General features: G+C 52.3%; 49 protein-coding genes (1 of these 49 running past the window's edge). 5 read left to right on the plus strand and 44 right to left on the minus strand.

All coding sequences use genetic code 11. The features are described 5' to 3' along the window. The 16 genes from JNE38_RS28035 to hprK all read right to left on the minus strand — a co-directional run. Window positions 1-1,847, minus strand: partial view of a TRAP transporter permease gene (locus JNE38_RS28035; RefSeq protein ID WP_203354308.1) — the 5' portion only. Its footprint begins 121 nt before the window's first position; only the first 1,847 of its 1,968 coding nucleotides appear in the window; the start codon lies at window positions 1,845-1,847; its stop codon lies off the left edge, out of view. Then, window positions 1,819-2,364 (minus strand): DUF1850 domain-containing protein, encoded by a 546-nt coding sequence (locus JNE38_RS28040; protein ID WP_203354309.1) that lies wholly within the window; start codon window positions 2,362-2,364, stop codon window positions 1,819-1,821. The genes JNE38_RS28035 and JNE38_RS28040 overlap by 29 nt, the downstream gene beginning before the upstream one ends. Before the next feature lie 47 nt (window positions 2,365-2,411). After that, window positions 2,412-3,428, minus strand: a complete 1,017-nt coding sequence (locus tag JNE38_RS28045) for a TAXI family TRAP transporter solute-binding subunit (protein ID WP_343071414.1) — start codon at window positions 3,426-3,428, stop codon at window positions 2,412-2,414. A gap of 169 nt (window positions 3,429-3,597) precedes the next feature. After that, on the minus strand, window positions 3,598-4,968 hold the full coding sequence (locus JNE38_RS28050; RefSeq protein WP_203354310.1) for a sigma-54-dependent transcriptional regulator: 1,371 nt from the start codon (window positions 4,966-4,968) through the stop codon (window positions 3,598-3,600). Next, window positions 4,943-6,877 carry a transporter substrate-binding domain-containing protein gene (locus JNE38_RS28055; RefSeq protein ID WP_238933489.1) on the minus strand — a complete coding sequence of 645 codons (1,935 nt, stop codon included), beginning with the start codon at window positions 6,875-6,877 and terminating at the stop codon, window positions 4,943-4,945. Before JNE38_RS28055 ends, JNE38_RS28050 begins: the two co-directional genes overlap by 26 nt. Before the next feature lie 58 nt (window positions 6,878-6,935). Beyond that, window positions 6,936-7,505, minus strand: a complete 570-nt coding sequence (locus JNE38_RS28060) for a GNAT family N-acetyltransferase (protein WP_275296657.1) — start codon at window positions 7,503-7,505, stop codon at window positions 6,936-6,938. Window positions 7,506-7,655: 150 nt separating this feature from the next. Continuing rightward, window positions 7,656-8,300, minus strand: a complete 645-nt coding sequence (gene hisIE, locus JNE38_RS28065) for a bifunctional phosphoribosyl-AMP cyclohydrolase/phosphoribosyl-ATP diphosphatase HisIE (protein ID WP_203354313.1) — start codon at window positions 8,298-8,300, stop codon at window positions 7,656-7,658. Beyond that, complete coding sequence (hisF, locus tag JNE38_RS28070) at window positions 8,297-9,055, minus strand: imidazole glycerol phosphate synthase subunit HisF (protein WP_203354314.1); 759 nt, start codon at window positions 9,053-9,055, stop codon at window positions 8,297-8,299. The genes hisIE and hisF overlap by 4 nt, the downstream gene beginning before the upstream one ends. 1 nt (window position 9,056) lies before the next feature. Beyond that, complete coding sequence (gene hisA / locus JNE38_RS28075) at window positions 9,057-9,794, minus strand: 1-(5-phosphoribosyl)-5-[(5-phosphoribosylamino)methylideneamino]imidazole-4-carboxamide isomerase (RefSeq protein ID WP_203354315.1); 738 nt, start codon at window positions 9,792-9,794, stop codon at window positions 9,057-9,059. Then, window positions 9,791-10,408, minus strand: a complete 618-nt coding sequence (gene hisH, locus JNE38_RS28080; protein WP_203354316.1) for an imidazole glycerol phosphate synthase subunit HisH — start codon at window positions 10,406-10,408, stop codon at window positions 9,791-9,793. The genes hisA and hisH overlap by 4 nt, the downstream gene beginning before the upstream one ends. A gap of 1 nt (window position 10,409) precedes the next feature. Next, window positions 10,410-11,009 (minus strand): imidazoleglycerol-phosphate dehydratase HisB, encoded by a 600-nt coding sequence (hisB, locus tag JNE38_RS28085; protein ID WP_203354317.1) that lies wholly within the window; start codon window positions 11,007-11,009, stop codon window positions 10,410-10,412. Beyond that, the gene (gene hisD, locus JNE38_RS28090; RefSeq protein ID WP_203354318.1) at window positions 11,006-12,304 is read right to left on the minus strand and encodes a histidinol dehydrogenase; all 1,299 of its coding nucleotides are present in this window, start codon (window positions 12,302-12,304) and stop codon (window positions 11,006-11,008) included. The genes hisB and hisD overlap by 4 nt, the downstream gene beginning before the upstream one ends. A gap of 30 nt (window positions 12,305-12,334) precedes the next feature. Then, complete coding sequence (hisG, locus tag JNE38_RS28095; RefSeq protein WP_203354319.1) at window positions 12,335-12,982, minus strand: ATP phosphoribosyltransferase; 648 nt, start codon at window positions 12,980-12,982, stop codon at window positions 12,335-12,337. A 3-nt stretch (window positions 12,983-12,985) separates the two neighbouring features. Next, window positions 12,986-14,161: an ATP phosphoribosyltransferase regulatory subunit gene (locus JNE38_RS28100; RefSeq protein ID WP_203354320.1), complete on the minus strand. Its 1,176-nt coding sequence runs from the start codon at window positions 14,159-14,161 to the stop codon at window positions 12,986-12,988. 239 nt (window positions 14,162-14,400) lie between these two features. Next, window positions 14,401-14,907, minus strand: a complete 507-nt coding sequence (locus JNE38_RS28105; protein ID WP_203354321.1) for an acyltransferase — start codon at window positions 14,905-14,907, stop codon at window positions 14,401-14,403. Between the two features lie 20 nt (window positions 14,908-14,927). Beyond that, window positions 14,928-15,863: an HPr(Ser) kinase/phosphatase gene (gene hprK / locus JNE38_RS28110; protein ID WP_203354322.1), complete on the minus strand. Its 936-nt coding sequence runs from the start codon at window positions 15,861-15,863 to the stop codon at window positions 14,928-14,930. Window positions 15,864-16,097: 234 nt separating this feature from the next. Here hprK and JNE38_RS28115 point away from each other — a divergent pair, with 234 nt between their 5' ends. Continuing rightward, window positions 16,098-17,441 (plus strand): sensor histidine kinase, encoded by a 1,344-nt coding sequence (locus tag JNE38_RS28115; RefSeq protein ID WP_203354323.1) that lies wholly within the window; start codon window positions 16,098-16,100, stop codon window positions 17,439-17,441. A gap of 57 nt (window positions 17,442-17,498) precedes the next feature. Then, a complete protein-coding gene (locus tag JNE38_RS28120) occupies window positions 17,499-18,074 on the plus strand; it encodes an accessory gene regulator ArgB-like protein (RefSeq protein WP_238933764.1) in 576 nt (191 codons plus the stop codon). Between the two features lie 230 nt (window positions 18,075-18,304). On the opposite strand, the gene JNE38_RS28125 is transcribed toward JNE38_RS28120, so the two are convergent. From JNE38_RS28125 to uvrB, 4 genes are all read right to left on the minus strand, one after another. Then, on the minus strand, window positions 18,305-18,667 hold the full coding sequence (locus JNE38_RS28125; protein WP_203354325.1) for a phage holin family protein: 363 nt from the start codon (window positions 18,665-18,667) through the stop codon (window positions 18,305-18,307). Window positions 18,668-18,702: 35 nt separating this feature from the next. Then, window positions 18,703-19,332, minus strand: coding sequence for an HD domain-containing protein (locus JNE38_RS28130; protein ID WP_203354326.1), 630 nt, complete (start codon window positions 19,330-19,332; stop codon window positions 18,703-18,705). Between the two features lie 91 nt (window positions 19,333-19,423). Continuing rightward, on the minus strand, window positions 19,424-22,291 hold the full coding sequence (uvrA, locus tag JNE38_RS28135; RefSeq protein WP_203354327.1) for an excinuclease ABC subunit UvrA: 2,868 nt from the start codon (window positions 22,289-22,291) through the stop codon (window positions 19,424-19,426). Between the two features lie 15 nt (window positions 22,292-22,306). Continuing rightward, window positions 22,307-24,283, minus strand: a complete 1,977-nt coding sequence (gene uvrB / locus JNE38_RS28140) for an excinuclease ABC subunit UvrB (protein WP_203354328.1) — start codon at window positions 24,281-24,283, stop codon at window positions 22,307-22,309. 178 nt (window positions 24,284-24,461) lie between these two features. On the opposite strand from uvrB, the gene JNE38_RS28145 reads away from it, so the two are divergent. Further along, the gene (locus JNE38_RS28145; RefSeq protein ID WP_238933491.1) at window positions 24,462-25,394 is read left to right on the plus strand and encodes a flagellar hook assembly protein FlgD; all 933 of its coding nucleotides are present in this window, start codon (window positions 24,462-24,464) and stop codon (window positions 25,392-25,394) included. 118 nt (window positions 25,395-25,512) lie between these two features. Here the strand turns inward: JNE38_RS28145 and JNE38_RS28150 are convergent, their stop codons facing one another. The 6 genes from JNE38_RS28150 to ftsE all read right to left on the minus strand — a co-directional run bounded on the left by JNE38_RS28150 (window position 25,513) and on the right by ftsE (window position 33,791). Then, the gene (locus tag JNE38_RS28150; protein ID WP_203354330.1) at window positions 25,513-27,213 is read right to left on the minus strand and encodes a hypothetical protein; all 1,701 of its coding nucleotides are present in this window, start codon (window positions 27,211-27,213) and stop codon (window positions 25,513-25,515) included. Window positions 27,214-27,960: 747 nt separating this feature from the next. Next, window positions 27,961-29,229: a PDZ domain-containing protein gene (locus JNE38_RS28155; RefSeq protein ID WP_203354331.1), complete on the minus strand. Its 1,269-nt coding sequence runs from the start codon at window positions 29,227-29,229 to the stop codon at window positions 27,961-27,963. Between the two features lie 198 nt (window positions 29,230-29,427). Continuing rightward, window positions 29,428-30,903: a S41 family peptidase gene (locus tag JNE38_RS28160; protein ID WP_203354332.1), complete on the minus strand. Its 1,476-nt coding sequence runs from the start codon at window positions 30,901-30,903 to the stop codon at window positions 29,428-29,430. Window positions 30,904-30,993: 90 nt separating this feature from the next. Next, window positions 30,994-32,193 (minus strand): murein hydrolase activator EnvC family protein, encoded by a 1,200-nt coding sequence (locus JNE38_RS28165; protein WP_203354333.1) that lies wholly within the window; start codon window positions 32,191-32,193, stop codon window positions 30,994-30,996. Window positions 32,194-32,218: 25 nt separating this feature from the next. Beyond that, window positions 32,219-33,115 carry a permease-like cell division protein FtsX gene (ftsX, locus tag JNE38_RS28170; RefSeq protein ID WP_203354334.1) on the minus strand — a complete coding sequence of 299 codons (897 nt, stop codon included), beginning with the start codon at window positions 33,113-33,115 and terminating at the stop codon, window positions 32,219-32,221. Continuing rightward, window positions 33,105-33,791 carry a cell division ATP-binding protein FtsE gene (ftsE, locus tag JNE38_RS28175; RefSeq protein WP_092275583.1) on the minus strand — a complete coding sequence of 229 codons (687 nt, stop codon included), beginning with the start codon at window positions 33,789-33,791 and terminating at the stop codon, window positions 33,105-33,107. The genes ftsX and ftsE overlap by 11 nt, the downstream gene beginning before the upstream one ends. Before the next feature lie 326 nt (window positions 33,792-34,117). Between ftsE and JNE38_RS28180 the strand changes: the two genes are divergently transcribed. Continuing rightward, complete coding sequence (locus tag JNE38_RS28180) at window positions 34,118-35,275, plus strand: iron-containing alcohol dehydrogenase (protein ID WP_203354335.1); 1,158 nt, start codon at window positions 34,118-34,120, stop codon at window positions 35,273-35,275. A gap of 64 nt (window positions 35,276-35,339) precedes the next feature. Here JNE38_RS28180 and JNE38_RS28185 read toward each other — a convergent pair whose 3' ends face one another. Further along, on the minus strand, window positions 35,340-36,755 hold the full coding sequence (locus JNE38_RS28185; RefSeq protein WP_203354336.1) for a YfcC family protein: 1,416 nt from the start codon (window positions 36,753-36,755) through the stop codon (window positions 35,340-35,342). A gap of 30 nt (window positions 36,756-36,785) precedes the next feature. Then, the gene (locus tag JNE38_RS28190) at window positions 36,786-37,919 is read right to left on the minus strand and encodes a M20 peptidase aminoacylase family protein (protein ID WP_428993745.1); all 1,134 of its coding nucleotides are present in this window, start codon (window positions 37,917-37,919) and stop codon (window positions 36,786-36,788) included. 203 nt (window positions 37,920-38,122) lie between these two features. On the opposite strand from JNE38_RS28190, the gene JNE38_RS28195 reads away from it, so the two are divergent. Then, a complete protein-coding gene (locus JNE38_RS28195; protein ID WP_203354338.1) occupies window positions 38,123-40,204 on the plus strand; it encodes a sigma-54 interaction domain-containing protein in 2,082 nt (693 codons plus the stop codon). A gap of 69 nt (window positions 40,205-40,273) precedes the next feature. Here the strand turns inward: JNE38_RS28195 and argH are convergent, their stop codons facing one another. The 16 genes from argH to JNE38_RS28275 all read right to left on the minus strand — a co-directional run bounded on the left by argH (window position 40,274) and on the right by JNE38_RS28275 (window position 57,657). After that, the gene (gene argH, locus JNE38_RS28200; RefSeq protein ID WP_203354339.1) at window positions 40,274-41,728 is read right to left on the minus strand and encodes an argininosuccinate lyase; all 1,455 of its coding nucleotides are present in this window, start codon (window positions 41,726-41,728) and stop codon (window positions 40,274-40,276) included. Continuing rightward, window positions 41,725-42,984, minus strand: a complete 1,260-nt coding sequence (locus JNE38_RS28205; protein ID WP_203354340.1) for an argininosuccinate synthase — start codon at window positions 42,982-42,984, stop codon at window positions 41,725-41,727. Before JNE38_RS28205 ends, argH begins: the two co-directional genes overlap by 4 nt. A 175-nt stretch (window positions 42,985-43,159) precedes the next feature. Continuing rightward, on the minus strand, window positions 43,160-43,594 hold the full coding sequence (locus JNE38_RS28210; protein ID WP_203354341.1) for a DUF4760 domain-containing protein: 435 nt from the start codon (window positions 43,592-43,594) through the stop codon (window positions 43,160-43,162). Window positions 43,595-43,706: 112 nt separating this feature from the next. Beyond that, window positions 43,707-45,041, minus strand: a complete 1,335-nt coding sequence (locus JNE38_RS28215) for an HD-GYP domain-containing protein (protein WP_203354342.1) — start codon at window positions 45,039-45,041, stop codon at window positions 43,707-43,709. Beyond that, window positions 45,025-45,576: a DUF5317 domain-containing protein gene (locus tag JNE38_RS28220; RefSeq protein WP_203354343.1), complete on the minus strand. Its 552-nt coding sequence runs from the start codon at window positions 45,574-45,576 to the stop codon at window positions 45,025-45,027. The genes JNE38_RS28215 and JNE38_RS28220 overlap by 17 nt, the downstream gene beginning before the upstream one ends. 430 nt (window positions 45,577-46,006) lie before the next feature. Beyond that, a complete protein-coding gene (gene argF / locus JNE38_RS28225; RefSeq protein ID WP_203354344.1) occupies window positions 46,007-46,978 on the minus strand; it encodes an ornithine carbamoyltransferase in 972 nt (323 codons plus the stop codon). Next, window positions 46,923-50,165 carry a carbamoyl-phosphate synthase (glutamine-hydrolyzing) large subunit gene (gene carB, locus JNE38_RS28230; protein WP_203354345.1) on the minus strand — a complete coding sequence of 1,081 codons (3,243 nt, stop codon included), beginning with the start codon at window positions 50,163-50,165 and terminating at the stop codon, window positions 46,923-46,925. The genes argF and carB overlap by 56 nt, the downstream gene beginning before the upstream one ends. Further along, window positions 50,158-51,264, minus strand: a complete 1,107-nt coding sequence (locus tag JNE38_RS28235; protein WP_203354346.1) for a carbamoyl phosphate synthase small subunit — start codon at window positions 51,262-51,264, stop codon at window positions 50,158-50,160. The genes carB and JNE38_RS28235 overlap by 8 nt, the downstream gene beginning before the upstream one ends. 148 nt (window positions 51,265-51,412) lie before the next feature. After that, complete coding sequence (locus JNE38_RS28240) at window positions 51,413-52,597, minus strand: aspartate aminotransferase family protein (protein WP_203354347.1); 1,185 nt, start codon at window positions 52,595-52,597, stop codon at window positions 51,413-51,415. A gap of 13 nt (window positions 52,598-52,610) precedes the next feature. Further along, window positions 52,611-53,411 carry an acetylglutamate kinase gene (gene argB / locus JNE38_RS28245; protein ID WP_203354348.1) on the minus strand — a complete coding sequence of 267 codons (801 nt, stop codon included), beginning with the start codon at window positions 53,409-53,411 and terminating at the stop codon, window positions 52,611-52,613. Window positions 53,412-53,426: 15 nt separating this feature from the next. After that, window positions 53,427-54,470, minus strand: a complete 1,044-nt coding sequence (gene argC / locus JNE38_RS28250) for an N-acetyl-gamma-glutamyl-phosphate reductase (RefSeq protein ID WP_203354349.1) — start codon at window positions 54,468-54,470, stop codon at window positions 53,427-53,429. A gap of 141 nt (window positions 54,471-54,611) precedes the next feature. Continuing rightward, window positions 54,612-55,001, minus strand: coding sequence for a c-type cytochrome (locus tag JNE38_RS28255; protein ID WP_203354350.1), 390 nt, complete (start codon window positions 54,999-55,001; stop codon window positions 54,612-54,614). A gap of 82 nt (window positions 55,002-55,083) precedes the next feature. Continuing rightward, on the minus strand, window positions 55,084-55,353 hold the full coding sequence (locus tag JNE38_RS28260; RefSeq protein ID WP_203354351.1) for a YciI family protein: 270 nt from the start codon (window positions 55,351-55,353) through the stop codon (window positions 55,084-55,086). Window positions 55,354-55,451: 98 nt separating this feature from the next. Beyond that, window positions 55,452-55,850 carry a VOC family protein gene (locus JNE38_RS28265; RefSeq protein ID WP_203354352.1) on the minus strand — a complete coding sequence of 133 codons (399 nt, stop codon included), beginning with the start codon at window positions 55,848-55,850 and terminating at the stop codon, window positions 55,452-55,454. A gap of 112 nt (window positions 55,851-55,962) precedes the next feature. Further along, window positions 55,963-57,076 (minus strand): peptide chain release factor 2 gene (gene prfB, locus JNE38_RS28270; protein WP_203354353.1). Its coding sequence is split into 2 segments (ribosomal slippage): window positions 55,963-56,994 and window positions 56,996-57,076, totalling 1,113 coding nucleotides; the frame shifts between segments, so codons are not numbered across the junction. Between the two features lie 116 nt (window positions 57,077-57,192). After that, entirely contained in the window at window positions 57,193-57,657 is a 465-nt protein-coding gene (locus JNE38_RS28275) for a hypothetical protein (protein ID WP_203354354.1), read from the minus strand. Between the last annotated feature and the right edge of the window lie 14 nt (window positions 57,658-57,671).

Below are 57,671 nucleotides of genomic sequence, written 5' to 3' on the forward strand. Positions count from 1 at the left end.
GCGATCAGCACGGCCCGCATCAGCCAATTGATCTTGGTGAATAAATAGCCTTCCGTCGCCGCCCCGAGAGCGATGACCGCCAATCCCGTAGCTACTGTCGCAAACACGATATCAGCAACCCCTGAATCTAAAATGAGCATTGCAGGTTTGTAAATAAATATGAACGGGACGATGAACCCGGCCAAAGCCAGCTTGCAGGAGATCCAGCCGGTACGCTGCGGATCCGATCCCGCGATCCCTGCTCCTGCAAACGCCGCCAGCGCAATGGGCGGAGTCAGATTGGCGATTGCGCCGAAATAAAACACAAAGAGATGAGAAGCAAGCGGATCAATTCCATAGGAGGAAAGCGCCGGAGCAGCCATCGTCGCTGTAATAATGTAGCAAGGGATGGAAGGAAGTCCCAAACCCAAAATAATGGATGCGATCATCGTAAAGAACAGCGTCATGAACAGGCTGCCAGAGCCCATCATCAAAATGATGTTCGCCAGCTTCAGACCTAAACCGGTCAGACTGAAAACGCCAACAGTAATGCCCACTGCCGCACAAGCTACAGCCACTCCCAGAGCATCCCGCACTCCATTTTCCAGCGCCTGCAGCACGTCCCGCGCATTCATGCGGCTGGAAGGGCGAATCGCCGCAATGACGACCGTCGCGATGATCGTAATAACAGCCACCAAAGTCGGGGTATACCCGAGCATCAAGAGCGCGACAAGCAGGATAAGCGGCAGTAAGAGATGTCCCCGCTCGCGCAACACATCCCGCACCTTGGGAAGCTCATGCTTTCCGAGGCCTTGCAAATTGTCCCGATCCGCTCGCAAATGCACCTGCACCAGCAGTCCAAAGTAGTACATGATCGCAGGGATGAGAGCAGCAATCGCAATCGTGATGTACGGGACTCCCAGCGTCTCCGCCATGATAAACGCGGCGGCACCCATGATCGGCGGCAGGATTTGTCCCCCTACGGCTGCCGTTGCTTCCACACCAGCAGCGAATTCCGGCTTGTAGCCCACCCGCTTCATCATCGGTATCGTGAAGGAGCCGGTGGTCACCACACTGGCAACGGCTGACCCATTGATCGAGCCGTGAACCGCACTGGCGATGACCCCGACCTTTGCTGGACCACCTTTGCTGCTCCCCGCCAACGACAGAGATAGATCATTGAACAGAGTCCCCATCCCAGATTTGGACAGAAAAGCGCCAAAGATGATGAACAAAATGATAAACGATGCAGACACGGCCGTCGCATCACCAAATATTCCTTCCGTCGTCACATACATGTAATTCGCAATGTCGCTAAACGTATATCCCCGATGCCCAAAATCCCCCGGCAGGTAAGGCCCGACGTAGGCATACGCGACGAAAATGGCTGCCATGGCTGTCAGCTCCCAGCCCGCAACGCGGCGAGATGCCTCCAGCACCAGCAAGCATGTGATCGTGGCAAAAACGACATCCAGCGTCGAGGGGATGCCTCCCCGATTCACGATATCCATGTAATAGACGAAAATGTACCCTGCCGTTCCAAGCGAGAGGACAGCCAGCAAGCCATCAAGTGCGGATAAAGTTTGGCGTGAGGCGCGCTTCCACCCTGGATACAGCACAAAAATCAGACAGAGGACAATCGCCACGTGCAAAGACCGGTGCTTCAGCGTCACAAAGGGAATCGCATAAGCCGCATACATATGATAAAGAGCAAAGAGAACCGCAATGACAGAAACGGCAATCGTCAGCCACTTTTTCGAGAAGACGCGATAACCTGCTTCTTTGTCGTACTCTTGCAGAATCGCTTGGGCCCTGCTTTCATTGTCCCGAATTTCCTCTTCATTCGGCAGTTGTGCCTGCGTACTCATCTATTTTTTCACTTCCTCTCTTCGCCAAGCCGTGAACATACCGATACCACCACGGATACCAGCTGACAGAAAGCTCCAGCGAGGTGCCTAACGGTAAAACCGAAGACAATTTCCATGTACGGTCTCCCACTGAGAGCATGTAATCTTCCCGGCTGATCAAATACAAGACCTGGTCTCTCTGCTCTCGCAGGCCTGAGACGGTAATCCACCCATCATGAACAGACACGTGCACATTCCGTTGATCCTGAAAATTGGCCGGAACTCCAGCGCCAAAGGAACGGAAAGATGTTTCAGCCAATTCCATTTTGTTCAACCCGGTCACCTTGTACGTCTCTCTCCACGGAGTCAATTCGACGGAATGCACCCACTCGATTTGAAAGGTGTCCTGCAGCCGAAGAGGCACGGCCCCGATCTGCTCCTGCCGGTGAAAATCACGGAGCACCAGATACGGATGGGAGGATGCCATGATGAGCAATAGGATCAGGAAGATGAATATTCGCTTGCCCCATTTTTTCATGCTGACATTCTCCTCCCCCTTACCTCAAGCCCTGCTAGCCCTTGCTGCTAATTCAGCGCCCCGACTTCCTTGTAGTACTTTTCAGCTCCAGGATGCAACGGTACGACCAGATTCTTGCCCGCTTCCTTCACATCGATTTCCTTGGCTGCACTGTGCGCGGACCTCAGTGCTTCCATTTCGTCAAAGAACGTTTTCGTCAGCTTGTACACTTGATCGTCTGACAAGTCATTGCGCACGAGCAAAATGTTGCGGATGGCTGCCGTCTGAATCGGCTGATCGTTTTTATACAAGCCCGCTGGAATTTCCGCAGAGACAAAGAACGGGAATTGCTGCGTCATCTTCTCCACGTCCTCCTTTTTGATGGGGACGATCTCGACATCCTTGGTCGTGCTCAGATCGATGACGGTCGAGTTGGGCAAACCGGAAGTAACGAAAGCCGCATCGATCGCATTGTTTTTCAGTTGCTCAATCGCCTCCGCATACGACAGGTAGTCCGCCTTGATGTCATCGTACGAAATGCCATGTCCGGCCAAGACCATGCGCGCATTTACTTCGACCCCAGAGTTGGGAGCCCCCACCCCGACGCGTTTCCCTTTCAAATCAGCCACAGACTTGATATTGCGATCCTTGAGCGTCACGATTTGCACGTAATTGAGGTACAGTCCTGCCATCGCACGCAAATCCTTGATGGCACCGCCCTCTTTAAAATTTTCTTGCCCCGCGTAGGCGAACGTCGTGACATCCGACATCACAAACGCCACATCCGCTTTTTTGGCCTTCAACAAATTGATATTTTCAACGGATGCCCCAGTCGATTGGACGGACGCGTTGTAGCCCAGCTTGTCTTTGTAGATCTTCGCCATCGCGCCACCCAGCGTGTAGTACGGGCCGGAGCTGCCCCCTGTCGCGATCGTCAAAAACTTCTGCTCTGCCCCGCCACCGGCAGAAGCGCCTCCTGATCCTCCTGCTTGCGGCGCATTCGTGGTTTGCCCGCCACAAGCTGACATGGTCAACACCAGAAGCACCGACGACAAGACCGCCAGCACCTTCCTGTTCTTCATCATGCATATCCCCCTCATTATTGAAATCGCTTTCATGATCCTTCATGATTGCAACCTCTATGCCAAGCTGGCGGAATGAGCAGACTAGCGGCATAGCCTGCCGCAGGAAAGCTTCATGAACAAAAATCCGGCAATAAAATCCCTCTCATCCGGAATTTTTTGCCGGTCCTCTTCATGAATCCATCTCAAAATACTGCTTGAGCTTTTGCCGCAATCCCCGCTCGCTGATTCCCAGCTGATCCGCCGTCTTTCTGCGGTGTCCGGCATGCTGCTCCAACGCATGCAAAATGATGCGCCGCTCCGCTTCCTCCAGGGTAATACCGCTTGGAATCGCCACTCCATTCCTGTCCGCCAGCCGTTCCCGTGCGTCCTGCTGGCGCTCAATCAAAGCTGGGGGCAAGTCCTCCAGTGTAATCCGCTCTCCTTGGGACAACGCCACCGCATACTCGACAAGGTTGGCCAGCTCCCGAACATTTCCCGGATACGAGTATGCGTACAGCCACTTTTTCGCCTCCGGGGTGAACGTCTTCTCTCGCTTGCCCATACTGAGTGAGAATCTTTGCAAAAAATGATCGAGCAAGGGGGCGATATCCTCCATCCGCTCCCGCAGCGCCGGGGTGCGAATGGGAATCACGTTGAGGCGGTAAAAAAGATCCTCCCGAAACGTCCCCTTGGCCACTTCTTCCTCCAGCTGCCGATTGGTCGCTGCGATGATTCGGATATCCACCTCTTTTTGCTCATAGCTACCGAGCGGAGTCACGACCCTGTCCTGTATGACCCGCAAAAGCTTTGCCTGCAGAGCGAGCGGCATTTCCCCGATTTCATCCAGAAACACGGTGCCTCCATGGGAACGCTCAAACAACCCTTTTTTGCTCTGGTAAGCCCCCGTAAACGTCCCTTTTTCATGACCAAACAGTTCGCTTTCCAGCAAAGACTCGGGAATCGCTGCACAGTTGATCACGGAAAAGGGCGCTTCGGAACGATTCCCTTCGAAATGGATGGCGCGCGCCACCAGCTCCTTCCCCGTTCCACTTTCCCCTGTAATCAAAATGCTGGAGGGAATATCCTTCACTTTGCTGATCAGGTCAAACACCCTGCTCATCGCCTGGCTTTTTCCGATGATCCCTGCGTACGACTGGTGCTGCCGGACAGCTTCACTCAAGACCTGCACCCGCTTGTGCAGGGACTGAAATTCCAGCGCCTTGCCGAGGAGCAGCTTGACCTCGTCGACATGCAAAGGCTTGGTCAAATAGTGGTACGCTCCAGCCTTGATGGCCTCTACCGACGATTCGATCGTTCCGTACGCTGTCATCATGATCACGGTGATCTGAGGGCGAATGGATTTTAGCTGCGAAAGCAACTTCAGACCGCTCGATTGCCCAAGGCTCAAGTCCAACAAGACGCAGTCGATCGATTCCGCTCGCACTGTCTCTATCGCGGTTTCAGCATCCGTGGCGGTCCAGATCGCGTATTCATCTTCTAAGGCAAAGGCAAGAGATACACAAATCGACGGCTCGTCATCGACTATCAGCAAGTTCTGCATGGCTAACCTCCTTGTTAAACCACAGGGTAAACGTCGTTCCTGTCTTCACTTCACTGGTTACTTCCATGCGCGCGCCGTGCTCCCGCATGATTTTTTGACTCACATAGAGACCAAGCCCGATCCCATGTGCCTTGCTGGTATAGAAAGGCTCAAACAAGCTGTCCAGCTGCTCTCTCCGCATTCCTTCCCCGGTGTCTGCAATGGATAACCATACCTGGCCGCTGTCTTCTCCCGCCTGAATGAACAATCGCTTTTCGCTGCTTGCCACCATCGCTTCCATCGCGTTTAATACCAAATTGATCAGCACCTGCTTGACCCTTCCCCTATCCACATCGATCATCAAATGAACAGGGATGCGGACATTTACCCCTATCCGCTCGCTCTCCATTCTTCTGGCAAACAAGCCGAGAACAGAGTGCACCAGCTCGTCCAGAGCGATCCTCTGTGTCTGCAAAGGCTTGGTTCTGGAATAGTCGAGCAAATCCTCCAGGATGCGGTTCATCCTTTCCATTTCCTCTGGCACATAACGAAGCATCTGCGTCCGAAAACGAGCATCATCCATCTTCTTCGGTAGCAGCTCTACGAACGTTTTGATCGCGGTCAACGGATTCCGCAATTCATGGGCGATCCCTGCGACCAGCTGGCCGAGTGCACGCATTTTCTCCTGGGCGATCAGGCGTGCCTGCATTCGTTTTTGCTCCGTTCGATCCTGCAGCGTCACAATCCAGCCCACCTGCTCTTGTGCAGAATTGGCAAACGGCGCCATGAAATAGTGGTAGACCTGCTGTGTGTCCGGATTCCAGACAAACTCGTCCTCATAGTGGCGGTGCCTGTTGGCCAGTGCCGCTTCCCAGGGCAGCTGCGGCAGGATCGATACGATATGGCGCCCCAGCCAATCGTCACTGACCGACAGCATGCGCTTGGCCACCTGATTGACCAGTGTGATATGTCCGTTCATGTCCAACGAGAGGATGGAGCTCTCCGTATGATCGAGAACCTCGCGCTGAAAGGCGAGCACATCCGCCAGCGCTGACGTTTGCCGCTTCACCTCCGCCTGCAGGCGCTTATTCCAGGCATAGAATGCTGCAATCGAAATCACCCCGACAGCCAAAGCAATCAACAGACCGGCAACCACCTTGCGCCACCAGTCCGTCAAATGGGGGGAGTACGGTTCGAAGTACTTGCTGTACAGCCTCGTGTAGGTTCCGTCCCGATACAGCTGATTCAAGCCTTCATTGAGAGAGTCCAAAAGTTCGGAATGCCCCTCGCGCACAGCAAAAGCATAATCGGTCGGATTTATCAGTCCCGAGCGCATCGTAAAATCATCCCAGCGATCTTCCTTTCGAAGCAGGTATTCTGCCGTCCAGCGATTGCCGATAAAGGCGTCCGCACGTCTGCGAAGCAGGTTTTCCAACGCTTCCTGCTGGCTGAAGGACACGATCATTTTGACTCTTCTGACACTTTCCAGCAAATCCATGCTCGTATGCCCCCGCTGAACAGCAACGACTTTTTCGCTCAGCTGATTCAATGTGAAGATATCCTGGTCATAGCTGGGTACAAGCAGCACTTCGGACATCGTAAAAAAGGATTCGCTGAAGTCAAAGATCTGATCGTACCGATTGGTGTATTTCATGCCCAGGAGCACATCCACTTCACCTGTGCGCAAGGCTGTCACCGCTTCCTCCCAATCGAGAGGGACGTATTCAAGCTCCCAGCCACTGTGCTCCGCTATGTAGCGAATCAGCTCGATGTTAAAGCCGGCTGCCTCACCTGTCGAATCCACGGAAGAGAAGGGAGGGAGCGCTTTGTCAAAAGCAATGCGCAGGACCTTGTCCTCGGCATGTGCATCTGCCGGAAAAAGCAGAGCGACAGCAAGCATCAATACACCCCACCACCGTCGAGCCGTCATTCGCCTCCCCCCCCTGCTTTCATAGTAAAGACCCCTGCTCATACAGGGGTCTAAGCTTCTACTTCGTTACGGAAAAGTCCTCACGCAAAAGCCCCATCATGACGGTATCGTAATACTGTCCGTCGACATATTCGTTCTGACGAAGCCTTCCTTCCACCACGAATCCGCATTTTTCATAGGCACGGATCGCGCGGGCATTCCCACTCCACGTATCCAGCTGCACCCGATTCAGGTTCAGCGTGAGAAAGAGAAAGCGGAGAAGCACTTGAAGTGTATCCGTTCCGTAACCTTTGCTCCAGTATTCCTTGTCGAGTATGCCGATTCCGATGGTCGCTGCACGTGTGATCGGGTTGACGTCACGGTAATCGCAATTGCCGATATGAACGCCTTCCAGCGTGTAGATCGAAAAGATAAAACGATTGAATTTATCGGATAATTTTGCGGTTCGAACATTCTCGTCGTACATGGCGTTCAGCGATTCCAGCGAAATGTTGCTGTAGGTCGCAAGCGATGAGCCTGCTGCCCATGTCGCCGCCTCATGATCATTGCGCCAGATGTACATCCGTTCCATATCTTCTCTGGTAACTGGTCGTAATTCGATTAACTTTCCTTTGTGCAATCCATTCACTGCCTTTCGAAGGTTTATCGGCCAATGCGTCGCGTCGGATGTTCATGTGTTTTTTCATCATGGTCACCACACTCCTCGAAAGTCAGATAGTGCAATTGTAACAAAAAAACCACTCTCTGGCAAAAAGAGTGGCCTGCTCCGCCAAGGGGATCAGCGGCGTCTTTGGAGTTCTTGCAGGACCTGATCCAGCGGCAGCTTTTGCTCCCGCAAGAGCACCAGCAGGTGAAAGATCAGATCGGATGCTTCGTAGCGCAGTTCTTCATGACTGCGATTTTTCGCGGCGATGATGACCTCGGCGGCTTCTTCGCCGACCTTCTTCAAGATCTTGTCCACGCCTTTCTCAAACAAATACGTGGTGTAGGAGCCCTCAGGCCGCTCTGCTTCTCGCGCCGCGATCAACTGCTCCAGCTCTGCGAGAATGGCGAAGCGATCGGCCTCGACCGCAGTCGCTGCCTCCTGTGCACCTTCTACCAGCTCACCCGCAAAACAGCTGTACGCCCCCGTGTGGCAGGCCGGCCCATTTGGCACCACCTGTACGACCAGAGCATCTCCATCGCAATCGTAGCGCATCGAGAGGATCTGCTGGGTGTTTCCGGAAGTCGCTCCCTTATGCCACAGCTCTGCACGCGAGCGGCTCCAGAACCAGGTTTCCTTCGTCTCCAGCGATTTTTGCAGCGATTCTTTATTCATGTAAGCGAGCGTCAGCACTTCCTTGCTCACGGCATCCTGCACGATGGCGGGAATGAGGCCATTTTCGTCAAATTTCAGTTGCTCCCAATCGATCTGCGCTGTCATGGCCGCACCACAACTCCTTTTGTCTGGAGATACTCTTTCACCGACTGGATCGAGGTCTCCTCATAGTGGAAAATCGATGCAGCCAAAGCCGCATCCGCCTTTCCGTCCGTCAAAACATCGTAGAAATGCTCGCGGGATCCCGCACCCCCTGAAGCGATCACCGGAATGCCCACCGCTTCCGAAACTCGCCGGGTCAGCTCAATCCCAAAGCCCTTCTTCTCTCCATCATCATCCATGCTGGTGAGCAGGATTTCGCCTGCCCCCAACGCTTCCGCTTCCTGCGCCCAAGCCACGACATCTCTGCCCGTACCGTTGCGTCCTCCATGGGTGTACACTTCCCAGCGCTCGCCCCCCACATTGCGGGCATCAATCGCGACGACCATGCATTGGGAACCGAACACCATCGCTCCTTCATGAATCAGCTCAGGACGGAGCACAGCTGCCGTATTCAAAGAGATCTTGTCCGCCCCCGCGCGCAAAATACGCTTCATATCCTCGACGCTATTGATCCCGCCGCCTACCGTAAACGGAATGGTGATGTTGGCAGCGGTGCGCTCAATCACATCGACCATCGTCTTGCGCCCTTCGTGAGAGGCTGAGATATCGAGAAAAACCAGCTCATCCGCGCGCTCCTCGCTGTATTTCTTGGCGAGCTCCACAGGGTCTCCCGCATCGCGAAGCCCGACAAATTGCACGCCTTTTACCACCCGCCCGTCCTTGACATCCAGGCAGGGTATGATTCGTTTCGCTAGCATTTTATACACGCTCCCCCATGCGATTCAGCGCCTCTTCCAAGGTAAACGCGTCCGTATACAGCGCTTTTCCGACGATGGCACCCGAGACGCCATCCTTTTCATGCGCGCTGAGCACCAGCAAATCATCGAGGTTGCTCACCCCTCCTGATGCGATGACGGATTGGCCTGTCGCGATCGCCAGCGCAGAAATTTCCTCTACGTTCGGGCCTGTCAGCGTTCCATCGCGTGCAATATCCGTATAGATAAAGGTCTGAGCTCCGTACGATACCAGCCGTTTCGCCAGCTCCGTCGCGGACACATCCGTCGTATTCAGCCAGCCTCGCGTTGCCACCATCCCATTGCGGCAATCGAGACCAATCGCGATTTTGTCTCCATAAGCCTGCAAGATCCGCTGGGTAAACGGCTCGTCTTCAATCGCAGCCGTCCCGACGATGACTCTCGCCACGCCCGCTTCCAAATAATCCGCAATCTGCTCCTCAGATCGGATGCCTCCGCCTACTTGCACAGGAACCGGAATGGTGCGAGCGATTTCCTTGATGATTTCGGCGTTGGCAGGCTTACCTTCCTTGGCCCCATCCAGGTCGACGAGATGCACCCAGGATGCTCCCTGCTCTACCCACCGCTTTGCCATTTCCAGTGGAGAATCAGCGTACACCGTTTCTTGTGCGTAATCCCCTTGAAACAGCCGGACGCATTTTCCCCCGCGAATATCGATTGCCGGATAGATAATGAAACTCATGCCAGTACCCCCTCACACTGCACGGCAAAATTGCGCAGCAAGCGCATTCCAGTTTCCCCGCTTTTTTCCGGGTGGAACTGCATGCCGTATACGTTTTCTCTGCCTACGATGGCGGTTACGTCCTGATGGTAGTCACTGGTCGCCAGCAATATATCATCACTGCCCACCTGCACATGATAGGAGTGGACAAAATAAACGTAGTCACCGGACTGCACCCCGTCGAACAGCCAGTGATCCTGTCTGAGCTGCAGTTGATTCCAGCCCATGTGCGGAATCTTGAAATCCCCCGCGAATCGGACAGCCCCACCGCTCAATAACCCCAGACCGATATGCTCACCGTGCTCTTCGCTCTTTCCAAAAAGCAGCTGCATGCCGAGGCAAATCCCGAGGATCGGGCGGCCCTTCGCTGCGTATTCCTGAATCGCCTGCTCCAGCCCCAGCTCCCGGATGTTCGCGATGGCATCGCCGAACGCGCCAACACCAGGCAGGATCAAGCCGCTGCATTCATTCAGACGCTCTGGCTGGGACACAAAATCATACGAATACCCCAGACGCTCCAGCGCTTTGCTCAAGCTGTACAGATTGCCCATGCCGTAGTCGATAATGCCGATCATGCTACAAAACCCCTTTGGTAGACGGGACCCCTTTGACTCTCGGGTCGATCGTCGTCGCTTCATCCAGCGCGCGGCCGAGTGCTTTGAAGATCGCTTCGATCATGTGGTGAGTATTGTGCCCGTAGTGCAGGATCACGTGCAGATTGATCCTTGCCTCCAGAGCAAACTTCCACAGGAACTCATGCACCAGCTCCGTAGGGAATTGCCCGACTACATTCGATGGATACGCTGCCCGATATTCCAGGTGCGGCCGATTGCTGATATCGATCACGACCTGAGCCAATGCGTCGTCCATGGGTACGAATGCGTTTCCGTAGCGTTTGATCCCCTTTTTATCGCCCAATGCCTCGCGCAAGGAATGCCCCAGACAAATCCCGATGTCTTCTACCGTGTGGTGGTAGTCGATCTCGATGTCGCCCTTCGCTTTGACAGTCAGATCAAAATGTCCGTGACGCGTAAACAAGTCCAGCATGTGATCGAGAAAAGGAACGCCGGAATCCTGCATGCTCTCTCCTGCCCCGTCAATTCCAAAGGAAAGGGCGATCTGGGTCTCATTCGTATTGCGCTCAATCTTGGCATAACGTTTTTGCAGCTCACTCATCCTCTGTCACGCTCCTGCTCTTCTCTATCAAAGTCACGTAGTCGTTCGGTAATCGCACGCCCGTGTGCAGCAAGTCCTTCCTGCTCGGCCAGCGCCACGATTTTATGCCCGTTCTCCCGCAAGTCGCGTTTGCTGTAAGAGACCACACTCGATTTCTTGATGAAGTCGTCCACGGAAAGCGGCGACGAAAAACGCGCGGTTCCATTGGTCGGGATGACGTGGTTCGTCCCCGCAAAGTAATCGCCAACCGGTTCCGAGCTGTACGGTCCGAGAAAAATTGCCCCTGCATTTTCCACTTTGCCCAGATGCTCAAAAGGGTCTGCAATCATGATTTCCAAGTGCTCGGGCGCGATGCGATTGATCGCTGCGAAGCCTTCCTCGAGATCCTGCACGACCAAAATAGCCCCAAAATCACGAATCGCAGCTTCCGCAATCGAGCGACGCGGCAGATCCGCCAGCTGCCGCTCGACCTCTTCGGAGACTGCCTCCGCCACCGTCTGTGAGGTGGTGACCAAAATGGCTGCCGACATCGGGTCATGCTCTGCTTGTGACAGCAGATCGGCTGCTATGTAGCGTGGGTTGGCAGTCTCATCTGCCAGTACTGCGATCTCGCTCGGTCCCGCTACCATATCAATGCTCACCAATCCAAACACTTCCCGCTTGGCGAGCGCCACGAAGATATTTCCTGGTCCGACGATCTTGTCGACCGCCTTGATCTGTTCGGTTCCGTAGGTCAAGGCTGCGATCGCCTGCGCGCCGCCTACCTTGTATATTTCCTTGACTCCAGCGATCTGTGCAGCAACGAGAATCGCTGGATTGATTTTCCCGTCTCGGCCAGGAGGCGTCGTGATCACTACCTGTGGAACACCTGCAATTTTAGCCGGAATCGCATTCATGAGCACGCTCGAAGGGTAAGCTGCTGTCCCGCCCGGAACATACAGTCCTGCCCGCTTTAGTGGCCGAATGATCTGACCGAGCAATGTTCCGCTCTCTTTTGTGGAAAACCACGACTGCCTGACCTGCCGGCTATGAAAATCGCGAATATTCTCCGCGGCTTCAGCCAAAGCTTCCTTTACCTCTGGCGCGACCAGGCCGCTCGCCTCTATGAACTCTTCCTCGGTCACGAGAAATTGCTCCAATCGAACGCGATCAAAACGCTCTGTATAGTCCCGCACTGCTTCGTCGCCTCGCTCCCGTACATCGGCGAGAATGGCTTTGACAGCTTCCTGCTGCTCCCTGGTGCCCGCGTCTACTGATCGTTTCCCATCAAACTGACTGGCAGAAATGATGCGCATCCCTCTATCACCTCTCCACATTTCTCTTTTCTATGATCGTTTCGGGATGACTTCCAAAAACTTGCTCGCAATGTCATCCACCGCTTCGCTTTTCATTCGGTAGCTTGCCCGATTGGCAATCAGGCGCGTCGTAATCTCACAAATATGCTCCAGCTCCACGAGGCCGTTTTCCTTTAAGGTCCGTCCCGTCGATACGATATCGACGATGCGGTCCGCCAGCCCGATCATCGGCGCCAGCTCCACCGAGCCGTTCAGCTTGATGACCTCTACCTGCTGGCCTTGCTCGCGGAAATAACGAGAGGCAATTTTCGGGTATTTGGTAGCAACCCGCGGAGCCTCCGTCGGCTTCCAGTCCGGCATCCCGGCTACCATCATGCGGCAGTACCCGATTTGCAGGTCCAAGAGCTCGTAGACATCGCGTTCCTCTTCCAAGAGAACATCCTTCCCCACGACTCCCACATCCGCGACTCCGTATTCGACGTAGGTGGGAACATCTGTCGGTTTCGCCAAAATGAACTCCAGCTTCGCGTTCTCCACCGGAATGACCAGCTTGCGGGAATCCTGAAGCTCTGCTGTCACCTGCAAGCCTGCCTGCTGCAAAAAATGAACGGCCTCTTCAAAGATTCGCCCCTTCGGCATGGCGATCGTCAATTTTTGAGATTGATCGGAAAAACCCATTCCCTATTCCTCCTGTTTCGTCAAGCAGATAACCTTGCTGTACGTCTCTCCCTGATACGCCGCAGCCTCCGCTTGATTCTTGACCAGTCGAGTGACGACCACGAGGCCATCCTGTCTGAGCGATTGCGCTTCGGCCAGAGCCTCCGTGCGCTTGTCTTCCGTGTAGCACAGGAGAATACGAGCGGCTGGCCCAATTTCGAGGGCCGGGGTGACAAGCAGCAAGCGATCCATCTTGATGGCAAAGCCCGTTGCCTGCGCTGGCCTCCCGAACTGAGCCAGCAGGTGGTCATAACGCCCTCCGCCCAGCAGGGGTGAACCCAAATCAGCGGCATAGCCCTCGAACACGATACCCGTGTAGTAATTCAGATTGATGATCAGGTTGAAGTCCAGCAGCAAATCGTCTGTTACACCGTATGCCTCCAACGCTTCCCATAACGAAGCGATAGTTTCAACCGCTCGTCTCGCTTTGCCGTTTTCCGTCAGGGATCGCGCCTCATCAATTTTTCCTTTTCCTCCGCGCAGGCGAAGCAGAGCCTCCAGCCTCTCCTTTGCCTCAGCCGCGAGGTTCAGCGTAGCTAGCAGCTGACGGAAGCCTACGAAATCACGTTCAACCAGGTACTGACGGAATTGGTTGCGGATCGCTTCGTCACAGATCCATTCCTCCAGCACCCCATCCACAAAATCCACATGTCCGATCGCGATGCGGAACGTCTCTACGCCTGCCGCTCGCAAACAAAATACCGCGAGTGCGATTGCCTCTGCGTCGGCATCCACGGACGCATCCCCGATCAGCTCGATGCCTGTCTGGAAGAATTCCGCATTCCGGCCAGCTTCCTTTTCCTGCGCGCGGAACACATTTGCTTGATAAAACAGACGAATCGGCAATGGTACATCTTTATATAAAGAAGAAACGACACGGGCGATGGGTGCCGTCATGTCCGGACGCAGCACCACGGTATGTCCCTGTTTATCCAGAAGTCGAAACATCCGATCTGTCAGCGTCGCGCTTGCAGATCCTACTGTATCGTAATACTCCAATGACGGCGTGGAGATTTCTTCGTACCCCCAACGTTCGATGCACTGGCGCAGGGAGCGCTCCAAATGCCGTTGTTTGGAGAGTGATTCCGGTAAAATGTCCCGCATCCCCAGCGGCTTTTCAAATCCCAACGGCTTTGCCATCGTTCTTCCCTCCATCGCATGCACTTTACTCTGCTAATATGGTAACAAGTTAAAGTATTATGAAGAAGAGTACCACGATAAGGCAGAGTGGTCAACATAGATAAGAATAGTCGGAAAATTCTACACCAGCTGCTTTCCAAAAGAAAACCTGTGCAGCTCTGTCGCTGTATGAAAAAAGAGCGCCTGCGCGACAAGCAGCAGACACTCTCTAGTATGGCCCGTTCTTTTATTTTCTCCTCTTACTCCTGCTCATCCCCGACAGCATTGCCACTGCGAATGAGCTGCATGGGATTTCCCCCGACAAACGCTCCCGCTGGCACGCTTTTATGTACGACGGTGCCAGCCGCCACGATCGCGCCTTTGCCTATCGTCACTCCCGGCAGGATCGTTGAATTCGCTCCGATCAGCACATCATCCTCAATACGAACTTCCCCCAGCCGGTATTCCTCGACCAAGTATTCATGAGCGAGTATCGTCGTATTGTAGCCGATGACGCAGTTGCGGCCAATTTTGATCAGCTCGGGAAACATAATGTCCATCATGACCATCAGGGCCACCGCGCTATGCGTTCCCACTTCCATTCGCAGGAACGTGCGGTACAGCCAGTTTTTCCAGGACAAAAACGGCATATAGCGCGCTAGTTGAATCACAATGAAGTTTTTCATGACTTTCCAAAAGCTCACCGTTTGGTAGAGCTGCCAAAGAGGGTTGGCTCCACGCACGGGATAACGTGTGGTATTTCTCATGAGTGATCTCCTTCTTCCAATTACAAATCGGAATCCGCATCTTCGAGGATGGCATCCGACTGCTTGCGGGAGAAGTGAACCGCGGCGTTGTACCCCATCCGCTTCAGGCGGAAATTCATCGCAGCCACCTCGATGATGACAGCCAGGTTTCGGCCGGGACGTACAGGGACGGTAATGATCGGGATATCCGTATCCATGATTTTCAATGTTTCTTCATCCAACCCGAGGCGCTCGTACATTTTTTGCGGTTCCCACAGCTCCAGCTGAACGACCATCTCAATGTTTTTCACATTGCGCACAGCCCCGGCACCGAACATCGTCATGACGTTGATGATACCCACGCCGCGAATCTCCAGCAAATGCTGAATCAGCTCAGGGGCACTGCCGCTCAGCTGTCCAGCCTGCGTCTGACGAATTTCCACAGCGTCATCCGCTACCAGACGATGGCCACGCTTGACCAGCTCCAGCGCAGCCTCGCTCTTTCCGATCCCACTAGAGCCCATGATCAGTACACCGACACCATAAATATCCGTCAGTACGCCATGGATCGTAGTGGTCGGCGCCAGACGATTCTCGAGGAAGTTGGTCATTTTGCCTACCAGTGTGGTGGTCGCTAGCGGCGATTGCAGCACTGGCACCCCGCGCTCATTCGATACCTCTATCATTTCTTCCGGAACAGGCTGATTTCGCGTCACGCAAAAACACGGCGTCTGCCCCTGCATGAGGAAGTTCATCCGCTCGAGACGTTCCTCTCGATTCAGCGTTTGAAAGAAATTGATCTCCGTCAATCCAAAGAGCTGAATCCTCTCTTCAGCATAATACGAATAGTATCCCGCCAGCTGCAAACCTGGTCTGCTGAGATCGGTTACGGTAATTTCGCGTCCCAAGCCTTCTTCGCCACTGAGGATGGCCATGTTGAAATGATCGGCGAGGTGACTAACGTTGGTCTTACGCATGAGATTCCCCCTAGCTTGGGATTTCCGTCCCTATTAGTACCCTTATTGTAACGAAAGCGACCTAGTGACGACAACCACTGTGAGCGGAAACCTCGCTCCGGGAATTGTCGTATCATTTACATTTTTCATTATCTTTTTTAAGATAGAAAATGTATTGGTCTCAGGCGCTACATAGGTTACAGTAAATTTGACATCATTCGCGCTCCGAAATTCGGACTGAGAGGAGGCAACACCTTGGATTTTCTACTTCGCTTTGTTCTAGTGGACATACCCGAAGCCTTCTTATTGCTTACCATAGGATTGGCAATGTTCAACATCTCCGTTTTCGATAAAAAGAAGCAAGCCATCTTCTTCAGTCTTCTGTTTTCGATCGCCGGTGAAGTGCTCTCATTCGTAGAAGTTCCCTATCAACCAAAAGTATTGCTTATGTTCGTATTGACCACTCTGTTTGTTTTCGTCCTCTATCGTTTCAATTTATTAAAATCCGTCTTTATAGGAATGACTGCCATTTGTTCCATGTTTGTTGCTGAATCGATCGTCATCATGATTTTTAACAGCCAGCAGATCTACTGGGCAGAAATTCTTTCTACCACCTTGCAAACCTTAACGATACGCGTTCTCTACTTCGGGATATTTCTCTTGCTTGCACTCATCTTGAGATTAATGAAATTCGATATTCAGCGATTTTTACCGCAGAATCACTACAACCGCTCTTTATTTTTACTGGTATTGGTGGGGAGTGTCGAGTTTCTGCTGATTCTGTTCTTGAATACGTCCTTTTTCTTACGGAATAACAACTCGGAATTAGCAGCCATTTATACACCTCAATTCCAATTTTTTATTCAGCTCTTAATCCTTGCGTTTTTCATCATTATTGTGATCTTATTTCGCATTTATCTTCACTTAACGATCAATCGTGTCGAGGAAGAGACGGGCACCCCCTATTTGAATAGCATTCATGATCTGGTGACTGCCATTCGTTCGATCAAGCATGACTCCTTGAATCATTACACAGCGATCAATGGCTTCCTAAAAAAGGGATACGTCGACTTAGCGAAGGAATATGTGGAGCAGCTGCTGCAAGAAACGGTCACTGTCGAAAAATCAGTCGACACAAGCTCACAAGTGCTGGAGAGCATCAAAAATCCCGCTGTCGCCTCCCTTCTCCAATCGAAAATGGAGGTTTGCCTGGCAGAGCGGATCGCCTTGTCTATGAACATTAAAACTCTCAGTCAATTTTCACAAATCAAGACATACGACCTCATTAAGGTCTTGGGTAATTTATTTGATAATGCGATTCGAGCCACCTCATATGAACTGGAAGAAAACAGATTTATCCGCTTGGAATGGGGGCAGACAGATGGCGAGCACTACCTGATGATTGAAAATAGCGGACCTACCATTCCAAAGGACAAGCTCCCTGCTATTTTCCAAGCTGGGTACACCACGAAAAAAGGGGGAGAAGGTGGTCTGGGCTTGGTGATCGTCAAGACGGTTACCGATCGTTACGGTGGTAAAATTCAAGTACATTCCGAAGAGGGCGTCACCAGTTTTCGCATCTCCTTTCTAAGCAAGTAGTGTACGGAGTTCGATCTGGAAGGTGGTCAAAGCGTGACTTGGACGGAAAAAGTATCCATGCGTCTAGCGAAACGGCTACATACGGAAGATGCGCCTTATACTTTGGGGCAGCTCGCACACGGCATCGAAATATTCATACTCAACGTCATCAATGGGTTGGCACTCATTCTGGTATCAGCTATTTTTCATATTTTCAGAGAGGTCATGCTTCTGTGTTGTCTCTTTTTCCTGCATCGACTTGTAACGGGCGGCGTCCATCTGCGTAGCCCATGGACGTGCCTTCTTGCTACGGTCACCCTGATGGTGGCGGGCGGTTTTCTTTTGAGGCATCTGCCTATCCTCCCCGATTCATTCGCTAGGTTGCTCATCTTGGGTGGAGGAGGATTCTCGTTTGTGATCAATTATCTGCATGCACCTGCTGCACATACATACGTACCCTCTGATCCAATCGTCCAACGAAGAAATAGAATCATTGTCCTATGGATGATTCTATTGGGTTGCACTCTCTCTATCATTTTGGTAGGATATACCTACCTACTATCTATGACGTACATATTAGCGATTCTCTTGCAATCTGTTCTTCTCATGCCAAGTTCATTCCGACTAGTTTCACGATTGGAAAAAACATTTTGAGAGGGTGATTGTCAGTGAAAAAGTTTTCATTTTTCCTTGGTCGTTTTTTTGCACTGTTATCCGCGTTGAATATTTCTGGCGTATTAAAGGGAGGGCTTGTCTATGAGCCAATTCCTCCGCAGTTTCGCGAGGAAAAATCCCCTATAAAAGAATCGTAGATCAAACACACCATATGCGTACTAAAAACCCGCGTCCTCTTCGAAGAGAACCGCGGGTTTTCTTTGTTCTGCCTACTTCTTTGGTTTGCTGACCACCCAATCGATCAACCAGCCCATCAGGCTCATGAGTGCAGAAGCAACGATCATGATTCCGATATTGTCTGGCCATGGCCCTACTTCAAAACCATTGATGAAAAAGGCCGTCAGCGAGAACGTGATGGCATTGATCACAAACCAAAATAGCCCAAGAGTCAAGACACTTAGCGGAAGTGTGAAAAACGTCAGGATAGGGCGAATGATCGTATTGACGATTCCCAGTATAAGGGCAGCCCACACCGCTACGCCAAAGCTGGAGACTTGAATGGACTGGAACCAATTACTGATCAAAATCAAGGCAGCCCCGTTTAACAGCAGCTTGATGATCCATCGAATCATATCCATTTCTCCTTTCCAAAGGTTCTCACTTCTCCTTATCGGATTCCGTGGACTTCTTCTTTCCACCGTTCGAAAAACTGTACCATGAATCGATGCCGTTCTTCGGCAATCTGCTGGGCCGTCTCGGTAAACAACTTGCCTTTGATGCGCTGCAGCTTCCACTCGAACTCTTTTAGCGGAGTATGCTGCTGCTCAAGATCGGATTGAATGGGCTGCCCCAAGAAGCCGGAATAGGCAAATGCGCGGGCGACCCCGATCGCTCCGATCGAGTCGAGCTTGTCGGCATCAAACAATATCTTTTCCTCTAGTGTAGCAGGCGGCCGATCCTTGCGAAAGCGATGCGCGAGAATGGCACGCTGTACGCGCTTGACCTGTGCCTCAGTCAGACCTTCTTCTTTCAATAGGGTACCCGCTAAACGCGCACTGATCTCAGCGTGGCACTCCCCTGTCCGCCGTTCCTCTGCCCTTCCGATGTCATGCAGCAGCGCCGCCAAACTCAAAATGGTCATATCCGCGCCTTCTTCTTGCCCAATCCGCTCGCACATCGCCATCACGCGTACATTATGCTGCCAATCGTGAGCCGGATCCTGTCCGTCAAACAGCTCCCTTGCCACATTCACCAGACGCTGCGGCAATCTCGCGAGAATGACTGTCGTATAGTCCATCGGTGACCCTCCCCCCTAGACAATTGCCTTTTCCTATGAAAAGAGGGGCGCTTCCCGATCGAGACCGCCCCTCTCCACTACCCTATTCCTCTTATTTCGAAACGAGCTGCTCCATTCTTGCCATCGTACGAGCGCGATCTCGCTCCAGAATCGGAGCCAAGTATTGGCCTGTGTACGATCCATCCAGCTTCGACACTTCCTCCGGAGTACCGGTACCGACGATCTGCCCCCCGCGGGTGCCGCCATCCGGTCCCAAATCGATGATGTAATCGACGGTCTTGATCACATCCAGATTGTGCTCGATGACCAGAACGGTCTCCCCGTTTTCCACCAGTCGCTGCAGGACCTTCAGGAGGCGGTCGATGTCATCCGTATGCAAACCAGTCGTTGGTTCGTCGAGAATATACAACGTGCGCCCTGTACTGCGGCGATACAGCTCAGAGGCCAGCTTGACGCGCTGCGCTTCCCCTCCGGACAGTGTGGTTGCCGGCTGTCCCAGCTTCATGTAGCCGAGGCCGACGTCCACGATCGTTTGCAGCTTCCGTTCAATTTTAGGAAGGTTGCGGAAGAATTCCACCGCATCCTCGATAGTCATTTCCAGCACGTCTGCGATGCTCTTGCCTTTGTACTTCACATCGAGAGTTTCCCGATTGTAGCGCTTGCCGTGGCACACCTCGCATGGGACATATACGTCCGGCAAAAAGTGCATCTCGATTTTGATGATCCCGTCACCGCTGCAAGCTTCGCAGCGTCCGCCTTTGACGTTAAAGCTGAAGCGGCCTTTTTTGTAGCCGCGCACTTTGGCTTCATTCGTAGAGGCAAACAAATCGCGAATATCGTCAAACACACCCGTGTAGGTCGCAGGGTTGGAGCGCGGAGTTCGCCCGATCGGTGACTGGTCAATGTCCACGACCTTGTCCAAATGCTCCAGACCGAGAATGCGGCGATGCTCCCCTGGCTTGACCTTGGCACCATTCAGGTCGCGTGCCAGCGTCTTCTGCAAAATTTCATTGATGAGCGTACTTTTTCCGGAGCCAGATACACCGGTCACCGCCACGAACATCCCTAGAGGAATCTTCACATTTACGCCCTTCAAGTTATTTTCTTTCGCGCCCTCGATCTTGACCCACTTGTCTGACGGCTTGCGGCGCTCCATCGGCACCGGAATGAACTTGCGCCCACTCAAGTACGCGCCCGTAAGCGAATTCGGGTCCTTCATGACTTCCTCCGGTGTACCCGCAGCGATGATCTGTCCGCCATGAATACCCGCTCCCGGACCGATGTCGATGATGTAATCGCACGCCATCATCGTATCCTCGTCATGCTCGACGACAATCAATGTATTGCCGAGCTTCGTCATGTGCTCCAGCGTGCGGATCAGCCTCGCGTTGTCCCGCTGATGAAGGCCGATGCTCGGTTCGTCCAAAATATAGAGGACTCCCATCAGACTGGAACCGATCTGCGTCGCCAAGCGAATCCGCTGTGCTTCTCCCCCGGAGAGTGTGCCCGCCGCTCGACTCAGCGTCAAATAATCCAGTCCGACATCAATCAGGAAGTTGAGACGCGCCTTGATTTCTTTGACGATCAGATTGGCGATCTTTTCCTCTCTCTCCGTCAATTCCACTCCGTCTACAAACTGATGCGCATCCAGGATGGACAAGTTCGTCAGCTCGGAAATGCTGCGTTCCCCGACCTTCACCGCGAGGCTCTCCTGACGCAAGCGGTGTCCTTTGCAGACCGGGCACGGCTTTTGGCTCATGAAGCCTTCGATTTGCTCGCGGATGTAGTCCGAGCTGGTCTCCAGATGGCGGCGCTGCAGATTCGGGATGACCCCTTCATACGGAACGACTGCCTCACGCACCTGTCCAAATTCGTTCTCATAGCGAAACTCGATCTTTTCCCCGCTGCTGCCGTACATCAGAATCTGGGTCTGCTCCGCCGGCAATTCCTCGTAAGGGATATCCATGCGAATCCCGAAATGACGGCAAGCAGACTCCAGCAGCTGCTGATAATACGTCGAAGATTTGGGCTCCCATGCTCCGATGGCCCCATCGTGCAAGGTCTTGGTCATGTCAGGCACGACCATGTCCGGGTCTACCTCGAGCTTGACACCCAGACCGTCGCACTCGGAGCAGGCACCAAACGGGCTGTTAAAGGAAAAGATCCGCGGCTCCAGCTCCCCGATGGAAAATCCGCACACCGGGCAGGCGTGCTTTTCGCTAAAGAGCAGCTCTTCCTGCTCCATCACATCGACGATGACTTTGCCGTCGGCGAGGCGAAGCGCCGTTTCCAGAGAGTCGGCCAGACGGGACTGCACATCCGGTTTGACGACGATCCGGTCGACGACGACTTCGATATTATGCTTCTTGTTCTTTTCGAGCTTGATGTCCTCAGACAAATCGATAATTTCTCCATTGACCCGCACGCGGACAAAGCCTTGCTTGCGGATGTCCTCCAGCAGCTTGACGTGCTCCCCCTTGCGCCCTTGTACCATCGGGGCCAGGATTTGCATGCGGGTACGCTCTGGAAATTCCATGATGCGATCCACCATTTGCTCGACGGTTTGCGACTGAATCTCGATGCCGTGATCCGGACAAACCGCTCTACCTACGCGCGCATACAAAAGACGCAGGTAATCGTAAATCTCCGTGACGGTACCCACGGTCGAACGCGGGTTGCGGCTCGTCGTTTTCTGATCGATGGAGATCGCAGGAGAAAGGCCCTCGATCGAGTCTACATCCGGCTTGTCCATCTGCCCGAGAAATTGGCGGGCATAGGCAGAAAGGGACTCCACATAGCGGCGTTGTCCCTCCGCATAAATCGTATCAAAGGCAAGGGAAGACTTCCCCGAGCCGGACAAACCCGTCAAAACGACGAATTTATCCCTCGGGATCACCACATCAATATTTTTCAGGTTATGGGCACGAGCGCCCTTTACCACGATATGTTCCAATGGCATGAAAAAAATCTCTCCTTAGAGTTCGGCCTTCAGCTCGAGCACCAAATCGCGCAATTCTGCCGCACGTTCGAACATGAGATTGCGGGCCGCTTCTTTCATTTCTTCTTCCATTCGTGCAATCACCGTCAAGCGATCTTTCTTCGGCATCTTTTTGAACTCTTCATGCGGCAGGTAATCGGCCTTCTCTTCCGCCACCTTGGTTGCCTCGATGACGTCGCGGACAGCCTTTTTCACCGTCTGCGGGGTGATGCCTCGCTCTTCATTGTAAGCCTGCTGGATGGCGCGTCTGCGCTCCGTCTCCCGGATGGCTGCCTGCATGGAATCGGTCATTTTATCCGCGTACATGATGACGCGGCCTTCAGCGTTGCGCGCTGCGCGGCCGATGGTCTGGATCAGGGAACGCTCGTTGCGCAGGAAGCCTTCCTTGTCGGCATCGAGGATCGCCACCAGCGACACCTCTGGCAGATCCAGACCTTCCCGCAGCAGGTTGATTCCGACCAGAACGTCGAATTCACCCAAGCGCAAAGAACGCAGGATCTGCATCCGTTCAATGGTTTTGATATCCGAGTGAAGGTATCGTACCTTGATACCGATTTCCTTCAAATAATCAGTGAGGTCCTCCGACATCTTCTTCGTCAAGGTCGTGACCAGGACGCGCTCTTCTTTAGCGATCGTAGCCTGAATCTCGCCGATGAGGTCGTCGATCTGTCCCTTGATCGGGCGAACGGAGATGGTCGGATCGACCAATCCGGTCGGACGGATGACTTGCTGCACCACCTCCGGGCAGTGCTCCAGCTCGTAAGGTCCTGGGGTAGCGGAAATGTAGACAGCCTGCTTGAGCTTCGCCTCGAACTCCGCAAACGTGAGCGGTCGGTTGTCCTTGGCAGAAGGCAGACGAAAGCCGTGCTCGACCAAGACGTCTTTGCGCGCGCGGTCGCCGTTGTACATCGCCCGCACCTGCGGCAAGGTCATATGGGACTCATCCATCAAGACGAGGAAATCATCAGGAAAATAATCAATTAACGTGTAGGGGGCGTGCCCTTCCGGCAAACCCGTCAGATGGCGGGAGTAGTTTTCAATCCCGGAGCAAAAGCCCATCTCCAGCATCATTTCCACATCGTATCGCGTGCGCTGCTCCAGCCGCTGTGCTTCAAGCAGCTTCCCTGCTTCGCGCAGCTCCGCCAGACGGGTCTCCAGCTCTGCCTCGATGCTTTGAACAGCCAGCTTCATTTTTTCTTCGCGCGTCACGTAGTGGGAGGCCGGAAAGATCGCAACATGATCGCGCTGACCCAAAATCTCCCCAGTCAGGACATCGATCGACGTGATGCGCTCGATCTCATCGCCAAAAAACTCCACACGAATCGCCTGCTCGCTCTGGGAGGCTGGGAAAATCTCTACGACGTCGCCGCGGACCCGAAACGTACCGCGAGTGAAATTGATGTCATTGCGGTTGTATTGGATGTCGACCAGACGATGCAAAATCTCGTCCCGCCCTTTTTCCATTCCCACGCGCAGCGACAAGAGCAGCTCCCGGTATTCTTCAGGAGAACCCAAGCCGTAGATGCACGATACCGAAGCGACGATGATGACGTCCCGGCGTTCAAACAAAGCGCTGGTCGCCGAGTGACGCAGCTTGTCGATCTCTTCGTTGATACTGGAGTCTTTTTCAATGAACGTATCCGATTGGGGAATGTATGCTTCTGGCTGATAGTAATCGTAGTAGCTGACGAAATATTCTACGGCATTGTTCGGAAAAAACTCTTTGAACTCCGCACACAACTGGGCCGCCAGCGTCTTGTTATGCGCCATGACCAGCGTCGGCTTGTTCACCTGAGCAATCACCTGGGCTGCTGTAAAGGTCTTTCCCGTACCCGTCGCACCCAGGAGGGTCTGGTGCCTCTTGCCCGCCTGAATACCAGCAACCAGCTCCGCTATGGCAGTCGGCTGGTCACCGGACGGCTGATACTCCGATACCAATTCAAAACGCTCCATTCCCTCGTTCAACTCCTCATTCCATAAAAGTCTCTATTTCCATTATAACACAATACGTACAAAAATAAGCCGAAATTCGAACAAATGTTTGTCTTTACCCCTTTCAGCCTTTTACCGATACTGTTAGTGGAAGTACATTCCCGTACGGATGAACCCGCACAGTAAGGGAGGACCAACAGTGTCTGATAACACGACCGTAAGCAACAGTTCGAATATACCCTCTTACCTCAGCTACAAAGGGAAAAAGGAATTTTCCACTGAGCTGGATAACAACGCCTTCATGAAGCTCCTGCTGGAGCAGCTGAAGCATCAGGATCCGATGTCCCCGATGGACAATTCTCAGTTTATTCAGCAGACCAGCATGATGACCATGGTGGAAAAAATGACGAAAATGGCCTCCTTGATGGAACAATCCAACAACAGCATGCTCACGCTGGAAAAATACGAATCCTTGGTCGGCCGCACCGCTACGTACAATCTGACGACCACAGATGAAGTGACCGGCGAGACGTCTACAGAATCCAAAGAAGGCGTCATTTCCGCTGTGTATATGGACAACGGTAAAATTTACTTCCGCCTCGCAGGTGAATCCAATCCGATTCCGCTCACTGATGTGAAGGGCCTGGAATCGCAAGGCATGGCCGGAAATGCCCTGGACAGCAGCTTGAAGTACATGGAAATGATCGGAAACCAGATTTCCTATAAAACAACGACCCAGGTGGACAAGGACGGAAACCCTGCGACCACGGATGACATCACTTCTGTCGATGAAGTCAAAAACGCCGTGATCACCGGCTTTACCATGAAAGACGGCACCGCCCAGTTCCAGCTGGACGATGGCCAGACGGTGAAATTGGACAAAATCGTCGGCATGACAGTCAGTCCGACCAACCAAGCGATGAGCAGCTCGCTGCAATACGCGCAAATGATCGGATACACCGTCACCTATAACGACTCCCAAACGAACACTGACGGCAGCTCCTCTACCAACAGCTTGAGCGGAGTCATTCAAGCCGTCAGCATGAAAAATGGCCTGATCGAATTCGTTTTGGAAGATGGCAAAAAAGTATCCTTGAGCCAAATTACAGGCTACGAAGCAAAAGCGGTTTAGCCCGCAAAAAGAAATCCGCACTCTCCGGACAGGATGAGGGCGGATTTTTTGTTCTACGGATAAGAATTGATAAGATTCTTATCCAGTATCCATGCCTTGGGGTAGCCAAGTTTATCTACTATTCCTTTACCATGACGTTTCCTGTGACAGCATCCATACGCACAGTAAGGTCGACCTTTTCCTCGACTCCGCAGAAGCAGTGTACCTTCGTCTGGCGGAACGATAAATCGTATCCCAGCTTCCAGGTGGTCGCTCCCGTCTGCGGATTCTTCTGGTGAATGTAAGTGAGCTCCAGCGGATAAGCCTTCAGCAATCGATCGACAGCCCCCTGCTCCACTAACGCTTTTGTGCGGGCTGGAGCGATCAGTTCAACAGGACGCTGGATCGAAATTTCCTCGATTTTTCCCGTGGAAGAATCCACGCGGATCGTGTACATGCCTTGTTCCGCTGTCTGCCCTTCCTGATAAACGGGAATGCCATTGATCATGGGATCAGCCGTATACAACGTCAATGTAGCATCTCCTACATCTTGCACCCGCAATGAAGTGGTTCCGGTCGGCAGCAGGCGCTTCAGCACGGCTTCCGCGGATTTCCAGTCTCGTTGTTTATCTGTCTTCAACCGGCTTATGACACCATCACTCTTGACAAGCCGGAGCAGCTGCCCTGTCATCGCATCTGTTTCCACCAATAGATGCGCGCGTTCGTCCATTTTTACTCCAGCAGGGAATTGACCGAGACTGTATGGTTTATCTTGATCGATCGTCCCTTCGTTGAAATGTCCCCAGATAAAAAAGCGCCGCTCCTGCCCATTGTCGTAGGCCTCCGTGAATGTCGCGAACGGAAGCTTCTGGGGCTCCACTCGCAATAGCTTTCTCACGATGTCCTGTGCCTGCTGCTCTGACTGGGCAATCCACTTCTCTCCTGTGCCATTGACGGAAACGGTCTGGACAGATTGCTTCTCATTCGCAGACAATCGTTTACCGTTAAAGGCATCCAGTGCACTGCCCGTATGTGTTTGCTTGATGACACCGTCTTTTACCACATAGGTCAACTTTGCCTGTACAGGGTCAGTCAGGCTGTAATCGCTCGGGAGTAAATAGATGAGCTCCAGAGGGTGACTCTCTTTATATCGCAAAACAGCTTGTTGGGCTGATATGATTCGCTGGGGGGAAGGAAGCGCAGTCGGCGTGATTTTTTCGTAGAGCCGCCCATCAAACGTGCGAAAAGCAACGACTCTGCCTGTTCCGTCAAACGTAACGAACGCATCGTAGGAATCGTCCAAAGCGACATTGTTCACGGTTCGCACCAGTCTTACTGTCGTTTGCGCTGACTCTCGGGTGACGCTCCGTGCCTGATAAACGCTCCCTGCGGCAGGCAAGCCTGCCACGAAGGCCGATGCCCTCGCCCTTGCTTGCTGATCCGTCAGCGCGATAGGCTTCTGTGCTGCTTTCGGTTCCAGATCCAGCTTCAGCAAATTTCCTGTCGTCGGATCAAAAATGGCTTGATCCCTGGCCGCTTCTTTTTCTGCTGCAGATGGCGCAAAGGTCACGATCACGCCACTCACCCCTGGTCCATCCACGTCCCCTCCGAACACCACGTAGCGATTGGACAGCTCGGGTATCAACCGGACAAGCTGCTGGACCCCTTTGGATACTTGGACGGGTACAGGCACGACTGCAGACGCCTGCATGCCCACTGCGATATTGGCTGCCTTGGCCTGGTGACTTGCAGCAATGGGTGAAGTATATAGACTGACTACGGTTAACGCTCCGGTCAGTACACAAAAGGCAGGTTTACGAATCATTCCCACGGTCGACATTCACTCCCTCTTTTTTCCTCTTAGGTTGAGACGTTCAGCCTTGCATTTTGTTTCTGAATAAACACTATATTCCATCAAAATATTTTTATTGTGGACTTTCTTGTTTTCCATCGTATTTAGAAAAATGCGTTATTTTTTTCGTGGTCAATCAAACTGCGGTGGAGTGGAGGAAAAAGGAGAAAACGCTCCAGCTTCGTAGGAACACCCGCTGGGGGTCATCCCTGTCCAGCTCTATGTAAAAAACGAAACCGCGTCCAAAGCAGCCGTCTCAGGAAGCTCCTCAGAGGTGGACGCTTAAAAACGTGTTTCGTTTTTTCCATTGCGCTTTGGCTGGTGTTCCTAAGAGCTTGCGCTTATTTCTCCTTTTTCCTGACCAGCTTTGGACTTTCCAGTTCCTTATTTTGTGGGCTTTATAAAGAGGTTCTTTGAGAAGACCATAGAAACCACAACAGCTCGCAGGAGAAGCAAGTTTCCAGGCGGAGCGACTCCGGAACCCAACCTAGCAGAACAACGAATTCATGGGATTCAGAAGCGGTACCCTGCATTCGCTGGGAACCGGCTACTACTTTACCGCTTCCCCATGAATCGTTGTGGAGCGGACAGTAACACTTCTTCGCAAGGTGTAGGCCGGAGCGGAGATCGGAAACCTGCTTCTCCCCGCCACCCCTATGTTGAAATCCCCAAATCTTTGCAAAGAAAAAGAGCGACGAATGCGTCCCTCTTCACGCACCTCGTCACTCCCTGTTTTCACGCTCCAATATGCAGCTTTTCCAGCCGTTGCTTGATCAGCTCTACCACACTGGCACGCTTTAAATCGACGTAGACTCTCGTATTCGCATCCGGCACGACAATAATGCCGAGCTGATGGTGATTTCCCGCATAGACCGCGCACTGCACGAATTTCAGCTCCCCATCGTGCGTGAGTACCTCCATTTTGCAAAAGGCGGAGTTGGCCTGCAGCGCCGGGTACAGCTCTTCTTTGCTGCGCACATGGATCCCGTTTACCTTGACGATAATCTCGCCTGGCACGATCCCGATCTCCTCTGCCGGCGTGCCCGGGATGACTCCCATGACCTTGACTCCCCGCGAGGATTGAATAAAGTAAGGACTGCTCTGCCGCTCCTGGATCTGACTCTTGAAAAACAGCGCTTCATGTCCAAAGAGCGCAAACAGGGCTGCGATAATCAAAAGCGGCGGCACCAGAACAGCCAGCACAGTCAAAGCCAGCAGAACGATGGCGTAGCCCGCCAGGTTTCTGGAGATTTGCAAGGACTTTTTCCTTGGCGTCATGGTCTGCGTCATGTCCGAAAAACCCGTAACGGTCGGCAGGAGCATCAGGCCAAATGTCGCCGCTTCCGGCAAAAAGAATGGCCATCCCGGATATAGCGAACCGCTCAGAGCGCCGTTATCCAGCGGAACAAACATCACGAGTGGAGTCAGCCAGAAAGAATGCAGCAGGTAGGCCCCGACGATTCGCCCGCGCTTGCCTTCTACAAACAGCGGCGAAGCGTCTCTTCCGGCGTTCCAGCGAACCAGCATGGCCTCCATCAGATGCATGATTGCCACCAGCGCCAAAAGCGGCAACGGTTTGGCTTGTCCGATCATTTCCCATACGTAGCCGATGCCGGGAACGGCACTTACGCTCGGGAACAGCTGAGCGATTCCATGGAGAATCGTCAGGAGGGCAGACGCATAAGCAAAGCAAAGAAAACGTAAACGGACCAACGCCAGCAAAATCGCCAATCCCCATAATAACCACAAATCCTGCACCTGTACGACGACTCCGATAGCACCCGCGATCAAGGAGACCAGCAGGCCTGCCGTCACTCCCATCCCTGCGGAACGGATCGTCTGGAGCAGCGGTGATTGGATACGCACGGCGAACAGCTGCCTTTCCAGATTCATCTGACGTCTGTAATGCAGATAAATCAAGAAAAGGAAGAGATAAAGAATCGGATTGAGGAAAATCGCCCCAAGTCCGGATGCAATGGAGAGCAAGTCTGTCTGTATCGCCAATTGCCTCACCTCAGAAGGGTAGAAAACTTGGCTTCGCCATACGTTTTGGCGGAGCCTTCGTACTCATTGAGATCACATCTCGCTTTTTTACTTTCATGCAGTTTCCTGAACGTAAAAAAAGAAAAACCACGGCATTCAATCTACCGTGGTTAACCATTTCTACGAAAGTCAGAGAATTCCCTGCCTCCGCGCCATGGATTATTTTGGCTGCTTGCTAACTACTTCAATCGCTTTTTGCAATTGCAGGTCGTTTTCCGGTTTCCGCATCTGTTCGCGCAAGCTGTCTTCCAGCTGGGTGCGAGTCGATGCGTCCACTTTCCCCGTCACCGGCAACTTGTGCGATGTCTGGAATTGTTTGACCACCTGCTCTGTCTTCTCATCGAAGTATCCGTCATCCCGTCCTGGCGACAAGTTCAAGCCCGTCAGAATCAGCTGCAGGTTTTTCACATCGTTCCCTGCCATATCACGCGCCAGATCCTTGTCAGCAGGAAGCTGTGTGGCGTTGAAGTACGCTGGCTGCGAGACTTTGTAGTCAGGCTCGATTCCTTTTTTATGGATCCATTCGCCCTTCGGCGTCAGCCATTTTGCGATCGTCAGCTTCAGCTGGCTCTTGTCCGTCATTTCCATCGTGCTTTGGACAGTTCCTTTTCCGAAGCTCTTCTCGCCGACCAGCTTGTAGTTGCCGCTATCGCGCAGCGCGCCTGCCAAAATCTCCGAAGCGCTGGCACTTCCGCCGTTGATCAAGAGACTGATCGGATACGGCTTGGCAGCATCTGTCGTGGAACGATACTCTTCTTTCTGTTGACCGTGCGCACCGTATTCGATTTGTACGATCAAGCCCTTCTTCGGAACGAGCACTTCCCCGATTTCTTTGACTGCCAGCAAATAGCCGCCCGGGTTGCCGCGCACGTCGATGACCAAACCGCCGATGCCTTGTTTCTCCAGGCTGGCCAGCTGTTCTTTGAAATGCTTGGCTGTATCCGTAGAGAATTGGGTGATGCCAATCACACCGACTTTGACGCCGTTCTTTTCGATCACTTGGCTGTTCACGGTTTCGATCGGGATATCATCACGCACGCAGACAATGTTCAGCGGTTCCGCAACACCCGCGCGCACGACTTTCAATACGGCCTTTGTACCTTTCGGGCCGCGGATTTTGGTCACGGCTTCATGCAAGTCGAGCCCTTCCAGCGATTCCCCGTTCACACTGATAATTTGGTCGTTCGGGCGCAGTCCTGCACGCTCGGCCGGGGAATCCTTGAACGGTGATACGACCGTTACCCGTCCGTTTTGCAGCGTCACCTCTGTACCGATTCCTTGGAACGTCGAGTGCAAGGTAGATGTGAATTCTTCAGCTGATTTCGGGTCCATGTAGTCACTGTATGGATCCTCCAGGGAACCCACCATGCCTCCAATAGCCCCTTCTACCAATTGATCCGTGGTGACACTTTGGATGTAGTCTTTCTTGATTGCTGAAAAAGCCTCGTACAGCTTCTTGAACTCCTGTGGATACTCAGAGCTGTTTCCGAGCAGGGTGCTGCTGGATGCAGTGAGTACACCATTTTGATTCGCGTTGGCATTTGCCGATGTTTTCATCATGGACATGGTCAAAAAGCTGCTGGCCACCATCGAGACGAGTACAAGCGCAAATACGTTGCGTCCTTTCCAATTCACTTCGCGTCACCATCCTTTGTGCTACCGGCAAAAAGATATGCTGCTAGTGTATGCCATTTTTGCTGGCAATATTTGTCTGACCGGGCAACCTTACTTCAGATAAGGCATCGGATTGACAGCAACATCGTTCTTGTAGACGGTAAAGTGCACGTGATTACCGGTAGAACGACCAGTAGAGCCAACCTCGGCAATCTTTTGCCCTCTCTGTACTGATTGTCCCACAGAAACCTTGATTCCGCCCTCCCTAATATGTCCATAGAGAGTGGTAATTTCTGAGTTATGCTTGATCATTACCGTGTTCCCGAAGCCATTGGAATAGCCTGCAAAAATAACTACCCCTGCTGCTGCTGCCATAATCGTGGTACCTTTTGGCGCTGCCAGGTCTACACCATTATGCCCAGCTGAACGACCGGTAAACGGGTCACTCCGCACTCCGAAGCCCGAGGAGAAGCGAAAACTTCCGTCCGCTACCGGCAGACCCAGCTTACCGCCTTTATACCCACTGGAGCTCGTACTCATTGCGCGGACGCGCTCTGCGTATTTAGCCGATTCCTGTTTGGTCAAAGCGAGCAGCTGCTGTCCGTACTGCTCCAGATCTTCTTCCAGCGCGTCTTCTTTTTTCTTCAGCTCTGCTTTCACGACCAAGCTTTGTTTGTACTGCTTGTCCAATTCAGCCTTGAGGCTTTCCGCTTGGTCAAACATGTCGACGTACACCGTCAGCTGATGGTCGATTTCTTTCTTTTTCGTTTCGATCGTTTGTTTATCGCGTATGTTGTCTTCCAGAATACGCGTATCTTGCTCCAGAATCAACTGCAGGCCTTGCATCCGGGTGAGGAAATCCCCGAAATCGGATGAGCCCAGCAATACATCCAGGTAAGAGACGTTTCCGCGCTCATACATGGATTTCACACGCGTCTTCAAAAGAGTTTCCCGTTTGGCGACGCGATCTTTTGCTTCATCGAGCTTGTCCTGCGCCTGCGCCGCTTTCTCTTTGGTATCTTCCATTTGCGTTTCGAGCTTGTCCAGCTTTTTCTGCGTCTCGTTTCGACGCAAATCGATCTGCATCAGCTCAGTCTGCAGGTCCTTCTGTTCTTTCTGCACCGCACTGATCTTGGCCTCGACCTGTTTGACCTGCTGCTGTTGACTCTTTTTCTTGGCTTGAATCTCTTTCAGTTCCCGATTGATTTTATCTAAAGATGCCTTGCTCGCTGCCCAGCTCACATTCGTCGGGATTGCAGTTCCGGCCACCAGACCGGTTATCAAGAGTGCCAATATGATCTTCTTCCTCATGATACTCCTCCCACATTCTCCTGAATTAAACCCGCAAGAATCGGCGGACAGACACCAAGCTTCCCCAGATGCCGATGAACGCGCCAATCGCAAGCAGAGCAAGTGCCACTTGATAAACCAGAGGGAACAGCGGCAACAGTTTGAACAGTTGGGACGCTTCAAAGCTCGATTGAATCCCGTCCAACAAGTAATAGTAGCCGACGGTCAGCATCGCCGTAGGGATCAATGCCCCGAGAATCCCCATTAATAGCCCTTCCACAAAAAATGGCCAGCGGATAAACCAGTTCGTCGCCCCAACCAGCTTCATGATCTCAATCTCGCGGCGTCGGGCCACAATGGTCAGCTTGATCGTATTGGCGATCAAGAACATCGCGGTAAAGCCCAGTCCGATGATGAAGGCAATCCCGACATTGCGGATCGCTCCCGTCCAGGCGAACAGCTTTTCGACGGTTCCTTCCCCGTAGTTGAGGCTCTTGACGTACTCTAATTTCTTGATCTGTGCAGCTACCACAGACGTATCCTTAGGATCTTTGGTCTTTACGACAAAGGTGTCCGGCAGAGGATTGTCCTTTTCCAGCCCTTCAAACAAATAGGCCTTTTCACCGAGGCTTTCCTTAAACTGCTTGAGACCCTCGTCCTTGGGTATAAACGTGACGGTGTCCACTTTCTGGATCGTCTTGATGTTCTGCTCTACTTGGGCGACATTTTCCTTGGTAGCGAGCACGTCGAGGAATACGCGAATCTCGACCTGTTTTTCTACCGACTGTGCGAAGTAGTTGACGTTCATCGCCAAGATCAAAAATACACCTAGAATGAAAAGAGTAATGGTAACGGCACTGATTGAAGCGAACGACATCCAGCCGTTCCGCCCGAGGTTTTTTACCCCTTCACGGACGTGGCGCCCAAGCGTTCTAATCTTCATAACCGTATTCCCCTCTCTGCTCGTCACGGGCGATTTGCCCCGCTTCAATCGCAATGACCCGCTTTCTCATGGTGTTAACAATTTCACGATTGTGGGTAGCCATCACTACAGTGGTTCCACGCTGATTGATTTCTTCAAACAGCTTCATGATCTCCCAGGATGTCTCCGGGTCGAGATTTCCTGTCGGTTCGTCCGCGATGATAATGCCCGGACTGTTGACAAGCGCACGCGCCAGAGCGACACGCTGCTGCTCACCGCCCGAGAGCTCATTTGGCAGCATTTTTGCCTTGTGCTTCAGCTTCACCAGCCCCAGAACATCCATCACACGAGGCTTGATTTGTTTGGGATTGCTCTCGATTACTTCCATGGCAAATGCCACATTTTCGAATACTGTGAGCGTCGGCAACAGTTTGAAATCTTGGAATACAACGCCAATGCTGCGTCGCACCAAAGGAATTTGCCGTTCCTTAATCCGGCTGACGTTGAAGCCGCCCAGAAAAATCTGTCCTTTGGAAGGCTTCTCTTCCCGATACATCAGCTTAATGAATGTGGATTTCCCCGCACCGCTGGGACCCACGACATACACAAATTCACCTTTTTCAATCCGAATGTTTACACCCTTCAAGGCATTCGTGCCGTTCGGGTACGTTTTCCATACGTCAAACATCTCGATCAAGCCAATCACATCCTACATAGTCAGATCCATCTATATCTCTTGATCCTCTGATTTAAATCGACAAAAAGCCCCTGCCCCTTTTCCCCGCCTTTTGTACGAATCACGGTTATCGACAAAAATAGCGAGAATTCCCATCCTACCTATTATACCACCCTGTTTCGCTGATGGAATCCACTAAATCTCTCATTTCTTGTCGAAACAGCTTCACTTTCGCTTTTATCCGACATGTTTTTGTGCGATGCAGCCGCCAGCACATCGGCGACTGGCTTACATTCTTGCGGTTGGCTACAATAGAAAGGAATGACCGATGGAAAGGGGCATGAACGGTGAATAACTTTGTTTACCATAATCCTACGGAACTAATTTTCGGGAAAGGACAGCTTTCCCAGCTGCAAGACAAAGCAAAACAACTTGGTTCTACAGTCCTGATGGTGTACGGTGGCGGAAGTATCAAGCGTTCAGGCCTGTACGACAAAGTCACTTCCCTGCTGCAAGGTGCGGGGTGCCGAGTTCTCGAGCTTGCGGGCGTAGAGCCCAACCCTCGTCTCAGCACCGTTCAAAAAGGGATCGATATTTGCAGACAAGAAGGCGTGAACTGGATTTTGGCAGTCGGCGGCGGCAGCGTCATCGATGCAGCCAAAGCGGTAGCCGTCGGAGTGCCTTATGAGGGCGACGTCTGGGATTTTTATTCACGAAAAGCCGCAGCGGCTAAGGCTCTTCCTCTTGGGACTGTCCTGACCTTGGCAGCTACCGGATCGGAAATGAACCGCGGCAGCGTGATCACCAACTGGGAGACGAAGGAAAAGCATGGCGGGTCCACGACCTTCCCTACCTTCTCCATTCTCGATCCGGAGAACACGTTCAGCGTTCCGCGCGATCAGACGATTTACGGAATCAGCGATATCATGTCGCACGTATTCGAACAGTACTTCAGCCATACGCCGGAAATTCCGCTGCAAACCCGTTTTGCGGAGTCCATCATGAAAACCGTGATTGAAAACGCCGAGCGTGTCCTCGCCAATCCGGAAGACTACGATGCGCGCGCGAATATCCTCTATTGCGGTACGATGGCTCTGAACGGCACTCTTCCTGTCGGTGTAGAAACCGACTGGGCGACCCACTCGATCGAGCATGCCGTAAGCGCCGTGTACGATATCCCGCACGGTGGAGGTCTGGCGATCATTTTCCCGAAATGGATGCGCTATGTGTACCATGAAAATGTCGCTCGCTTTACCCGCTTTGCCGTCGAGGTATGGAATGTCGATCCAGCCGGCAAAACCGACGAAGAAGTGGCTCTGGAAGGAATCGCAGCAACCGAAGCCTTCTTTGCCAAAATCGGTGCCCCTACTCGCCTGGCCGACTACCAAATCAATGACGAGCATCTGCAAGTCATGGCAGAAAAAGCGACGCCATTCGGACCGATCGGCAACTTCAAAAAGCTGACGAGCGAAGATGTGGCAGAAATCCTGCGCATGTCCCTGTAAGGGCTGACACTCCAAATAGAAAAAAGCCGACTCCTCAAAAGGAATTCGGCTTTTTTGTCGTCTATTAGTACGGTCCCCAATTGATTGCGACACCGATCATGATAAAGATGATGGAGAGGACCGTCCAGATCGCTGTCAGCGGAAGCATGAACTTCAGCCACTTGCCATAGGAGATTCCACTGATGGCAAGGATACTCATCAATACTCCGGAAGTCGGGTTGATGCAGTTGACCACACCTTCCCCCAGCATCAATGCTTCTACCGCTACCTGGCGCGTGATGTTCATGAGATCGGACAGCGGTGCCAGAAGCGGCATCAGCATGACGGCTTCACCTGAGCCGGACGAGATCAGGAAGTGCAAAGCCGCGCTTCCCAGGAACATCCCCACAGCTCCTGCCATCGGCGAGAGCGGCTCCAGGAGTGTCGCCAGTCCGTACACGATGGTATCCAGAAACTTGCCGTCTTCCAGAATGACTGTGATCGAGCGGGCCATCCCCACGATCAACGCTCCGTAAACGAGGCTCTGACACCCCTTCAGGAATGTCTTGGCGATATCGTTTCCGCTCATTTTGTTGATGAGACCGACACCGATGGCAATGAAGATAAAGATCCCCGCCATTTCGTTGACATCCCATTTGAACAGGATGGTGCAGGCGATAAACGCAATCAGCACAATGCCGGTGAAAGCCAATGTCAGCTTGTGACGAGTGGTAAAGAGAATGCTGCCATCCAATTCTGCCGCGGATGAACCGCTGTCGGACGGAAACGGAACGTCTCCCAGAATCCCTTGGGCAGGATTTTTCCGAAGCTTGCGTGCGTAACGGATGATGTACAAAATGGTCACGAGCACAAAGGACAGGTAAATGATCGTGCGATACCCGATCCCGGAAAACAGCGGAAGCTCTGCAATCTGCTGGGACAAGCCGAGTGTACCCGGAAAGGCAATCGAGGTATTGAAGCCTGCGTAAACACCGATATAGATCAAAGCCACCCCAAAGATGGCATCCAATTTCATCGCTCTTGCAATCATGATTCCCAAAGGAACAAAGGCAATCACCGAGTTGACGATGACACCGAGCGTACCCAGAACGGAAAACACCGCGGTGACCAAGATAATCAGCAGCCACTCTTTATTGCCCAGCTTTCGCACCAAGGTCAGGATCGCCGCATTCAGTGCCCCTGTCTTGTCCAAGACAGACAGAGCGCCGCCCGTGAACAGCACCAAAAAGATAATCGGCGCTCCCTTTACCATCCCAGTCTGAATGGCGGTAAAAAAGTCAATGAATCCAGTCGGGTTAGACTCAACAGCATGATAGCTTCCAGGTACGACGACAGTGACACTGCCATTTTTCACGCGATCGAATTCGCCTGTCGGGACGATATAGGTAGCGATGGCACAAACCAGCAGAATACAAAATAATAGGACGTAAGCATCTAAGCGAGCAAAGCTCTTCTTCAAGAAATTCTTGTTGCCTTCCATTAACGTTCCCCCTGCTTGTTAAAATCTTCTCTATGAATGGGCTGCTTCTACGATAGCGGCTGTCAGGATTTTCGCACCATACACCAGCGCTTCTGTATCGAAGGACATTTGAGGATGGTGCAAGACCGGTTTGAGTCCACAGCCGAGTCCGATCATCGTCGAGGCTACCGACGGCTGGTGCAGCGAATAGAAGTGGAAGTCCTCTCCCCCCGGTGTGACGCAAACATCAGAGACGTTCTCGGAGCCCAGGACATGAGCGATGGCTTTTTGGGCAGTGGCGATCATGTCAGCGTTTGCAGTCGCTGCCGGAGCGATTCCTCTCCAGCTCCATTCGATGCCCACGCCCATTAATTCGGCTGTTTGCTTCATCGCGTGCTCCGTTTTTTTCCGCAGCTCATCCATCCCCTGGTTCGTTTGCGCTCGCAAGTCCAGCGTGAATGTCCCGCGATCCGGTATGACATTGGAGGTATCCCCTCCCGCCTGCAGCTGAGTCATTTTCACCGAATACGGACAGCTCGCTTCCAGGCGAATATTTTGCAGCGCCTGAACCAAAAACGATGCTGCTTCAATCACATTGCGTCCGAAAGCGGGCCTCGCTCCATGAGCCTGCAGACCGGTAATCGTTCCAGTCAAAGAGGTAGACGAGCCGTGCAAGATCGCCGGAGCGGCTTTGCCATAGGGCACTTCGTTTTCCGGTCGCAAATGGACTCCCAGCAGCTTCGTGACATTTTCCAAAGCTCCGTCCTTCATCATCTGAAGCGCGCCACCCAGCTTTTCTTCTGCGGGCTGAAAGAGAAACCGGATCGTTTTCTGCGGCTTTTCCACACACTGCGCGATCGCAAGCGCACTGTAGCATGCAAGCGTCGAATGCGCATCATGACCGCACGAGTGATTGGGCTTTACCACGCCGTCCACTTCTTGGACGAGAGCATCCATGTCCGCTCGGAGCGCCACTACTTCGTCCGTTTCCCCAGTGATTTCCGCGATAAATCCGTGGTGACCGTCAAAACGTTTCACCGGTATCCCCGCATCGAGAAGCTTGCTGCGGAGATATGCCGCCGTTTTTTCCTCCTGCCAGCTCGGCTCCGCCAGAGCATGAAGCTCTTGATAAGTTTGCAGGATGTTCTCACGTTGTTCATCCAAGTACGCCAAAGGCTTGTGCAGATCCTTCACCCTTTTTGACATCCCCCTTCTCTGTTGTACTCATCTTACTTAAGCAAGATTAATGCCAAAAGATTATTCCTTATTTTCAGTATTCACAAACAAAAACTGATATTTTTAGGATATAATTTAGGTGATTTTTAAATCAAATACCCCAAAAACCCGTCCATTAAATGGCTATTTCCACTCATTGAGGAGTTGACCGGATGACGAAGGCGAAACCACGTGTTTTATTAATCAACAAGATGGAGACAGTATCCCATCTCTTTGTAAATAATCTCAAGCTATTCTTTGGCGAACGAATCGAGATGGATGCTCATTTTGGCTTGAATCCGATCGAGCAGAATCGAATCGATCGAGCCGACCTCATTCTCTCGGCCGACATCAAGCTGCTGCAAGGCCAGCCCATGCCTCCCGACCATATCCCGGTCCTGGTGGCGAGACGCACCATTGACCTGAACAATCTGGATCGTCTGATGGACCTGAAGCCCGGGACGCGCTGTCTCTTTGTATCCAACACGTTCGAAATGGTCGAGGGTGCGATCGAGCTGCTGAGGCATCTCGGCTTCTCCCACCTCACCTTCATTCCTTATGTGCCAGACACGGATATTCCCCTTCCGGAAAAAGAAGAGGTAGACTACGCCGTTTGCCACGGATTGCCGGAGCTCGTCCCTGCGCATTTTGACCGGATCATCGAGCTGGGGCATCGGCCGCTGGATTTGACGACGATCTTTGATATTGCTCGCTTGCTTGATTTGTCTCCAGAAAAGGCAAACCTCTACACCGCGGAATTCATCAGTGATTTTGTGCGCATGGGGCGGAAGCTGACGGACTCCGCGAACAACGAGCGGCAGCTGAACGAAAAGCTCGAGTCGATCTTGAATGCCGTACATGAGGGAATTATCGCGACGGATGCCTTCGGGAACATCACCTTGATCAATGAAGAAGCGGAAAAGATTTTGAAGCTGCCGTCCGTCGAGATTATCGGCAGGCGCGTTCAAGACGTTTTGCCCGAATTTCAAGTGAATGTTGTGTTAGACTCTCATTCCGAAGCTGCGAACCAGCTTACCCCCTTTCGAAATCTTTACCTGCTAGTCACGCAAATCCCCATGATGCTGGACGGGCAAGTATTGGGCTTGGTCATCACCTTTCAGGATGTAACCAAGGTGCAGCAGCTCGAACAAGAAATCCGTAAAAAGAGCACGCAATTGGGACTCATGACCAAATACTCGTTTGATCACATCATTGGCTGCAGTCAGTCTACACAGGTCAACAAGCAGGTCGCGATGAAGCTGGCCGAAAGTGATTTTACCATCCTCATCACCGGAGAAAACGGCACGGGGAAAGAAGTGTTTGCCCAAGCGATCCACCAGCATTCCATTCGCAGGGACGGCCCTTTTGTTCCTGTCAACTTTGCGGGGCTCACAGAGAGCTTGGTGGAAAGCGAATTGTTCGGATACGAAGAAGGATCGTTTACAGGGGCGAGAAAAGGAGGAAAGATGGGGCTGTTTGAACTCGCCCACAACGGGACCATTTTTCTGGACGAGATCGGGGATGCGCCACTCAGCATTCAGGCTGCTCTGCTCCGTGTCCTTCAGGAGCGGCAGGTGATGAGAGTGGGCGGGCATCGGGTCATTCCTGTCAATGTGCGGGTGATCGCGGCCACAAATCGAAATCTGGTCGAGATGATTCGAAAAGGTGCGTTTCGCGAGGATTTGTACTACCGTCTGAATGTATTGCCGCTGCAAATACCTCCATTGCGGGACAGAGGCGAGGATATCATGGTGTTGATCGATCACTTCCTGCAAAAAAAGAACAAGGTCCTCACGTTTGTACCGGAAGTAACGGATCTTCTCCTGAAATACAGCTGGCCCGGCAACATCCGTGAGCTGGAAAACTTCATTCACTACGCAGTCGTCATTGCGGACGGCAATCGCGTGGAGCTGCGTCATTTGCCGGAACCGATTCTTCAGGCTGCTGCCACAGAACCCTTGTCCTCGGAGCAGGGGGAGATCGAAGAGACGATTGGTTTCTTAGCCCGCCACGGCTCTTTGCACGAATACGAATCGATCCTGCAGATCCTCTATTCCTGCAGCAAACGCCAGGAACGCATTGGCCGCCAAGCGTTGAACGCCTTGCTGCCTGTTCCCATGACAGACGCTCAAATCCGCCAAAAGCTTCTTAATCTCAGTCGCACGGGCTGCCTAGAGGTGGGGGTCAAAAAGCAAGGCACAAGGCTCACTACCTATGGATTCAGGCTTCTAGAAAGTTTGAAGACCCGGGTATAGGCAGTTGATCGTCACGGCAGACAAACGAAAAAGCGGACAGGTGCAATACCCATCCGCTTTTTTCTATTCCTATGCGCGTTGCACCGGAGAACCGATGTCAATCAGCGATTCAATCATGACCTTTTGGCTGTTTTTGTCCACCCATGCCTGAGTATCGACCAGCTTCTTGCGGTACCACTCGATCTGTACCTCTACCTGATTGCGCGCTGTGCCGCCCAATACGTTGCGAGCGTTGACGACTGTCTCGATCGCGAGTGCTTCGTACACATCCTCGCCGATCACACCCGAAAAGCCTTGGAACTCCTCCAGCGACAGATCCAGCAAATACTTTTGCTGCTCGATGCAGTACAGCACTGCTCTGCCAACGACTTCATGGGCTTGACGGAACGGCATATCCTTGCGAACGAGGTAATCAGCCAGGTCAGTCGCATTCGAGAAGTCATTGGTCACTGCTTGGCGCATGCGATCGGTTTTGACCTGCATGGTCTGAATCATCGGGGTCAGGAGGGCAAGCGCGCCATGAATGGTCGCGACGGTATCAAACATGCCTTCCTTGTCTTCCTGCATGTCTTTGTTGTACGCCAGCGGCAAACCTTTGAGCACCGTCAAGAGGCCAAACAGATTGCCGTACACACGACCTGTTTTCCCGCGAACCAGCTCGGCTACGTCCGGATTTTTCTTTTGCGGCATGATGCTGGAGCCCGTGCAGAATGCATCGTCCAGCTCCACAAAGGAAAACTCCTGGCTGCTCCAGATGACGAGCTCTTCGCACAAACGAGAGAGATGCGTCATCAGGAGGGAAGCGTCCGCTAAAAACTCGACGATGAAATCGCGATCGCTGACAGCGTCCATGCTGTTTTGATAGACCCCGTCAAACTGCAGCAATTCCGCTACAAACATGCGATCAATCGGGAACGTAGTCCCTGCCAGCGCACCGGCGCCCAGCGGCAGAACATTCACTCGGTTCCAGGTCTCTGTCATGCGCTCGATATCACGCTGCAGCATGGATACGTACGCCATCAGGTGGTAGCCGAACAAGACCGGCTGCGCGCGCTGCAGATGGGTATAACCCGGCATGACCGTATCCAGATGCTGACCGGCCTGCTCGATCATCGCTTCCTGCAGGTACATCGCCAATTGGATGATTTCCATCAGCTTTTCTCTGAGGTACAGGTGCATATCGGTTGCGACCTGATCGTTTCTGCTGCGGCCGGTGTGGAGCTTGCCCCCCACCGGACCGATTTCTTCAATCAGCATCTTTTCAATATTCATGTGAACATCTTCATGAGCAACGAGGAACTCAGCCTGCCCACGTTCGATCTTTTCTTTCACCTTTTTCAGACCAGCAATGATTTGTCGTACTTCCTCCATCGGCAGGATACCGCACTTCCCCAGCATCGCTACGTGAGCTAGGCTACCGACGATGTCCTGACGCCACATCTTCTGGTCGAAAGAGATAGAAGCAGTATACTCTTCTACGAGCTGATTCGTCGGCTTCGTGAAGCGTCCTCCCCAGAGTTTCATTGCTTGATCGCATCCTTTTCATCCAAGATCTTGATGTCTGTGTTCATGTTTTCATGCAAGACACCTTCGTTTACTTGTGCATATACCTTGGTTGGCAGGCCCCACAGCTTGATGAAGCCGAGCGCTGCTTTGTGGTCGAATTGGTCGCCTGCATTGTAGGTAGCCAGCTCATGGCTGTACAGCGAGGAAGCGGATTTGCGGCCCACTACGATCGCATGACCTTTGTGCAGTTTCACACGAACAACACCTGTTACGTGTTTTTGCGTTTCTTCGATGAACGCCTGAACCGCATTGCGGATTGGCGAATACCAGAGACCTTCGTAGATCACTTGCGCCAGTTTTTGTTCCACGATTGGTTTGAATGCTGCTACTTCACGAGGCTGTGTCAGGAATTCCAGCTCACGGTGAGCCAAAATCAGAGTCGTTGCAGCAGGCGTTTCGTATACTTCGCGGGATTTGATACCAACCAAACGGTTTTCTACGTGGTCGATACGGCCTACGCCGTGGTTGCCCGCGATTTTGTTCAGCTTCAGGATCAGCTCGGACAGCGGCAGCTCTTCGCCGTTCAATGCAGTCGGCTTACCCTGTACGAAGGTGATTTCGATTTCTTCCGGCTGGTCAGGCGCATCCGCGATGGATTTTGTCAGATCATACGCCCCCTCTGGAGGAGCTGCCCATGGATCTTCCAGTACGCCGCACTCGCAGCTTCTGCCCCACAGGTTTTGGTCAATGCTGTAAGGATTGTCCAGATCGATTGGGATTGGAATGTTGTTCTTTTTCGCATACTCGATCTCTTCGTCACGAGTCCATCCCCATTCACGTACAGGAGCCACAATCTTGATGTCCGGGTTCAGAGCTGTGAAGGATACATCAAAGCGAACCTGGTCGTTTCCTTTTCCGGTGCAGCCGTGAGCTACCGCAACTGCGCCTTCTTTTTCTGCGATCTCTACCAGCACGCGGGAGATCAGGTAGCGAGACAGAGCCGACACCAGTGGATATTTTCCTTCATACATCGCATTTGCTTTCAAAGCAGGCAGTACGAATTCTTCCGCAAATGCTTCTTTCGCGTCTACCACGATAGATTTCAGCGCACCGACTTGCAGCGCTTTTTTCTGTACGAAATCCAGGTCTTTTCCTTCCCCTACATCCAGTGCCACTGCAATTACGTCGAAGTTGTATGTGTCTTGGAGCCATTTAATTGCTACGGATGTATCTAAGCCGCCCGAGTAGGCCAACACAATTTTATCTTTTGCCATCGTTCTCTCTCCCTGTTCCGAAGATTTATTCATGTGAGTAATTATACAAACGAACTAATAAAAATACAACTACTTTTCTCATTTGTCCTCGACTTTTTCCCCGAGCAAATTAAGGAAGGGAGATAAACAGAACAGCCGGACTTATGAGATAACTCGTCCGGCTGTTCCATCATTCTTATTCATGCTTTGCATATGCTACGCGAGGCACAAACTCCGCGCCCTTATGCTTTCGGATCCAATCCAGCTCCGCCAGCGCGAGCCGTTCAAAATTCTCAGCGATATGGATATCCCCTTCCGCTCTCCACGAAGCGATGATCGGGTACATCCGGCTGTAGAATCCGTTGATATACCACATATCAAATAATAGATCTGGATGTATAAGACCGTTTTTATGCAGGACACCCACCATTTCAAAAAATCCATACAGCGTCGTAAAGTGAGTAAATTCTGTGCTGCTCCGCGGGTACTTCGCCCAAAAAATCGCCGGCTCTATCTCTTCTTGTTGACCGAGGATTTCGTGAAACCAGGCTTTTGCAGCTCTCAAACGCTCTGACTCATATTGCTCATAGATTTTCAAAATCATGTCAGCATCTTGATACGTTGGGATCATTATTTTATTCACCTCATGAATAAATTCCATTCCCTACCAGTATGTCCCGTATCCGTTTTGGATGCAAGCAAACAGAGCTCCCCAAATCAAAAAACAGTTACAGGAGTCACCGTTAGTGGATCGCCTCCTGCAACTGTTTTTGGGTTTGCGTTTCTTGGCTAATAATGCTCTCTAATTCTTCGCAAGGCAATGCCTGGATGATTTCGATGAAGTGTTCTGCCAGTTCCTTATCAAACTGCGTACCGGATCCACGCCGGATTTCATTCAGAGCTTCCTCCACTGGCAGCCCTTTTCGATAAGGACGATCCGCTACCATCGCATCAAACGAATCCGAAATCGCCAAGATCTTTGCCATCAACGGGATTTCATCTCCGACCAGTCCATCCGGATAGCCTTTGCCGTCTATGCGCTCATGATGAGAGCGAATGGCTGGCAGCAACTCATTAAACATCCCAGCCTGCAGAATAATCTCGTAACCAATCACCGTGTGTTGCTTGATTTTGTCGTATTCTTCCGGTGTCAGTCTGCCCTTTTTGTTCAGAATCTCATCTTCAATGCCGATCTTGCCAATGTCGTGCAGGATTCCGCCTACGTATATTTCTTCGACTCTCTCTGGCGGCAGGCCTATCTTCCTGGCAATCTCACGGCCCCAGTGGGCTACCCGCTGAGAGTGGCCGCTCGTATAGCGGTCTCGCGCGTCGATGGAAGCCGCCATCGTTGTCAAAAACCGGTGGTTGAACGATTTTACCTCTTCCACCTTTTGATGGAGCTTGTTGAGGCTGTCGTAGTATTGGTGAAATACAAAGCTCATAGTGGTAAAAGCCGCCATCATCGGAATAACAGTTGATATACCGTAAATCTCTACAAGACGAGATCCGATACCTGCCATCACCATCAACAATAAATATGTAAGAGTCGTCCCCTTTGCCATATTCTTTACAGTTGAATACCAGCTCGTCTGGAAAAAGTAGGAAATACCTAAAGCACAAAGCACGATATTAATAAACCAGTAAGCACCAGCAATAACGAGATCGGTAAACATAGGGGATAAAGAAAAGTACTCCAAAGCGTTCTTCAAGTAATCTACTGCCCAAATGGTAATGACTAGTTGACCTATATTTGCTAATGCCTTTATTGGATTGAATCGCATTAAAAAAGCTAATGTTAATGTTTCGACAACCGCTGACCATACTCCTACCCAAGCCCCAAAAAGCAATATTCCTGAAAATATAACTGCATTATTCAAAGTTAATATCGTATTTAAGGTTCTGATTGGAGCAAAGGTAGAAAAAATGGTTAATAAAGTGTAAGCGAATAGGATCCCCCAGTGCTCGCGGGGTTCCCATTCAGGTAATAATGATGCAAATATTAGAAGAGCCGCAATTGGAAATCCAATTGGAACGATTAACGTTTTTATTTTTGAACGTACCTCAACTTTTAGTCGCATAGCTTTTTCCTTCTCGGAGTTGTAATAGCGAGATTGGTTTATTCATAAAGCGCTGCACCAACAAGAATGCACCCAACATAATAAATATATCCCCTATACTAATTACTCTCGGGATAATAGAAGGCATGTAAATTACATCTGTTAAAAAAGGCAGATTGGTAGTTTCATTTAATACACTGTGCTTAAAGTTAGTTCCATTAATCACTGGAGTCAAATCATAGGGAAGCTTTTTGGCTTGTTCTAAATCAATCGGCATCTTGCCTTGGTTGGACCAAATAGCAATGGCGTTTAAAAACCATCCCACCATGAAAATTCGAATATCTTCATAATGCCGATTGAATATGAGAAAAAGCAATATAAATAAGTATGCAATTGAAATTAATATCCCACCTGCAGGGGGATAAAGTGCGGAGCAAATTTGCAATGCGATGCTTACAAAGAGAAAAGTGAGTCGTCTGAATTTAGGAAATTCTTTTATTCTACCGCCCCTAATAAGCGCGACAATAAACGACAAACAAATTACATCCAGTAGCATATAACAATCCTCCAGTTATTGAAGAAAAAACACCACTCTTAATACAAGCGGTGTTTTGTTTCATTCAATATTACCCAATGTTGTAGTTTGCAGAAGTAGCCGCTACGATTGCTACCACCATCAAAATTGCCGCGAACCATTTTTTCATATCTATTTCCCCCCTTCAAGCATCGTGGAGAAAGCTGGCTTCGCTACTGGTCATAACCCAGGGGCCAAGCGACCACGTACAGCCCCTGCGCATCTTTCCTTTTCTACAAGAAAAGGGCGGATTCGCTACTGGCTCCATACGGACCAAGCGACCAAATACAGTCCGTACTTCTTTGCGACTTTCATACCTATATTTTACACATAAGTGACAAAATTCGGCAATCATATATTCATAGTCTATTAGATTTAATTACGAATTGGTGCAAAAGAACTAGCACTATCCTCACACGAGAGCTGCCAAAATGGCCTTTTGTGCATGCAGACGGTTCTCCGCTTGGTCGAAGATGAACGAACGAGCGCCGTCGATGACTCCTGCTGTCACTTCTTCGCCGCGATGAGCCGGGAGGCAGTGCAGGAAAAGATAGTGGGGATCTGCGAGTGCTACCAGATCTTCATTCACCTGATAGTTTTCAAACGCCTTCATTCTCACTTCGTTCTCCGCTTCAAAGCCCATGCTGGTCCACACGTCGGTGTATACCGCATCTGCCCCCGCTACCGCTTCGGCAGGGTCTGTAGTCACCATCATTTTGCCGCCGCTTTGCTGCGCGTACTCGATGGCTTTTTGTACGATGGCGCTGTCCATTTCGTATCCTGCCGGTGTAGCCACCCTTACGTCCATGCCCAGCAGGACTGCCGCCAGCACCAGAGAATTGGCTACGTTGTTTCCGTCACCCACGTACGCCAGCTTGATTCCCTTCAGCTTTCCTTTGTGCTCCCAGATCGTGAGCATGTCAGCCAGCGCCTGGCAAGGATGATACAGATCCGTCAAACCGTTGATGATCGGAATGGATGCATGCTCTGCCAGCTCTTCTACGTAAGAGTGGGAAAACGTGCGGATCATGATCGCATCGACGTAACGAGAGAGTACTTTGGCGGTATCGCTGATCGGCTCTCCGCGGCCGAGCTGCAGCTCTTTCCCGCTCAGGAACATCCCCATGCCCCCAAGCTGGTACATACCTACTTCAAAGGACACACGCGTACGTGTCGATGCCTTATCGAAAATCATGCCGAGTGTTTTGCCTTGCAAAGGCTGGAACGGCTGCCCCAGCTTTTGCAGTTGTTTGATGTGAGCTGCCAGATGCAGCAGCTCCATCAATTCTTCTCCGTTGAACTCGTCGATTCTGAGCAGGTCCTTTCCTTTATGCTTGCTGAGCGGCAAGTTTGGAAAGTGTTCCAATATCTTCACTGGCTGCATGCGAGCCACCTCTTTTCTCAAAAATGGATTTCACGTACAAGTCAAAGGTCTCGATGGCGGAAAACAGCGGTACACCTTGCTGCACCAAACGGCCACGGAGCGCAAAGCCCGCTCGGCCATGGCGGTTTCCGATTGTTGCTGTAATGAGGGCAAAAGCTGCTTTCTTCGCTTGCAGAAGCTCGATCAGCTTTCTCTCACTTTCAATCACGTGACTGACAGCTACCCCGTTTGTTTGCAGCCAATCAGCCGTTCCAGCTGTCGCTGCCAGCACGGCGCCTTCTTCTTGAAGCTGTGCCAAGGTCTTGCTCACCGCTTCCTGCTTATCCCCATCCTTCAGTGACACGATGACCAGATCGCCCGCTTGCCAGTCGCCATAATAGTTGTCTTTAAACGCGAATGCTTTGCCGGCAGCTTCTGCGAAAGAGCGACCCAAGCCTAGCACTTCGCCGGTTGATTTCATTTCAGGTCCCAATACGGGATCCACACCGTTCAGCTTCACGGTCGAGAATACCGGAGCCTTCACGACAGCGAATGGGATCTCCGGCAGCAGCCCTGTTCCGTAGCCCATGCCTGCCAACTTTTCACCCAGCTGTGCCTGAACAGCCAGTTGCACCATCGGGATGCCCGTCACTTTGCTCGTAATTGGAACAGTACGGGACGCACGCGGGTTCACTTCGAGCACGTACACGGTACTGCCATCAATGACAAACTGGATATTGATCAAGCCGACCGCTCCCATTTCTTTCGCGATCGCTTCCGTATAGCTGGCGATTGTCTGCTTGATTTCGTCCGACAGACCAGGCGCCGGGAACAGAGCCACACTGTCGCCGGAGTGAATTCCAGCCTTTTCGACATGCTGGAAGATTCCAGGAATGATGACACTTTCACCATCACACACCGCGTCGACTTCCGCCTCGCTGCCTGGCACGTATTTGTCTACGAGCAACGGGAAGAACGTTTTGCTGTCCGGGTGATTCAGCCAGCCGTTGATCGTCGCCTCGAGTTCTTGCAGATCTTGCACGACCACCATTCCCTGGCCGCCGATGACATACGACGGACGCATCAGGACGGGGAAGCCGATTTCTTCCGCGATCGCGGTGGCATCCTGCAGAGAGGAGACTCCTTTCCCCGGAATGTGCGGGATGTCCAGCTTGCGCAGCATTTCGTAGAACAGCTCGCGATCTTCTGCACGCTCGATCGCTGTCAGAGACGTTCCCATTACCTTCAGACCCGCTCTCTCCAGCTTGGCGGCGAGGTTGATGGCTGTCTGGCCGCCGAATTGCACCATCACGCCTTCTACCTGCTCGCGCTCAGCGATATGCAGCACGTCTTCTGCATGAAGCGGTTCAAAATACAGGTGGTCAGCTGTTTCGTAGTCCGTACTCACGGTTTCCGGATTGTTGTTAACGACAACCGCAGCAATGCCGTTCTTCTGAAGCGACTTGGCAGCATGGACCGAGCAGTAGTCAAATTCAATCCCTTGTCCGATCCGGATCGGGCCGGAGCCGAGTACCAGCACTTTGCGACCTGGCAAGGCAGTGACCTCATCGACTCCTTGCCAGTCGGAATAGTAGTAAGGGGTTTGCGCATCAAATTCAGCGGCGCATGTATCGACGATTTTGTAGGTCGGTGCGATGCCCGATTGCTGGCGCAGGTCTTTAACTTCGGCAGCTGTCCGTCCTGCCAGAGAAGCGATGGTCTCATCTGCAAAGCCGCGGCGTTTCGCTTCTAGGAGCAGCTCTGTCGGCAGCTCGCCGTCCTCGCAGCAAGCCAGCTCGACTTCCAAATCGATGATCTTCCGCAGGCTGCGCAGGAAGAACGGATCGACACCCGTCAGGCTGTGCAGCTCTTTTTCCGTAAAGCCTTTGCGAATCGCCTCTGCGAACACGAACAAGCGAATGTCTGTCGCTTCCTGCAGCGCTAGGGAGAGCTCCTCGCGGGACCACGAAGCCAGCTCTGGCCGGGACAGGTGCGTGCAGCCTTGTTCCAGGGAGCGCACGGCCTTCAGGAGCCCTGCCTCCAGGTTGCGAGCAATGGACATGACTTCTCCAGTCGCTTTCATTTGCGTGCCCAGCTTACGATCTGCCAGCGGGAACTTGTCAAACGGGAAGCGCGGGATTTTCACGACGATGTAGTCCAACGCAGGCTCGAAGCTCGCGTATGTGTAACCAGTAATGGGGTTCAGCACTTCATCCAGCCCATAGCCGAGTGCCAATTTTGCCGCGATACGCGCGATCGGATATCCAGTCGCTTTGGAGGCGAGCGCACTGGAGCGGCTCACCCGCGGGTTTACCTCGATCAGTACATATCGATCCGAATTCGGGTCAAGCGCAAATTGAATGTTGCAGCCTCCTACTACGCCCAAGGAACGGATCACTTTGGTCGATACGCTGCGCAGCATTTGATATTGGCGATCCGTCAACGTCTGGGAAGGCGCTACGACGATGCTGTCTCCCGTATGAATGCCGACCGGATCCAGATTTTCCATATTGCAAACGATGATGCAGGTGTCGTTGGCATCCCGCATGACTTCGTACTCGATTTCTTTCCAGCCTTTGACGCTGCGTTCGATCAGCACCTGTCCGATCGGGCTTGCAGCGATACCGCCAGCAGCCACTATGCGCAGCGTAGCCTCGTCTTCAGCAATCCCGCCGCCTGCGCCACCCAGCGTATAGGCTGGACGCACAATGACCGGATAACCGATGGAGCTGGCGAATGCGATCGCCTCTTCCACGGATTCGACCGTGTCACTCTCGGGTACAGGCTCGCCGATTTGTTGCATCAGTTGTTTGAACAGCTCACGGTCTTCCCCGTTTTGAATCGCAGCGAGCGGTGTACCGAGCAGCTCTACCTTGTACTTTTCGAGAACACCCGCTTCTGACAAGGCTACGGCCAGATTCAGACCGGTTTGGCCGCCCAGCGTCGGCAAGAGGCCGTCTGGACGTTCCTTCGCGATGATCGCTGTTACGGATTCCACTGTCAGCGGCTCCAAATATACTTTGTCGGCTACTTGCTCATCCGTCATGATCGTAGCCGGATTGTTATTCACCAGGACGACTTGCACGCCCGCTTCCTTCAGAGAAAGGCATGCTTGTGCGCCCGCATAGTCAAATTCTGCTGCCTGACCAATGACGATCGGGCCTGAACCGATAACCAATACTTTTTGGATGTGGGACAATTTAGGCATAATTCTTCGCTCCTACTACGCGCATCGACTGCAAGAATTGTTGGAAAATGTGAGAGGTATCACTTGGTCCGGGATGTGCCTCCGGATGGAACTGCACACTGAAAACGGGCAAGCTGAGATGGCGGAGTCCTTCGACCGAGCCATCGTTGACGTTGCGATAGGACACCACCAGATATCGCTTATCCAGCTGTTCTTCTTTGACTACGTACCCGTGGTTTTGCGAAGTCAGGTACACTTTGCCGGTTGCCAGCTCTTTGACCGGATGGTTGCTGCCGCGGTGTCCATAAGCGAGCTTTTCCGTCTTGCCACCGTACATGAGGGCAAGCACTTGGTGACCCAAGCAAATGCCCAGCGTCGGATACTGCTCCACCGCTTTGCGCCATTCACTGCAATAAGCAAGCAAGTGCTCCGGATCGCCAGGGCCATTGGAGAACATCAGGCCGTCCGGCTGCAGGGCCTTGATTTGGGCAAAGGTCGTGTCAAAGGGCACCACGGTTACGCGGCAGCCTATTGCCAGCAGCGAATCCACAATGGACTGCTTCATCCCCAGATCGACCAGCACGACATGCTCTCCGATGCCAGGATAGCGTTCGATCTGCTGGCTGGATACGTTTGCCACCAGCGACTTTTTGGCGTGCTTGTAGCGCATGGCCACGACTTCCTCCACCTCGAGTGGACGATCGGACATCACGCCGAACACAGGACCGTTTTGACGAACCCGCTTGGTGATGGTACGGGTATCGATGCCAGCCAAAATGGGAAACCCGAAGTCCTCGGCTGCCTGTGCCAACGTCTTGGTCGATTCGTAGTGGCTCGGTTCCATGCACAGCTCGCTCACGATCATTCCAGTCAATGCCGGCTGCGCTGCCTCGTAGTCTCTTTCGTTCACTCCGTAATTTCCGATCAATGGATATGTGAATGTAACGATCTGCCCCGCAAAGGAGGGGTCTGTCATCACTTCCTGATAACCTGTCATTCCTGTATGAAAAACCACTTCGCCGAATCCCGTAATCGGGGCACCGTACAAGGTCCCCGTGAACACTTCTCCGCTCTCCAGCGTGAGATAACCTACACCTAGTCCTTTTTTCTCTCTACTCATCTATGAAAGCCACTCCTCTCCAAAGGGCACACTTACCGAGAATTTATGCAACTCTTTGTATTAATATACATTCGTAATTATAAAAATGCAACGAGTTTTTTGTCCTTTCCCACTCGTTGCATTTTTCCCATGCACACATTATTTGCTTTTACGCCTGTGACAATCCTTCGTCCAGAGCCGCTATCGCCTGCTTCACTTCCGCTTCTGTCGTGATAAAGGACGGAAGCAATCGAACGACATTCGGCCCTGCCATCAGCAGGATGACGCCTTTTTTTTCTCGTGCATAATTGACTGCAGCCGCAGCCGTAATCGAGAGCTCTACCCCGAGCAGCAGGCCTTTTCCGCGAACCGTTACCACTTTGTCTGGATGCGCTGCTTTTAGCTGCGTGAGCTCCTGAATCAGCAGCTCATGGACCTTTGCCACTTTATCCAGAATGGCTTCTTGTTCCATGGTATCGAGCGTCGCAATGCCCGCTGTCGCAGCCAACGGATTGCCGCCAAAAGTGGTTCCGTGCGTACCGGGAGCGAATGCTTCCGCCACTTCTTTGGTCGCGACCACCGCTCCGATCGGGAATCCGCTGCCCAAACCTTTTGCCAGCGAGATCGCATCCGGCTTCACTCCATACTGCTGGAAAGCGAACCAGGTGCCTGTGCGGCCGATTCCCGTTTGAATTTCATCCACCAGCAGGAGCAGGCCATGCGCATCGCATAATTCACGCAAACCTTTTACGAAGGCATCTCCCGCCGGATGGACCCCGCCCTCGCCTTGAATCAGCTCCAGCATGATCGCGCACGTCTTGTCGGTGACAGCGGACTTTACTGCTTCCAAATCGTTGTAAGGCACGGTGACAAAGCCTTGTGGCAACGGGGCAAACCCATCCTTCACCTTGTCTTGGCCAGTCGCCGTCAAAGTCGCCAGTGTACGTCCGTGGAACGACTGCTCAAACGTGATGATCTCAAAGCGTTCCGTCCCTTTTACTTTTTGCGCATAACGGCGGGCCAGCTTGATCAATCCCTCGTTTGCCTCCGCCCCGCTGTTGCAGAAGAAAGCCTGATCCAATCCGGACAGACGGCTCAGCTTTTCAGCCAGGATTCCTTGCTGGGGTACGTGCACCAGGTTGGAGCAATGCCACAGCGTATCCAGCTGTTCATGCAGCTTGGCTGTCACTTTTGGCGGGACATGCCCCAGTGAGGTAACGGCGATGCCGGAAGTAAAATCGAGATACTGGTTGCCCTGATCATCCCAGACCTGGTTGCCTTGGCCTTTGACCAGACTGATGGGCCATCTTGCATAGTTATTCATGAGATGAAATGGTGCTGCTACTGTACTCATTCCCTATCCCTCCTTATTGTGGCTGCTTGGCATTCATCCGAACAGTCGTGCCAGCTGCCTCATCGCTGACGACAGCCAAAAGGTCCTCGGCTGTCCCTCGGCAAATGACGACCTGATTGACACCTTGCCCCAAAGAATCCAAAGCCGCCTGAACCTTCGGAATCATTCCGCCAGTGATGATGCCATCTGCTATCATCTGTCCGATTTCTTCTGCACTTGTCTCCTGTACCAGAGACTTGCTGCCATCCGGCTGTGGACGCAGGATGCCTGGAACGTCGGTCACCATGACCAGCTTTTCTGCCGACAGCGCTGCCGCCACCGCTCCTGCTGCAATATCTGCATTGACGTTAAACGCATCCGCTCCATCCAGACTGACAGACAACGGAGCGATGACCGGTACGTAGCCTTGGTTTAGAATGGCCAGTGGTATCGTGGTATCCGCCTGCTTCACTTCACCGACCCAGCCCAGCGGTTTTGCCGTCTTTTCTGCGATCAGTGTCTGTCCATCGATCCCGCTGACTCCCCACGCTTTCGCTCCTGCTTGTGTCAGCTTTCGCACCAGCGCCTTGTTGATGCTCCCGCACAGCACCATCTCCACCACGCGCAGGGTATCTTCGCATGTCACCCGCAATCCCTCAACGAACTGGGGAGTGATCTGCACCCGATCCAGCATGCCGTTAATGGCAGGGCCCCCGCCGTGGACGATGACGATCTGCTTGCCCTCTGCCTGCAGCTTGGCGATGGCCCCAAAGAAGGTATCCGGCAGCTGATCCATCGTAGAGCCGCCGCATTTGATGACTACGATTCCTTGCATCCGCTCTCCTCCTCCCTATGGGAACACCGGCACGAGTGGCAGTCCGGCTTTCTCTGGCAATTGGAACATGACGTTCATATTTTGAATCGCTTGACCTGCTGCACCTTTGACCATGTTGTCAATGACGGACAAAATAACGACTCTGCTCGTGCGTTCATCCACATGAACGGCGATATCGCAGTAGTTGGATCCGAGCACCTCTTTGGTATGCGGATGACTGCCTGCAGGGCGTACCCGTACGAACGCTTTATCTGCGTACGTCGCTTCAAACAGCTCCTGAGCCTGCTGCTGGGACACCCCTGCCTCCAGCTGCCCGTAAGCGGTTACCAGGATTCCGCGCGTCATGGGAACCAGGTGAGGTGTAAACTGGACAAAGGACTCCACTCCGGACTGCTTCGCCAGCTCCTGCTCGATTTCCGGCGTGTGCTGGTGCTTGGCTACTTTGTATGCATGTATGCTTTCATTGATTTCGCTGTAGTGAACCCCCATCGACATGCCTCGTCCCGCTCCGGATACACCCGATTTGGCGTCGACGATCCAGCTGCCTGGTTTTACCCATCCGCTCCGCATCATCGGGATCAATGCAAGCAGGGTTGCTGTTGGATAGCATCCAGGGTTGGCTACGAGAGAGGCGCCCGCTACCTGCTCTTGATTCCATTCGGTCAAACCATACACCGCTTTTTGCACCCACTCGACCGGTGCCGGTTCGCGTTTGTACCAGCTGCGGTAAGCATCCCCGCTCTCCAAACGGAAATCTCCGGACAGGTCGATTACTTTTGCTCCGCCGAGCTCCATCAATTGCGGGGAAAGCCCAGCGCTCACCCCTGCCGGCGTCGCCAGAAAAACGACATCGTTATCCACGCTCATGCTTTTCGCTTCAATAGGCGACAGAGTGGGCAGACCCAGTCCGGACACATGAGGAAATGTTTTTTCCAGCGACTCCCCCTCCGCTGAGCTAGAATACAAATTGGCAATTCGAACCTCTGGATGACCCGCCAGCAGACGTATCAACTCCGCACCGCCGTAACCGGTAGCCCCAACGATCCCGACCCGAATCATAGATCTCTCCCCTTCTCCAACGAATGTTCTGTATTTTTATACATGAATAATAATAAAAATTCATGGAGAATACAACCCTAAAAACCTGCAGAAATAGAAAAAGCGCCCGATCGAATCGGACGCTTCCCTCTGAAAAACCGTTTATTTCTTATCCGCCAGCCATGCAGCCAGCGTCTCGGCATCGGCACCTTTTACCAAGCCTGGAGGCATGGCACCTTTACCTTTATTCAATATTTCCAAGATCTGATCCTTGTTCAATTGCGAACCGACTTTTTGCAGGTTCGGACCTACTGCGCCTTCCAGCGTTTGACCGTGGCATCCTGCGCATGTGTTCTTGAACAGTGCCTCAGCGGTTGCGGCGTCGTAGCTACCCGATGGAGCAGTCGTGGACGGCGTTTCCGTTGCTGGGGTTTGCGTTGCAGGGGTTTGCGACGGCTGATTGGCTGGCGGCTGTGTAGTCTTAGCTCCGCCACAGGCACTTAGCGAGAATACGAGTACAGCCGCAACCACAGAAAGGGATAAACGTTTCATGGGCTGTTTCCTCCTTTACTAGATAATTCTTCGCTAAGTATGCCTCATGCGCCCCAAACTCATTCCTTTGGAACAAAGGAAGTTAAGGCAGCGGGAACTCCAGCGGGCTCCATTCGCGCAGCTCCAGTGTACGGGCGCCTTCCGCCACCACTGGATCCGCTTCCGCCAACCCTCTGGCCTCTTCCAGAGAAGCCGCTTTGTAAATCACGAGTCCGCCTTCCTTATCGGTGAAAGGACCCGCCATGAATACCTTATCCTGCTTGTACAGTTCATTGAGATACTCCAGATGTGCTGGTCTTACTTTTGCGTTCAGCTCTTGATCGATGATCGGCAAAAAGGCTGCATACAGCATGTGGCTCTCTCCTTTTAACTAGTCAATTTATTCGCAATCCTTCTATCAAGGTACCACTTTGCGGACAAACGGGTAAACCTTTTTATACGCTAATTTTCTTACGCTCTTCTGTCCGGTCCTGGCTCTACGAATTGCAACAGCTCACGGTCCGGGCCGTAGAAAAAGATCGTTCTGCCCCCATCCAGCGACGGGTTAGGCGTTTCGGTCTTAAACTCAATTCCTTTTTCTCGATAATGGTTGATCGCCTCATCGATATCATCTACCGTAAACGCCAAGTGGTTGACGAGGCCCTGCTCGGAGTAATCGCCCATCGGCGTCAAATCGCGAATCAGCTCGATCTCAAAGCCTGGCTGATTGTCATGGTACAAAAATGTCATCTCCCGAATCGGTGATTGCCCTCTCAGACGCACCTGGTAACCAAACATCTCTTGGTAAAACGCAATCGACCTGTCCATTTCGGTAACAATCATCGCTACGTGCTCCGCTTTTCTTATCATGTCCCCATCTCCTCCTTGACGCTTGTCTGTTTCATTCGAATTTTATCATTCCCAGCGATCCCTTTGCACAAAAAAACGGCATGGAATCCTCCATGCCGTTGTCGCGCTCTGATTAGCGATTGATTTGCGCTCGCAAATAACCGTCAATGAAGACGTCAATCTCCCCATCCATGACCGCTTGCACATTGCCCACTTCTACGTTGGTGCGGTGGTCCTTGACCAGACTGTACGGGTGGAAGACGTACGAACGAATCTGGCTGCCCCATGCGATGTCTTTCTGTTCGCCCTGAATGGCTGCCATCGTTTTTTCCTGCTCTTCGCGTTTGCGCTCAAACAGTCGTGCTGTCAGCATTTTCATTGCACGCTCGCGGTTTTTGATCTGAGAACGCTCTGTTTGACACGTCACGACGATTCCCGAAGGCAAGTGGGTAATCCGAACGGCGGAGTCAGTCGTGTTGATGTGCTGTCCACCTGCACCACTGGAACGATACGTGTCAATCTTGAGGTCTTCCGAACGAATGTCTACCGAGTTGTCGTCTTCAATCTCCGGCAGGACGTTGCAGGAGACAAAGGACGTGTGACGGCGTCCGGAAGCGTCAAATGGTGAAATCCGTACGAGTCGGTGGACCCCCTTTTCTGATTTTAGGTACCCGTACGCATTGTGCCCTTTAATCAACAGCGTCACGCTTTTTACGCCCGCTTCGTCACCAGGCAAATAGTCCAGAGTTTCTACTTTAAAGCCTTTGGCATCGCCCCAGCGTGTATACATGCGCAGGAGCATGGACGCCCAATCCTGAGATTCCGTACCACCCGCTCCAGGGTGCAGCTCCAGGATCGCATTGTTCTTATCGTACTGATCACTCAGCAAGAGCTCCAGCTCAAAGCTCTCAAACGCTTTTTTCAGCTCTTGGGTGCTGTCATACAAATCCGGAATAAGGGACTGTTCCCCTTCTTCGATAACCAGCTCGAGCATCAGCTGCAGGTCATCGTATTGGGAATCCAGCTTGCCCATCGTCTCCACGAGGCTTCTTACCGCGTTCAGTTCACTGATTGTCTTTTGCGCTGCATCGTTGTCGTCCCAGAAGTCGGGTGCCAGCATGCGCTCTTCCAGTTCACCAATCCGCTCCTGTTTTACTGGGAGGTCAAAGAGACCCCCTGATATCTGCTAAACGCTTAGCCATACTGGACATCTCTTGTTTGATGTCCGCAATATCGATTAATGCCATGTTGCGAATCACCTTCTCTTCCTTAAGCTATGTTTATTGTATCGTAATTTGCCAGATCCGCAACCTGACAGAGTGCCAAGCAGGGGGAAGGTGATTCATTTTCTATATGGGCCCTTTCATCCTCCGGTCAAGTTTGGCGGCGAGGGCGAGGAGCGGAAGTCTCGAATTTCGCGAGAGGGTGCCGATTTCACTTGGGGAGCACTGACCAGCGTAAGATGTGTGCCTCGCGATTCAGTCGTTCGTTTTCGCGCTTTTGTATTCTTATTCACTTTCTTGTATGGATAATTCAATCCAGCTGCTCCTTCTTTATGCCCCTGATCGATCATGGCCTTGGGATCGACGAGCAATGCGTTCATCCAGAGCGGCTGCGGGATTTCCGAAACGAGTCGTTCTTCCGGAAATACCGGGTCTCGCGCTGTAAATACTTCTATTTGGGTGTCTTCGGTTTTATCTTTTTCTCCATGAATGATTTGTAAGGATCTATTTTCTTTTCCTACCCGCAGCACAGCTTTCAGTGTCACGGCGATGCGTTCCAGGATATTCACTGCTTGTATGCCCATCACGTTGACTGTCGTCTTCATTGTTCATTCCCCCG

It is taken from the genome of Brevibacillus choshinensis (assembly GCF_016811915.1).
Lineage (GTDB): Bacteria > Bacillota > Bacilli > Brevibacillales > Brevibacillaceae > Brevibacillus > Brevibacillus choshinensis_A.

Bases quoted from the DNA above. Each gene is read 5' to 3' on its own strand.
- JNE38_RS28040 (WP_203354309.1), bottom strand. From the start codon at position 2,364: ATGAAAAAATGGGGCAAGCGAATATTCATCTTCCTGATCCTATTGCTC.
- JNE38_RS28045 (WP_343071414.1), bottom strand. From the start codon at position 3,428: ATGATGAAGAACAGGAAGGTGCTGGCGGTCTTGTCGTCGGTGCTTCTG.
- JNE38_RS28050 (WP_203354310.1), bottom strand. From the start codon at position 4,968: ATGCAGAACTTGCTGATAGTCGATGACGAGCCGTCGATTTGTGTATCT.
- JNE38_RS28055 (WP_238933489.1), bottom strand. From the start codon at position 6,877: ATGACGGCTCGACGGTGGTGGGGTGTATTGATGCTTGCTGTCGCTCTG.
- hisIE (WP_203354313.1), bottom strand. From the start codon at position 8,300: ATGACAGCGCAGATCGATTGGGAGCAACTGAAATTTGACGAAAATGGC.
- hisF (WP_203354314.1), bottom strand. From the start codon at position 9,055: ATGCTAGCGAAACGAATCATACCCTGCCTGGATGTCAAGGACGGGCGG.
- hisA (WP_203354315.1), bottom strand. From the start codon at position 9,794: ATGAGTTTCATTATCTATCCGGCAATCGATATTCGCGGGGGAAAATGC.
- hisH (WP_203354316.1), bottom strand. From the start codon at position 10,408: ATGATCGGCATTATCGACTACGGCATGGGCAATCTGTACAGCTTGAGC.
- hisB (WP_203354317.1), bottom strand. From the start codon at position 11,009: ATGAGTGAGCTGCAAAAACGTTATGCCAAGATTGAGCGCAATACGAAT.
- hisD (WP_203354318.1), bottom strand. From the start codon at position 12,304: ATGCGCATCATTTCTGCCAGTCAGTTTGATGGGAAACGATCAGTAGAC.
- hisG (WP_203354319.1), bottom strand. From the start codon at position 12,982: ATGGGTTTTTCCGATCAATCTCAAAAATTGACGATCGCCATGCCGAAG.
- JNE38_RS28100 (WP_203354320.1), bottom strand. From the start codon at position 14,161: ATGGCAAAGCCGTTGGGATTTGAAAAGCCGCTGGGGATGCGGGACATT.
- JNE38_RS28105 (WP_203354321.1), bottom strand. From the start codon at position 14,907: ATGAGAAATACCACACGTTATCCCGTGCGTGGAGCCAACCCTCTTTGG.
- hprK (WP_203354322.1), bottom strand. From the start codon at position 15,863: ATGCGTAAGACCAACGTTAGTCACCTCGCCGATCATTTCAACATGGCC.
- JNE38_RS28120 (WP_238933764.1), top strand. From the start codon at position 17,499: ATGCGTCTAGCGAAACGGCTACATACGGAAGATGCGCCTTATACTTTG.
- JNE38_RS28125 (WP_203354325.1), bottom strand. From the start codon at position 18,667: ATGATTCGATGGATCATCAAGCTGCTGTTAAACGGGGCTGCCTTGATT.
- JNE38_RS28130 (WP_203354326.1), bottom strand. From the start codon at position 19,332: ATGGACTATACGACAGTCATTCTCGCGAGATTGCCGCAGCGTCTGGTG.
- uvrA (WP_203354327.1), bottom strand. From the start codon at position 22,291: ATGCCATTGGAACATATCGTGGTAAAGGGCGCTCGTGCCCATAACCTG.
- uvrB (WP_203354328.1), bottom strand. From the start codon at position 24,283: ATGGAGCGTTTTGAATTGGTATCGGAGTATCAGCCGTCCGGTGACCAG.
- JNE38_RS28150 (WP_203354330.1), bottom strand. From the start codon at position 27,213: ATGTCGACCGTGGGAATGATTCGTAAACCTGCCTTTTGTGTACTGACC.
- JNE38_RS28165 (WP_203354333.1), bottom strand. From the start codon at position 32,193: ATGAGGAAGAAGATCATATTGGCACTCTTGATAACCGGTCTGGTGGCC.
- ftsX (WP_203354334.1), bottom strand. From the start codon at position 33,115: ATGAAGATTAGAACGCTTGGGCGCCACGTCCGTGAAGGGGTAAAAAAC.
- JNE38_RS28185 (WP_203354336.1), bottom strand. From the start codon at position 36,755: ATGGAAGGCAACAAGAATTTCTTGAAGAAGAGCTTTGCTCGCTTAGAT.
- JNE38_RS28195 (WP_203354338.1), top strand. From the start codon at position 38,123: ATGACGAAGGCGAAACCACGTGTTTTATTAATCAACAAGATGGAGACA.
- argH (WP_203354339.1), bottom strand. From the start codon at position 41,728: ATGAAACTCTGGGGAGGACGCTTCACGAAGCCGACGAATCAGCTCGTA.
- JNE38_RS28205 (WP_203354340.1), bottom strand. From the start codon at position 42,984: ATGGCAAAAGATAAAATTGTGTTGGCCTACTCGGGCGGCTTAGATACA.
- JNE38_RS28210 (WP_203354341.1), bottom strand. From the start codon at position 43,594: ATGATCCCAACGTATCAAGATGCTGACATGATTTTGAAAATCTATGAG.
- JNE38_RS28215 (WP_203354342.1), bottom strand. From the start codon at position 45,041: ATGCGACTAAAAGTTGAGGTACGTTCAAAAATAAAAACGTTAATCGTT.
- JNE38_RS28220 (WP_203354343.1), bottom strand. From the start codon at position 45,576: ATGCTACTGGATGTAATTTGTTTGTCGTTTATTGTCGCGCTTATTAGG.
- argF (WP_203354344.1), bottom strand. From the start codon at position 46,978: ATGCAGCCAGTGAAGATATTGGAACACTTTCCAAACTTGCCGCTCAGC.
- carB (WP_203354345.1), bottom strand. From the start codon at position 50,165: ATGCCTAAATTGTCCCACATCCAAAAAGTATTGGTTATCGGTTCAGGC.
- JNE38_RS28235 (WP_203354346.1), bottom strand. From the start codon at position 51,264: ATGAGTAGAGAGAAAAAAGGACTAGGTGTAGGTTATCTCACGCTGGAG.
- JNE38_RS28240 (WP_203354347.1), bottom strand. From the start codon at position 52,597: ATGAGTACAGTAGCAGCACCATTTCATCTCATGAATAACTATGCAAGA.
- argB (WP_203354348.1), bottom strand. From the start codon at position 53,411: ATGCAAGGAATCGTAGTCATCAAATGCGGCGGCTCTACGATGGATCAG.
- argC (WP_203354349.1), bottom strand. From the start codon at position 54,470: ATGATTCGGGTCGGGATCGTTGGGGCTACCGGTTACGGCGGTGCGGAG.
- JNE38_RS28255 (WP_203354350.1), bottom strand. From the start codon at position 55,001: ATGAAACGTTTATCCCTTTCTGTGGTTGCGGCTGTACTCGTATTCTCG.
- JNE38_RS28260 (WP_203354351.1), bottom strand. From the start codon at position 55,353: ATGCTGTATGCAGCCTTTTTGCCGATCATCGATCAAGAGCTGAACGCA.
- JNE38_RS28265 (WP_203354352.1), bottom strand. From the start codon at position 55,850: ATGATAAGAAAAGCGGAGCACGTAGCGATGATTGTTACCGAAATGGAC.
- JNE38_RS28275 (WP_203354354.1), bottom strand. From the start codon at position 57,657: ATGAAGACGACAGTCAACGTGATGGGCATACAAGCAGTGAATATCCTG.